The organism is Halalkalibacter suaedae (assembly GCF_017939705.1).
GTDB lineage: Bacteria > Bacillota > Bacilli > Bacillales > Bacillaceae_D > Halalkalibacter > Halalkalibacter suaedae.
On the sequence record NZ_JAGKSQ010000002.1, the window covers coordinates 226,528 to 284,198 of the forward strand.

General features: G+C 37.8%; 61 protein-coding genes and 2 riboswitches (2 of these 63 only partly in view). Of the genes, 54 read left to right on the top strand and 7 right to left on the bottom strand.

From position 1 onward, the window contains the following. The 5 genes in view from spoVAC to J7W16_RS05230 are tightly spaced (at most 14 nt apart) and all read left to right on the top strand, a layout consistent with a single transcriptional unit that may run on beyond the window. Positions 1 to 28 carry the end of a stage V sporulation protein AC gene (gene spoVAC, locus J7W16_RS05210; protein ID WP_210596160.1) on the top strand. Its footprint begins 452 nt before the window's first position, so 28 of the gene's 480 nt are visible here — the last part of the coding sequence; the start codon falls outside the window, past its left edge; the stop codon is at positions 26 to 28. 1 nt (position 29) lies between these two features. Next, positions 30 to 1,043, top strand: a complete 1,014-nt coding sequence (spoVAD, locus tag J7W16_RS05215) for a stage V sporulation protein AD (RefSeq protein WP_210596161.1) — start codon at positions 30 to 32, stop codon at positions 1,041 to 1,043. Continuing rightward, entirely contained in the window at positions 1,040 to 1,390 is a 351-nt protein-coding gene (spoVAE, locus tag J7W16_RS05220) for a stage V sporulation protein AE (RefSeq protein WP_210596162.1), read from the top strand. The genes spoVAD and spoVAE overlap by 4 nt, the downstream gene beginning before the upstream one ends. A gap of 10 nt (positions 1,391 to 1,400) precedes the next feature. Then, complete coding sequence (locus tag J7W16_RS05225; RefSeq protein WP_210596163.1) at positions 1,401 to 1,607, top strand: DUF1657 domain-containing protein; 207 nt, start codon at positions 1,401 to 1,403, stop codon at positions 1,605 to 1,607. A 14-nt stretch (positions 1,608 to 1,621) separates the two neighbouring features. Beyond that, positions 1,622 to 2,482, top strand: coding sequence for a DUF421 domain-containing protein (locus J7W16_RS05230; RefSeq protein ID WP_210596164.1), 861 nt, complete (start codon positions 1,622 to 1,624; stop codon positions 2,480 to 2,482). Positions 2,483 to 2,542: 60 nt separating this feature from the next. Here the strand turns inward: J7W16_RS05230 and J7W16_RS05235 are convergent, their stop codons facing one another. Further along, a complete protein-coding gene (locus J7W16_RS05235; RefSeq protein WP_346726904.1) occupies positions 2,543 to 3,259 on the bottom strand; it encodes a DUF421 domain-containing protein in 717 nt (238 codons plus the stop codon). Positions 3,260 to 3,434: 175 nt separating this feature from the next. On the opposite strand from J7W16_RS05235, the gene J7W16_RS05240 reads away from it, so the two are divergent. The 9 genes from J7W16_RS05240 (at position 3,435) to J7W16_RS05280 (ending at position 12,581) form a co-directional block, all read left to right on the top strand. Beyond that, on the top strand, positions 3,435 to 4,580 hold the full coding sequence (locus J7W16_RS05240) for a D-alanyl-D-alanine carboxypeptidase family protein (protein WP_210596165.1): 1,146 nt from the start codon (positions 3,435 to 3,437) through the stop codon (positions 4,578 to 4,580). After that, positions 4,570 to 5,163, top strand: coding sequence for a nucleoside recognition domain-containing protein (locus J7W16_RS05245; protein ID WP_210596166.1), 594 nt, complete (start codon positions 4,570 to 4,572; stop codon positions 5,161 to 5,163). The genes J7W16_RS05240 and J7W16_RS05245 overlap by 11 nt, the downstream gene beginning before the upstream one ends. After that, positions 5,164 to 5,697 (top strand): spore maturation protein, encoded by a 534-nt coding sequence (locus tag J7W16_RS05250; protein ID WP_210596167.1) that lies wholly within the window; start codon positions 5,164 to 5,166, stop codon positions 5,695 to 5,697. It begins immediately after the preceding gene. Between the two features lie 103 nt (positions 5,698 to 5,800). Beyond that, the gene (locus J7W16_RS05255; RefSeq protein WP_210596168.1) at positions 5,801 to 6,529 is read left to right on the top strand and encodes a pseudouridine synthase; all 729 of its coding nucleotides are present in this window, start codon (positions 5,801 to 5,803) and stop codon (positions 6,527 to 6,529) included. A 77-nt stretch (positions 6,530 to 6,606) separates the two neighbouring features. Further along, a complete protein-coding gene (gene resA, locus J7W16_RS05260; protein WP_210596169.1) occupies positions 6,607 to 7,134 on the top strand; it encodes a thiol-disulfide oxidoreductase ResA in 528 nt (175 codons plus the stop codon). A 16-nt stretch (positions 7,135 to 7,150) separates the two neighbouring features. Continuing rightward, positions 7,151 to 8,776, top strand: coding sequence for a cytochrome c biogenesis protein ResB (gene resB / locus J7W16_RS05265; protein WP_210596170.1), 1,626 nt, complete (start codon positions 7,151 to 7,153; stop codon positions 8,774 to 8,776). A 17-nt stretch (positions 8,777 to 8,793) separates the two neighbouring features. Beyond that, the gene (gene ccsB, locus J7W16_RS05270) at positions 8,794 to 9,984 is read left to right on the top strand and encodes a c-type cytochrome biogenesis protein CcsB (protein ID WP_210596171.1); all 1,191 of its coding nucleotides are present in this window, start codon (positions 8,794 to 8,796) and stop codon (positions 9,982 to 9,984) included. A 102-nt stretch (positions 9,985 to 10,086) separates the two neighbouring features. After that, the gene (locus tag J7W16_RS05275; protein WP_210596172.1) at positions 10,087 to 10,803 is read left to right on the top strand and encodes a response regulator transcription factor; all 717 of its coding nucleotides are present in this window, start codon (positions 10,087 to 10,089) and stop codon (positions 10,801 to 10,803) included. Next, a complete protein-coding gene (locus J7W16_RS05280; protein ID WP_210596174.1) occupies positions 10,803 to 12,581 on the top strand; it encodes an ATP-binding protein in 1,779 nt (592 codons plus the stop codon). Before J7W16_RS05275 ends, J7W16_RS05280 begins: the two co-directional genes overlap by 1 nt. Positions 12,582 to 12,634: 53 nt before the next feature. Here the strand turns inward: J7W16_RS05280 and J7W16_RS05285 are convergent, their stop codons facing one another. After that, positions 12,635 to 12,805 carry a hypothetical protein gene (locus tag J7W16_RS05285; RefSeq protein WP_210596182.1) on the bottom strand — a complete coding sequence of 57 codons (171 nt, stop codon included), beginning with the start codon at positions 12,803 to 12,805 and terminating at the stop codon, positions 12,635 to 12,637. A 9-nt stretch (positions 12,806 to 12,814) separates the two neighbouring features. Further along, positions 12,815 to 15,091, bottom strand: a complete 2,277-nt coding sequence (metE, locus tag J7W16_RS05290; protein WP_210596184.1) for a 5-methyltetrahydropteroyltriglutamate--homocysteine S-methyltransferase — start codon at positions 15,089 to 15,091, stop codon at positions 12,815 to 12,817. Positions 15,092 to 15,227: 136 nt separating this feature from the next. Continuing rightward, positions 15,228 to 15,410, bottom strand: a riboswitch (cobalamin riboswitch). Between the two features lie 163 nt (positions 15,411 to 15,573). On the opposite strand from metE, the gene J7W16_RS05295 reads away from it, so the two are divergent. From J7W16_RS05295 to J7W16_RS05315, 5 genes are all read left to right on the top strand, one after another. Next, positions 15,574 to 16,164, top strand: a complete 591-nt coding sequence (locus J7W16_RS05295; RefSeq protein WP_210596186.1) for a cob(I)yrinic acid a,c-diamide adenosyltransferase — start codon at positions 15,574 to 15,576, stop codon at positions 16,162 to 16,164. Positions 16,165 to 16,332: 168 nt separating this feature from the next. Next, the gene (locus J7W16_RS05300; RefSeq protein ID WP_210596187.1) at positions 16,333 to 17,244 is read left to right on the top strand and encodes a VanW family protein; all 912 of its coding nucleotides are present in this window, start codon (positions 16,333 to 16,335) and stop codon (positions 17,242 to 17,244) included. A 583-nt stretch (positions 17,245 to 17,827) separates the two neighbouring features. After that, entirely contained in the window at positions 17,828 to 18,733 is a 906-nt protein-coding gene (locus J7W16_RS05305; protein WP_210596189.1) for a M23 family metallopeptidase, read from the top strand. 91 nt (positions 18,734 to 18,824) lie between these two features. Beyond that, entirely contained in the window at positions 18,825 to 19,199 is a 375-nt protein-coding gene (locus tag J7W16_RS05310) for a hypothetical protein (protein WP_210596191.1), read from the top strand. A gap of 134 nt (positions 19,200 to 19,333) precedes the next feature. Beyond that, complete coding sequence (locus J7W16_RS05315; RefSeq protein ID WP_210596193.1) at positions 19,334 to 20,392, top strand: M14 family metallopeptidase; 1,059 nt, start codon at positions 19,334 to 19,336, stop codon at positions 20,390 to 20,392. A gap of 99 nt (positions 20,393 to 20,491) precedes the next feature. Here J7W16_RS05315 and J7W16_RS05320 read toward each other — a convergent pair whose 3' ends face one another. After that, positions 20,492 to 20,740, bottom strand: a complete 249-nt coding sequence (locus J7W16_RS05320; RefSeq protein WP_210596195.1) for a ferredoxin — start codon at positions 20,738 to 20,740, stop codon at positions 20,492 to 20,494. Between the two features lie 263 nt (positions 20,741 to 21,003). Between J7W16_RS05320 and J7W16_RS05325 the strand changes: the two genes are divergently transcribed. The 5 genes from J7W16_RS05325 to J7W16_RS05345 all read left to right on the top strand — a co-directional run bounded on the left by J7W16_RS05325 (position 21,004) and on the right by J7W16_RS05345 (position 24,924). Continuing rightward, a complete protein-coding gene (locus J7W16_RS05325) occupies positions 21,004 to 22,065 on the top strand; it encodes a YpbB family protein (RefSeq protein ID WP_210596197.1) in 1,062 nt (353 codons plus the stop codon). Then, the gene (locus J7W16_RS05330) at positions 22,052 to 23,569 is read left to right on the top strand and encodes a RecQ family ATP-dependent DNA helicase (RefSeq protein ID WP_246879861.1); all 1,518 of its coding nucleotides are present in this window, start codon (positions 22,052 to 22,054) and stop codon (positions 23,567 to 23,569) included. Before J7W16_RS05325 ends, J7W16_RS05330 begins: the two co-directional genes overlap by 14 nt. Further along, positions 23,566 to 24,162 (top strand): CPBP family intramembrane glutamic endopeptidase, encoded by a 597-nt coding sequence (locus J7W16_RS05335; protein ID WP_210596199.1) that lies wholly within the window; start codon positions 23,566 to 23,568, stop codon positions 24,160 to 24,162. Before J7W16_RS05330 ends, J7W16_RS05335 begins: the two co-directional genes overlap by 4 nt. Continuing rightward, positions 24,155 to 24,409, top strand: a complete 255-nt coding sequence (locus J7W16_RS05340; protein ID WP_210596200.1) for a hypothetical protein — start codon at positions 24,155 to 24,157, stop codon at positions 24,407 to 24,409. The genes J7W16_RS05335 and J7W16_RS05340 overlap by 8 nt, the downstream gene beginning before the upstream one ends. 62 nt (positions 24,410 to 24,471) lie before the next feature. After that, positions 24,472 to 24,924 carry a DUF2663 family protein gene (locus J7W16_RS05345; RefSeq protein ID WP_210596202.1) on the top strand — a complete coding sequence of 151 codons (453 nt, stop codon included), beginning with the start codon at positions 24,472 to 24,474 and terminating at the stop codon, positions 24,922 to 24,924. A gap of 55 nt (positions 24,925 to 24,979) precedes the next feature. On the opposite strand, the gene J7W16_RS05350 is transcribed toward J7W16_RS05345, so the two are convergent. After that, the gene (locus tag J7W16_RS05350; RefSeq protein ID WP_210596204.1) at positions 24,980 to 25,207 is read right to left on the bottom strand and encodes a hypothetical protein; all 228 of its coding nucleotides are present in this window, start codon (positions 25,205 to 25,207) and stop codon (positions 24,980 to 24,982) included. 421 nt (positions 25,208 to 25,628) lie between these two features. Here J7W16_RS05350 and J7W16_RS05355 point away from each other — a divergent pair, with 421 nt between their 5' ends. From J7W16_RS05355 to J7W16_RS05380, 6 genes are all read left to right on the top strand, one after another. Continuing rightward, positions 25,629 to 26,855 carry a M20 family metallopeptidase gene (locus tag J7W16_RS05355; protein ID WP_210596205.1) on the top strand — a complete coding sequence of 409 codons (1,227 nt, stop codon included), beginning with the start codon at positions 25,629 to 25,631 and terminating at the stop codon, positions 26,853 to 26,855. Between the two features lie 247 nt (positions 26,856 to 27,102). Continuing rightward, entirely contained in the window at positions 27,103 to 27,861 is a 759-nt protein-coding gene (locus J7W16_RS05360; RefSeq protein WP_210596207.1) for a metallophosphoesterase, read from the top strand. A gap of 99 nt (positions 27,862 to 27,960) precedes the next feature. Then, entirely contained in the window at positions 27,961 to 28,872 is a 912-nt protein-coding gene (locus tag J7W16_RS05365) for a MerR family transcriptional regulator (protein ID WP_210596209.1), read from the top strand. A 113-nt stretch (positions 28,873 to 28,985) separates the two neighbouring features. After that, positions 28,986 to 29,591 carry a genetic competence negative regulator gene (locus J7W16_RS05370; protein WP_210596211.1) on the top strand — a complete coding sequence of 202 codons (606 nt, stop codon included), beginning with the start codon at positions 28,986 to 28,988 and terminating at the stop codon, positions 29,589 to 29,591. A gap of 147 nt (positions 29,592 to 29,738) precedes the next feature. Continuing rightward, on the top strand, positions 29,739 to 31,001 hold the full coding sequence (locus J7W16_RS05375) for a Glu/Leu/Phe/Val family dehydrogenase (RefSeq protein WP_210596213.1): 1,263 nt from the start codon (positions 29,739 to 29,741) through the stop codon (positions 30,999 to 31,001). Between the two features lie 66 nt (positions 31,002 to 31,067). Next, a complete protein-coding gene (locus J7W16_RS05380; protein WP_210596215.1) occupies positions 31,068 to 32,036 on the top strand; it encodes a YpdA family putative bacillithiol disulfide reductase in 969 nt (322 codons plus the stop codon). Between the two features lie 66 nt (positions 32,037 to 32,102). On the opposite strand, the gene J7W16_RS05385 is transcribed toward J7W16_RS05380, so the two are convergent. After that, a complete protein-coding gene (locus J7W16_RS05385; RefSeq protein ID WP_210596216.1) occupies positions 32,103 to 33,071 on the bottom strand; it encodes an asparaginase in 969 nt (322 codons plus the stop codon). A gap of 110 nt (positions 33,072 to 33,181) precedes the next feature. Between J7W16_RS05385 and prsW the strand changes: the two genes are divergently transcribed. From prsW to fni, 12 genes are all read left to right on the top strand, one after another. Then, positions 33,182 to 33,829: a glutamic-type intramembrane protease PrsW gene (gene prsW, locus J7W16_RS05390; RefSeq protein ID WP_210596218.1), complete on the top strand. Its 648-nt coding sequence runs from the start codon at positions 33,182 to 33,184 to the stop codon at positions 33,827 to 33,829. Positions 33,830 to 33,856: 27 nt separating this feature from the next. Continuing rightward, entirely contained in the window at positions 33,857 to 34,021 is a 165-nt protein-coding gene (locus tag J7W16_RS05395; RefSeq protein ID WP_210596220.1) for a hypothetical protein, read from the top strand. 99 nt (positions 34,022 to 34,120) lie between these two features. Continuing rightward, a riboswitch (SAM riboswitch) is annotated at positions 34,121 to 34,225 on the top strand. Positions 34,226 to 34,299: 74 nt separating this feature from the next. Continuing rightward, positions 34,300 to 35,418, top strand: coding sequence for a methionine biosynthesis PLP-dependent protein (locus tag J7W16_RS05400; RefSeq protein ID WP_210596222.1), 1,119 nt, complete (start codon positions 34,300 to 34,302; stop codon positions 35,416 to 35,418). A gap of 15 nt (positions 35,419 to 35,433) precedes the next feature. After that, complete coding sequence (locus J7W16_RS05405) at positions 35,434 to 37,266, top strand: bifunctional homocysteine S-methyltransferase/methylenetetrahydrofolate reductase (RefSeq protein ID WP_210596230.1); 1,833 nt, start codon at positions 35,434 to 35,436, stop codon at positions 37,264 to 37,266. Positions 37,267 to 37,294: 28 nt separating this feature from the next. After that, positions 37,295 to 40,744, top strand: a complete 3,450-nt coding sequence (gene metH, locus J7W16_RS05410; RefSeq protein WP_210596232.1) for a methionine synthase — start codon at positions 37,295 to 37,297, stop codon at positions 40,742 to 40,744. 165 nt (positions 40,745 to 40,909) lie between these two features. Beyond that, positions 40,910 to 42,061, top strand: a complete 1,152-nt coding sequence (sleB, locus tag J7W16_RS05415) for a spore cortex-lytic enzyme (RefSeq protein ID WP_210596234.1) — start codon at positions 40,910 to 40,912, stop codon at positions 42,059 to 42,061. A gap of 19 nt (positions 42,062 to 42,080) precedes the next feature. Beyond that, entirely contained in the window at positions 42,081 to 43,433 is a 1,353-nt protein-coding gene (ypeB, locus tag J7W16_RS05420) for a germination protein YpeB (protein WP_210596236.1), read from the top strand. Between the two features lie 114 nt (positions 43,434 to 43,547). Then, the gene (locus J7W16_RS05425) at positions 43,548 to 44,216 is read left to right on the top strand and encodes a flagellar brake protein (RefSeq protein ID WP_210596243.1); all 669 of its coding nucleotides are present in this window, start codon (positions 43,548 to 43,550) and stop codon (positions 44,214 to 44,216) included. Between the two features lie 96 nt (positions 44,217 to 44,312). After that, positions 44,313 to 44,975, top strand: a complete 663-nt coding sequence (gene cmk, locus J7W16_RS05430) for a (d)CMP kinase (RefSeq protein ID WP_210596245.1) — start codon at positions 44,313 to 44,315, stop codon at positions 44,973 to 44,975. Between the two features lies 1 nt (position 44,976). Then, positions 44,977 to 45,555: a lysophospholipid acyltransferase family protein gene (locus J7W16_RS05435; protein WP_210596247.1), complete on the top strand. Its 579-nt coding sequence runs from the start codon at positions 44,977 to 44,979 to the stop codon at positions 45,553 to 45,555. Positions 45,556 to 45,650: 95 nt separating this feature from the next. Further along, positions 45,651 to 46,808 (top strand): 30S ribosomal protein S1, encoded by a 1,158-nt coding sequence (rpsA, locus tag J7W16_RS05440; protein WP_210596249.1) that lies wholly within the window; start codon positions 45,651 to 45,653, stop codon positions 46,806 to 46,808. 11 nt (positions 46,809 to 46,819) lie between these two features. After that, on the top strand, positions 46,820 to 47,884 hold the full coding sequence (gene fni, locus J7W16_RS05445) for a type 2 isopentenyl-diphosphate Delta-isomerase (RefSeq protein WP_210596262.1): 1,065 nt from the start codon (positions 46,820 to 46,822) through the stop codon (positions 47,882 to 47,884). Positions 47,885 to 47,935: 51 nt separating this feature from the next. Here the strand turns inward: fni and J7W16_RS05450 are convergent, their stop codons facing one another. Continuing rightward, positions 47,936 to 48,070 (bottom strand): YpzI family protein, encoded by a 135-nt coding sequence (locus J7W16_RS05450; protein WP_210596264.1) that lies wholly within the window; start codon positions 48,068 to 48,070, stop codon positions 47,936 to 47,938. A 125-nt stretch (positions 48,071 to 48,195) separates the two neighbouring features. Here J7W16_RS05450 and J7W16_RS05455 point away from each other — a divergent pair, with 125 nt between their 5' ends. From J7W16_RS05455 to J7W16_RS05510, 12 genes are all read left to right on the top strand, one after another. Further along, complete coding sequence (locus J7W16_RS05455) at positions 48,196 to 48,825, top strand: YphA family membrane protein (protein ID WP_210596265.1); 630 nt, start codon at positions 48,196 to 48,198, stop codon at positions 48,823 to 48,825. A gap of 49 nt (positions 48,826 to 48,874) precedes the next feature. Further along, positions 48,875 to 50,188: a ribosome biogenesis GTPase Der gene (gene der / locus J7W16_RS05460; RefSeq protein ID WP_210596266.1), complete on the top strand. Its 1,314-nt coding sequence runs from the start codon at positions 48,875 to 48,877 to the stop codon at positions 50,186 to 50,188. 17 nt (positions 50,189 to 50,205) lie between these two features. Then, complete coding sequence (plsY, locus tag J7W16_RS05465; RefSeq protein WP_246879862.1) at positions 50,206 to 50,829, top strand: glycerol-3-phosphate 1-O-acyltransferase PlsY; 624 nt, start codon at positions 50,206 to 50,208, stop codon at positions 50,827 to 50,829. A gap of 31 nt (positions 50,830 to 50,860) precedes the next feature. Beyond that, positions 50,861 to 51,910: an NAD(P)H-dependent glycerol-3-phosphate dehydrogenase gene (locus tag J7W16_RS05470; RefSeq protein WP_210596647.1), complete on the top strand. Its 1,050-nt coding sequence runs from the start codon at positions 50,861 to 50,863 to the stop codon at positions 51,908 to 51,910. Positions 51,911 to 52,079: 169 nt separating this feature from the next. Continuing rightward, the gene (locus J7W16_RS05475; protein ID WP_210596267.1) at positions 52,080 to 52,340 is read left to right on the top strand and encodes a stage VI sporulation protein F; all 261 of its coding nucleotides are present in this window, start codon (positions 52,080 to 52,082) and stop codon (positions 52,338 to 52,340) included. A gap of 251 nt (positions 52,341 to 52,591) precedes the next feature. Further along, complete coding sequence (locus J7W16_RS05480; protein WP_210596268.1) at positions 52,592 to 52,792, top strand: DUF2768 domain-containing protein; 201 nt, start codon at positions 52,592 to 52,594, stop codon at positions 52,790 to 52,792. Between the two features lie 24 nt (positions 52,793 to 52,816). Further along, positions 52,817 to 53,539: a hypothetical protein gene (locus J7W16_RS05485; protein ID WP_210596269.1), complete on the top strand. Its 723-nt coding sequence runs from the start codon at positions 52,817 to 52,819 to the stop codon at positions 53,537 to 53,539. 233 nt (positions 53,540 to 53,772) lie between these two features. Continuing rightward, the gene (spoIVA, locus tag J7W16_RS05490) at positions 53,773 to 55,251 is read left to right on the top strand and encodes a stage IV sporulation protein A (protein ID WP_210596270.1); all 1,479 of its coding nucleotides are present in this window, start codon (positions 53,773 to 53,775) and stop codon (positions 55,249 to 55,251) included. A 247-nt stretch (positions 55,252 to 55,498) separates the two neighbouring features. Then, positions 55,499 to 55,717, top strand: coding sequence for a trp RNA-binding attenuation protein MtrB (gene mtrB, locus J7W16_RS05495; protein ID WP_210596271.1), 219 nt, complete (start codon positions 55,499 to 55,501; stop codon positions 55,715 to 55,717). 83 nt (positions 55,718 to 55,800) lie between these two features. Further along, positions 55,801 to 56,586: a heptaprenyl diphosphate synthase component 1 gene (locus tag J7W16_RS05500; protein WP_210596272.1), complete on the top strand. Its 786-nt coding sequence runs from the start codon at positions 55,801 to 55,803 to the stop codon at positions 56,584 to 56,586. Position 56,587: 1 nt separating this feature from the next. Continuing rightward, complete coding sequence (locus tag J7W16_RS05505) at positions 56,588 to 57,298, top strand: demethylmenaquinone methyltransferase (RefSeq protein ID WP_210596273.1); 711 nt, start codon at positions 56,588 to 56,590, stop codon at positions 57,296 to 57,298. Between the two features lie 27 nt (positions 57,299 to 57,325). After that, positions 57,326 to 57,671 carry the beginning of a UbiA-like polyprenyltransferase gene (locus J7W16_RS05510; protein WP_210596274.1) on the top strand. Its footprint extends 518 nt past the window's final position, so only the first 346 of its 864 coding nucleotides appear in the window; its start codon is at positions 57,326 to 57,328; its stop codon lies beyond the right edge, outside the window.

The following is a 57,671-nucleotide window of genomic DNA, read 5'->3' on the forward strand; positions in this document are numbered from 1 at the left end:
GATATTCTTAAAGTTAGGTGGGATGTAAAATGATCCAAGGTCAACAAACATGGATTTATGAAAATAATCCGGTGATTATTTCGACTGGAACCATTGGTGGGCCTTTTGAAGGTAATGGTAACCTAGCAGATGATTTTGACATCTTACATGATGATTTATGGCTAGGACAAGATTCTTATGAAAAGGCTCAAAAGGTATTATTAGAGGAATCGATTACAAAAGCAATTGAAAAAGCAGAGTTACAAAATTCCGACATTCAATTTATGTTTGCTGGAGATTTAATTAATCAGATTACTCCTTCAAGCTTCGCTGGTCGAACATTAGCAATTCCTTATATGGGTTTGTTTGGGGCATGTTCGACTTCGATGGAGGGACTTGCCCTTGGTTCCTATATTGTAAATTCTAACGGAGCCGATCGTATTGTGACAGCTGCATCGAGTCATAATGCAGCTACCGAAAAACAATTTCGTTATCCAACAGAGTACGGAGGACAAAAGCCTCCAACAGCCCAATGGACCGTAACCGCTTCGGGGGCGGCGGTTGTATCTTCTAAAGGAGAAGGTCCGATTGTTACCTCAGCTACGATCGGAAAAGTGGTTGATATGGGTCTTTCTGATCCTTTTAATATGGGTGGGGCTATGGCTCCTGCTGCGGCTGATACCATTTTGGCTCATTTTCGTGATCGAAACTTGCCTGCGGATCACTATGATTTGATTGCTTCAGGAGATCTCGGTGAAATTGGTCTACCCATTGCTAAAGAATTACTGAAAGAAAAAGGATTGGATATTGCAGAAGAAACCTTCCAGGATTGTGGATTAATGATTTATCGAGAAGGACAACCTGTTTTTTCCGGTGCAAGTGGTCCGGGTTGTTCAGCTTCGGTCACTTATGGGCATTTATTGAATCGAATTAAAAAAGGTGAATTAAAACGAATATTAGTTGTTGCAACAGGTGCATTATTATCACCGTTATCGTTTCAACAGAAGGAAACAATTCCGTGTATCGCCCACGCGGTTTCAATTGAAGCTGGAGGTGTGAAATGATTTTTCTTTCAGCATTTATCGTAGGTGGGTTAATTTGTGTAATTGGTCAAATTTTAATGGATGTGGTTAAGCTCACCCCAGCACATACAATGAGCACACTTGTGGTAGCTGGAGCTGTTTTAGATGGCTTAGGGTTGTATGAGCCATTAATTGATTTTGCTGGTGCAGGGGCAACGGTACCTATTACGAGCTTCGGAAACTCACTTGTACATGGTGCGATGGCTGAGGCAGAGGCTAGTGGAATCATTGGTGTATTGACTGGTATTTTTGAAGTTACGAGTGCCGGGATTTCTGCAGCGATTATCTTTGGGTTCTTCGCATCACTCGTTTTTAAACCAAAAGGATAGGAATGATGATATGACTGTTGGTAGTAAGGTCCAAAGCACATTAATCTCTCTTCAATCAATTGAAGCAACATTATCCTCACTTGCCCTAAAAACAAAAGAGGAAGAGGCGAGTGCAGCATTCCACCAGGGTGCATTAAAGGTAAGGACGATCATTCAAGAGGTAGAGAAACGCAAGGGAGAAATAGAATTTCAAGAGCCACAATATCAACCACAGTAGAAAGGAGGGAATTTATGGAAGGGTGGATTGAAGTCGCATTAAGAAGTTTTGTTGGCTTTGTCTTGTTGATCGCTATTGGGAGGCTTTTAATTAGAAAACCTATCGGTGAAGCCTCACAATTAGAATTTGGATTGATGGCTGCGATTGCAGTTATTCTAGCTGTAGGTTCTTTTTCGCTCTCAATTCCCATTACCTATTTTCTAATTGCGATCACGATCTGGGCAGGGGGATCATTATTAATCAATATTTTAAGTGTCAAGAGTACGATGTTTCGTAATGGAATTTATGGAAAGGGAATTCCGATCATGAAAGATGGAAAAATTCTTGAGGATAATATGAAAAAACAACATCTAACGACAGATGAGCTCCTTCGTAAATTAAGAACAAAACAGGTGTTTCAATTCGCTGATGTTGAATTCGCAATTCTTGAAGGAAATGGTGAATTGAATGTTCTTGTAAAGAAAGAGCAACAACCAATTACGTCTAAGTTGTTACATCAAAGGGTACCACCAATTAAGGAACCTGAAACGGTAATCACGGATGGAAAAATATTACACGAGCCTTTAGCTACGAGGGGGCTTAATCAAGAGTGGTTAAAAACCGAGCTTGAGAAAATGAACGCAATTGTGGAAAATGTCTTTTTAGCCCAAATCGATGAATACGGACAGTTAGCAATCGATTTATTTGATGATGTTCTTCAAGTTCCTAAACCAACTGAATTGCCCATGCTTGAAACTAGTATGAAACAAGTGCAAGCAGACTTAGAAACATTCGTTTTAGACACAGAAAATCCACAAGCTAAGAAAACATATCAATGGTGTGCTGATCAAATGAAGGAAGTATACAAATCGGTATCACCTTACACTCAAAAATAGATTAACTAAATTGGTAATCCCTCTGTTAAAGATAGCTAGCAGTGGGATTTATTTATTGAATCAATGTTCAAGCTCCTCAAGTTTACTTAATTGATTTGTGTATGCAAGATGTAATTCATTTTGATCATTAATCGTACATAAAAAGATTTCCTCAATTCTAATAATCCCTTTGTCTAAAAGTTTTTTTCGAACTGTCTCTTCTGTTAAGTTTAGGTGGGATAGGACAGTATTGTCTATCTTTCCTTCAATAATCAACGGATAAGCTAAACCAGTGTTCCATTTTTTTAGACCAAGATCTTCAATCGTCGGGGTTGTTTTCTCCGGCTTTTTTTTGACACTTATTTTCCCACTTGCCTCGATAATAGCTAATTCGACATCCGCTATGTTGAAAATATTTTTTTGACGAAGCAATTGTAAAACATTATCAATTGAGTATTGAACTGATCTTAAATTATCGACAAGAATTTCACCATTTTTAATCACTTCAATTGGTTTAAATGTGACTAATTTTCCAAATACCCGTTTTTTTATTATTAATAACCCGATCAATTTCTGGAAAAGACCGATAAAAACAATCGCGAATGCTGTGTAAACGTGGTTGACGCTAGGATCTGCAATATCGGCACCGGTCACAGAGGCTAATGTAATGATAACGAGAAAATCGAAAATAGGCATTTCACCGACAACACGTCTGCCCATAAATAGGGTAATTCCAAGTAGTAACGGCAAAATCGAAATGATTCGTCCGAAAATATTGAGTAGATCATGGACTTCCACAAGAAAACCTCCTGTCCTAGTTAGTCTTCTTCTTTTTCTACATTTCTAAACAAATGAACTGTCATATCATTGGTTGTCCTGCATAGACTTGGCTAATAAGAGCACGAATTGGACATGGCACTAAAGAAAAAAGTGCTAATGTAGACACTATATTAAGGACAGGACGGGGATTGGAATGAGGAAAAAGTGGGCACTTATTTCATTAGTACTTTTATTTCTATGGCCTATGTTTCAACCGGTAGCAAAAGCTGATTATCGCCATGTTTCAGCTCAAGGAGCTATTTTAATGGAACAGGAATCAGGAAGAATTCTCTTTGCTAAAAATGCAGATCAACCAATGAGGATTGCTAGCATAACGAAGATCATGACAGCTTTGCTAGCGATCGAATCAGGGAAAATGGATGAAATGGTCGAGATCAGCACTAGAGCAGAAGGGACCGAGGGATCATCCATTTATTTACGAGCAGGAGAAAAGATGAAACTAGAGGATCTAGTATACGGGCTCATGCTTAGAAGTGGAAATGATTCGGCTGTCGCTATTGCAGAGCATGTAGGTGGTAGTTTGGAAGGCTTTGTTTACATGATGAATGAAAAAGCAAAGCAACTAGGTATGCTCAATACGATGTTTCAAAATCCTCATGGTCTAGATGATCATGAAGATCATTTTTCAACTGCACATGATATGGCTCTTCTAACTCAATATGCAATGAATTATGAAGATTATCAAACAATTGTATCTACTAAGAGTCATAGAGTAGAAGGAGATCAAACACGTGTATGGGGGAATAAAAATCGACTTTTAACAGAGCTATATAAGTATTCGACCGGTGGGAAGACTGGTTATACAAAGCGTGCCAAACGCACACTCGTTTCTACAGCTTCTAAGGAGGGGAATGATTATATTGTTGTCACACTCAATGCCCCTAGTGATTGGCACGATCATATGAATTTATTTAACTGGGCTTTCGAGACATATAAAGTAGAAACACTGGTAGAACAAGGGATTATTGACAATATCGAGGATGAATATTACAAAGATCATGTATATGCTCCATATGCTTTTGATTATCCACTTTCAGCAGCGGAAAGAAAAGCTCTTAAAGTGGAAATGAGCCTATATGAACCACCCACATCAGAAAGAGCCGATGATTTTGTGCCCCCGCAACCTGTAGGTAAAGTGGAGCTTAAGGTCTATGACGATGTCATAGGGGAGGTTCCGTTGCTATATGATCCACCTGTTATTGAAGAAAAGAAAGGTTTATGGACACGTTTCTTAGAAATTTTTTCTTTTACTATCGGAGTGAGACCAGATGATAAATAAAATCTGGATGTCCATGCTTGTTATTGGTATTGTTTTCGCAGCGATTAATGGCAGGATGGAAGAGGTTAATGAGGCAATTTTCTCGGGTGCACAGGAAGCGGTAACAATCTGTTTAGGTTTAATTAGTATACTTGTATTTTGGTTAGGACTAATGCGAATTGCCCAAGTGGCAGGACTATTAAAGTCGTTAGCTCGAGTAATGGAACCACTAGTAAAAAGGATTTTCCCTGAGGTTCCTCCTAATCATCCTGCAATGGGTTATATCTTATCTAACATGACCGCCAACTTATTTGGTCTTGGGAATGCAGCGACACCAATGGGTATAAAAGCAATGCAGCAGTTAAAAGAGTTAAATGAAGGAAGAGATTATGCGAGTCGATCGATGATCACATTGCTTGCTATTAATACTGCAAGTATAACGTTAATTCCGACTACAGTCATCTCCATTCGAATGAGCTACGGGTCTGTTTCTCCTACAGAGATTGTTGGAACAACCCTTGTGGCAACGACATGTTCGACACTTGGTGCGATACTGATTGATCGCTACTTTTATTATAGAAGGCTAAGAAAGGGGCGAGTGTAAATGGAGTGGATCACTGTTGTTTCTATTTGGTTCATTCCGGTTTTAATTGCCTTTGTTCTTATGTATGGAACGTATAAGCAAGTACCTACGTATGAGACCTTTGTCGAGGGTGCCAAAGAAGGGTTTGACATGGCGATTTCTATTATTCCCTATTTAGTAGGAATGCTTGTCGCTATCTCTGTATTTCGTGCCTCTGGAGCAATGGATTTTATTATTGAGTTCCTAAAACCAGCCTTACAAGCAATTGGGGTACCTTCTGAGATCGTTCCGTTAGCGTTGATCCGTCCGATTTCGGGAAATGGTGCACTAGGTATGACATCAGACTTAATTGCCACATTTGGTCCAGATTCATTCATTGGAAGATTAGCCTCGACAATGCAAGGGAGTACGGATACGACCTTTTATGTTCTAACAGTCTATTTTGGAGCTGTTGGGATCAAGAAAATGGGTGATGCATTAAAGGTAGGATTGTTAGCTGATTTAGTGGGAATCGTTGCTTCAATATTAATCGTTTCATATGTGTTCGGGATGTAAGGACGGGTTATATACCTGTTCTTTTTTTTGCTTATGAAACAACCATCGTAATAACTTGTGAATTTATTTTCTGAAGAGTATGATGGTACATGAGGTGAACATGATGGAAAGATTACAAAAAGTCATTGCACAAGCTGGGATTGCCTCTCGGCGCAAAGCAGAACAGTTAATTGTTGACGGGAAAGTAACCGTTAATGGGAAAGTCATTCGTGAACTTGGAGTTAAAGTAACGCCAAATAAGGATGAGATTGAAGTAGAAGGAGTGCCTATTGATCGCGAAGAACCGGTTTATTTCTTAATGTATAAACCAAGTGGTGTGATCTCTAGTGTGAAGGATGACAAGGACCGGAAAGTAGTGACAGATTATATTGAAGTCGAACAACGAGTATTTCCGGTTGGACGACTTGACTATGATACGTCTGGTCTAATTCTACTAACGAATGACGGGGATTTTGCTAATCAATTGATGCATCCGAAATTCAAGGTTGAAAAAGTATATGTTGCTAAAATAAAAGGGATTCCTAGCAGAGAAATGCTGAAGCAGCTTCAAACAGGAGTTGTTTTAGAGGATGGTAAAACGGCACCAGCAAAGGTCAAGCTAATGTCAATGGACAAGAAAAAGCAAACATCTATTGTTCGCTTAACGATTCATGAAGGAAGAAATCGACAAGTTCGCCGTATGTTTGAAGCTATTGGCCATCCAGTGTTGAAGCTTAAGCGTGAAGAGTATAGTTTCTTAAACCTTAAAGGAATGAATCCAGGCGATGTCCGCCCATTGAAACCAATTGAGGTCAAACATTTACGTGAATTAGCTGTCACCAAACCGTCATAAAGGGAATCAACATAACCCTTTTTTGAACGTTATAATAACAAGTAGAAAAATAAGTATGTGTGAAGGGGAGAATCAGTGTGAAACAAAAACGGTTAATTATGCGTACAAGCATTCTAGTCATTATTGGTGCTGCCCTCGCCTATACGTTCTATTCCAACTTTTTTGCTGATCGTAGCTTAGCAAAAGTTGGAGAAGAGTCGAAGAATTTTGTCATTCATGATCTTGAAGGTCAACGCATCGAATTAAAAGGTTTAGAAGGCAAAGGCGTCTTTTTGAATTTTTGGGGAACCTTTTGTCCACCCTGTGAAAAGGAAATGCCGATTATGGAAGAATTATATCAAGAATATAAAGACCAAGGAGTAGAAATTCTTGCTATTAATGTCAATGAACCCGAATTAACGGTTGAGAGCTTTGTTGAACGGTATAATCTTACGTTTCCAGTTGCGATAGACAAAGACGATATTATCGCAGATGCTTACGGAATAAGTCCATTACCCGCAACAATTTTAATTGATGAACATGGGACAATCGTTGACGTTCATACTGGTGGAATGCCTGATCAACTTATTAGAGACTTCATGGAGCGTATAAAACCTGGAACGTAATTGAGGTGTGGGGAAAATGAGTCAATTTACATGTGAATGTGGACACAAAAATCCACAAGGCACGATTGTTTGTGAATCGTGTGGTAAGCCACTGCAAGAAAATGAAAATCAAAAATTACTCGATATGAAATATGAGGGTGTCGCTAGACGTTCACAAACGTACACAACTACTTTTATAGACAAGATTTGGATGTTTTTTTCTTCTGTTAAAGTAGGAATTTGGATTATCGTTTTGACCCTAGTCGCGTCATCATTTGGAACGATTTATCCTCAAGAGATGTATATTCCGCCATTAGTAGATCCCGCAGAGCATTATGAAGCTGAGTATGGTTTTACTGGTAAGCTATATTATGAACTTGGGTTTCATAATTTATATGGTTCGTGGTGGTATATGCTTTTAATTGCTTCACTTGGCGTATCAATTCTTATTGCAAGTATTGATCGTTTTTTTCCATTGTACAGAGCCTTGAAGAAGCAACGTGTGACAAGGCATCAGAACTTCTTGAAAAGACAACGAATCTTTGGACAGTCAAAAGTTGAAAATGTTGACCAACAGCTAGTTGCCATTCAAAAGAAGCTGAAACAGAAAAAATATAAGATTTCTGAAGAAAACGGTAATATTGTTGCCGAAAAAGGACGCTTTGCACGTTGGGGGCCTTATGTTAATCATATCGGATTGATTGTCTTTTTACTTGGCTGTATGCTGCGATATTTTCCTGGTATGTATGTGGATGATCATTTGTGGATTCGTGAAGGTGACACCGTTGTTGTCCCTAATACAGATGGGAAATATCATGTTCATAATGAAAAATTCATGCTTGAATTATATGATGACCAGGATGAAATTTTTAAGGAAGCAATTGAGAGAAAAGGGTCATCAGTTGTAAAAAACTATCAAACTGATGCGATTTTATATGAACGTGAAGAAACAGAAATCATCGGTGAAGAGAGTGAATTAATTGAAATTGATCATCATCCGATAAAAGTAAATCAACCGATGAAATTTGATGGTTTTGCCCTTTATCAAGTAGATTATAAATTAAATGAGTTAAGTGTATTAAGTTTCACGTTAGAAAATAAAGAAACAGGAGAGACGTTTGGTCGTCTTGATATTGATTTAATGAGCCCTGAATCAACGTATGACTTGGGCGAAGGCTATCGTGTTGAAATTAGACAATATTTTCAAGACTTTTATTTGAATGATGATGTTCCATCTACACGATCAAAGGTGCCTAATAATCCTGTTTTTATCTTTGATATGTATACCCCTGAAACGCCTGAAGGAGAAGTAAGCTTTGTTGGAATCCAAACGAACTTGGAACCTTTAGGAGAGAATCAATACAAGATGTCATTTGTTGATGTTGAGACCAGACATGTCACGGCTCTAGCATTAAGAAAAGATTATACTCTGCCATTCCTAATTCTTGGTGGGATTATTTTTATGATAGGATTAGTCCAAGGCTCGTACTGGGCACATCGACGAATCTGGCTGCAACAAATCAACGGTGAATTCTTAATTGCAGGTCATACAAATAAAAATTATCTTTCCCTTCGAAAAGATATTGATTATGTACTAGAAGGAACAGGAATTCCTTCACCTGCTGATCAAACTGAAGAGGAAGAAGAGAAAAATAAAGAATAGTTTGAGGAGGCTTTAGCATGTTAGAAGTTAGTGAGAATCTCCTCTTTATTGCGTTTTTCATGTATCTCGGTGCAACCATTTCATTTGCGGTATCGGTAACAGGAAGAAAGTGGCGCAACAAAGAGGGTGAGATGAAGGGAAATAGATTGGGGAAAATCGGTTATATTTTCTCTATTTTAGCTTCTCTCCTATCCATTGGTTATTTCATTACCCGATGGTCTGTTGCAGGTCATCCACCTGTAAGTAATATGTTTGAATATATGACCTTTTTAGGAATTGCAATGGGTTTTGCCTTTGTCATTCTATATGCTATTTATCGTTCTAATTATCTAGGATTGTTTACGATGCCGGTTGTTATGTTAATCATAGCTTATGCTTCAATGTTTCCTGGAGAAGTCGCACCATTAATCCCAGCATTACAAAGCAACTGGTTAACGATTCATGTTATAACTGTTGCACTTGGACAGGGGATTTTATCAATTGGATTTGCAGCAGGACTCATATATTTAATTCGAACGATTGATTTTACAAAAGCAAGTAAACAAACCCGGGCACTTGAAACAATTATGTACGGGTTGATTAGCTTAATTGCGTATATTTTAGTTGGAAGTCTCTTTAGTGCCCTTAACTACGAAGCGACGTTTTCTTATGTCGATGAAACAGGTGCTGAAGCGGAGATTGTCTACAATGTTCCTGCATTGATTGGTCCCAATGAAGGACAATTATTAACAGAAGACCGTTTGACGCCATTACTTTCAGCTCCAGCAATGGTACGAGCAGATGATCTTAATACTGTCATTTGGTCACTTCTTAGTGGAATTATCCTTTATTGGGTTCTACGTTTGGTTTTACGTAAACGAATTGGGGCAGTCATTCAACCGATTGTTAAAGGAGTTAATCCACAAGCGATTGATGAAATAAGTTATCGTGCGATAGCTATTGGCTTTCCAGTCTTTACGCTTGGTGGTTTAATATTTGCTATGATATGGGCTCAAATAGCCTGGACGCGCTTCTGGGGATGGGATCCAAAGGAAGTATGGGCATTAATTACATTTTTGTTTTATGCTGCTTATTTACATTTACGTCTTTCAAAAGGATGGCAAGGAGAAAAATCAGCCTGGTTATGTGTTATTGGGTTTGCGATTATTATGTTTAATCTAGTGTTTGTTAACCTTGTAATTGCAGGTTTACACTCATATGCCCTTTAAGTGAAAACCCTCGCTCGTGCGAGGGTTTTCTTACATAAGTATTGTTTTTAGAAGATTAAAATACATGTTACACTAATATAAAATGTTGATGGAGGTTGCAAAATGGAAAAAGAAGCTAGAATTCTCGTCGTTGATGACGAAGATCGTATCCGTCGTTTGTTAAAAATGTATTTAGAAAGAGAAAATTATGAAGTAATAGAAGCTGAAAATGGGGAGCAGGCACTAGAAATGGCTCTTAATGATGAATATGATTTAATTCTACTTGATATAATGATGCCAGGCATGGATGGGATAGAGGTTTGTCAAGAGCTACGAAAAACAAAGGCAACACCTGTAATGATGTTAACAGCTAAAGGTGAAGAAGCTAATCGAGTTCAAGGGTTTGAGGTCGGAACTGACGATTATATTGTTAAGCCGTTTAGTCCTAGAGAGGTTGTATTACGTGTGAAGGCACTTTTACGCCGTTCATCTACAACGAAATTTATGCAAACGGATACTCAAACGAAGGATGTTCTTGTTTTTCAACATTTAATGATTGATAATGATGCCCATCGTGTAACAGTGCTTGATCAGGAAATTGGACTAACACCAAAAGAGTATGAATTGTTGCATTATCTTGCCCAGTCTCCTGATAAGGTTTTTTCTCGTGAACAACTATTAAAGGATGTTTGGAATTATGATTTCTTTGGTGATTTAAGAACGGTTGATACACATATTAAACGATTAAGAGAGAAGCTAAATAAGATTTCTCCAGAGGCAGCTTCAATGATTTCAACGGTCTGGGGAATTGGCTACAAATTTGAGGCAGTGAAAGAGTAATGCTCTGGCGAAGTGTTGTTGGTAAGTTATGGTTTACGATATTGTTACTTGTATCTTTCGTTCTTACGATATTAATGGTGGCTCTCTTACAATCCTTTGAGCGCTTTCATGTCAATGAAGCTGAAGAAAGACTCATTAATCATGCGAATATGATTGCTTCAATTTATGAAGGTCATGAGGATAAAAGTGAAGCACTGTATATGATTAACCAATACGCACAAGCACTTGAAACTCAAATTATTATCTTAATTGAAGGAGAGAAAATATGGGGTAGTGATGATCAAGAAGCCCATCAGGTCTCACTTTCCACTCTCTTCACAAATGAGACTTTATCTGAGGTTTTTGCTGGAGAACAAGTCGTACGAACGGAAGGTGATTTCCCTTTTGTAGGTCAAGGTGAGGAAGAAGTACAATCTGAAATTATGATTGTTGGTGTTCCCTTGCAGCCAGAACAATTAAATGATAGTGCGGTCTTTATGTATCAATCCCTTTCGACAATTGATTCGGCAACCCAGGAAACAAGACAGATTATTTATTTTTCAGCTGGAATTGCGATTATTTTAACAACAGTTTTTGCCTTTTTCCTGTCGTCAAGAATTACTGCTCCTCTTAGGAAAATGCGTGAGGTAGCTCTTGAGGTAGCTCAGGGTAAGTTTAAAACAAAAATCCCTATACTGACACATGACGAAATAGGGCAGTTGGCAATCGCTTTTAATCGAATGGGTCGGGAATTGAATAATAATATTCACGCATTGAATCAAGAGAAAGAACAGCTTTCTCGTATTTTAGTCAGTATGGCAGACGGAGTCATTACTCTTGATAAAAGAGGAAATGTTGTGCTCACTAACCCGCCTGCAGAGCGATTTATTCAAAGTTGGTATTATGAACAGGGCTCTGGGGAATCCTCAGCGGATCAAATACCAGAGGCACTTCAATTTCTGTTTGAAAAAGTGGTTTCACTTGAAAAGGAACAGGTGATTGAATTCGACATGCAAGGAAGAAGCTGGACTATTCTAATGACACCTCTCTATGACCAGCATGTTATTCGTGGAGCTGTTGCGGTCTTTAGAGATATGACTGAGGAACGACGTCATGATAAATTACGAAAAGATTTTATCGCTAATGTGTCACATGAGTTACGAACACCGATTTCAATGCTTCAAGGCTATAGCGAAGCGATTATCGATGATATAGCTGCATCAGATGAAGAGAAGAAAGAAATGGCGAGGATCATTTATGATGAGTCTTTACGTATGGGACGCTTAGTAAATGAGCTTTTAGACTTAGCAAGGATGGAAGCAGGGCATGTTGAATTAAATATTGAAACGATCGAATTGGCACCATTTATGGAGCGAGTTGTTCGAAAGTTTCAAGGTTTTGCTAAAGAACAGAATATCCAATTGGAATTAGAGGACGAAAGAGCAGATGCATGGATTGAAGTCGATCCTGATCGATTAGACCAGGTTTTGACGAATTTAGTGCATAATGCGATTCGTCATACAAATGAACAGGGTAATGTGACATTACGAGTCAACTCATATGATCATGGGACTAAATTTGATGTGAGTGATACAGGGACAGGTATTCCTGAGGAAGATCTCCCTTACGTTTTTGAACGCTTTTACAAAGCGGATAAGGCTAGAACTAGGAGTCGCGGTGGAACGGGGCTTGGACTTGCTATCGCTAAAAATATAGTTGAAGCACATGATGGTCATATTTCTGTTCACAGTAAACTGAATGAAGGAACTGAATTTTCTTTTTATATACCAAAAAACTAAACGGTTAATGAACCGTTTAGTTTTTATTTATAATTTATTCGAATAACCGTTCATTAAAGAATAGATCTTATACTTTTTAACCAGCGTTTCTCAGTAATCTCATCTGTAAATTGAAGATGGTTAAGTAGTGTTACTAGGCTGTTCGCGTCCATATTTTTGATTAGAGAGATGATTATCTTTTCATCATTTGAATGTTGAAGAAAATATATTAATTCATTTCTCATACTTCCTCCTTAGGAGTTAGTGATCGTCTGATTTACTTTTTTACGGGCAAGGTGAGCTGCTTTGACCATTTCCTTTAAGGCGTCAATTGTTTCTTGTTCTGATCTTGTCTTAAGTCCGCAATCTGGGTTAACCCAGAATAGTTCAGTCGGAAGAACATTTAGTGCCCGTTCAATGACAGTCAGCATTTCATCTGCACTTGGAATACGTGGGCTATGTATATCATATACCCCAAGACCAATTCCCTTCTCATACACATTTGTTTCAAATGCTTCGATAATCTCTCCATGACTTCTAGATGTCTCAATTGAAATGACATCCGCATCTAAATCATCAATCGCTTTAATAATTTCATTAAATTCGCTATAGCACATATGTGTATGGATTTGGGTTGTATCCTCAACATCAGAGGTGCTCATTCTGAATGCTTCAACAGCCCAAGACAAATAGTGCTGATGCTTATGATCTTTTAATGGTAAGCCTTCACGAAGAGCTGGTTCATCCATTTGAATCATTGTAATACCTGCTGCCTCAAGTGCCTTAACCTCGGTTAGGAGGGCCTCTGCGATCTGATAGGCTACTTCTTGGTGTGGAAGATCATTACGAACAAACGACCAATTTAATATCGTAACAGGCCCCGTTAGCATTCCTTTTACAGGTTTTGAAGTTAGGGATTGTGCAAAAACTGATTCGGCTACTGTCATAGATGAAGTGAACGTCACGTTTCCGAAAATAATTGGTGGTTTTACGCAACGTGACCCGTAAGATTGAACCCAACCATTTCTAGAAAAAGCAAAGCCATCTAGCTTTTCACCAAAAAACTCAACCATATCATTTCGCTCAAATTCACCATGCACAAGAACATCTAAATCAAGATCTTCTTGAATTCTAATCCATTTCTCTATATGGGCTTCGATTTGGTCTTGATACTGTTTATGAGTTAATTCACCTTTACGCCACTTGAAGCGTGTTTGGCGAACCTCTTTTGTTTGCGGAAAGCTTCCGATTGTTGTTGTAGGTAATAATGGCAATGACCATTTATCCTGTTGAATATTAAAACGATTTGAAAATTCAGTTTTCCGCTTTGTTAGTAAGTTTGGTCGATCATACTGCTGTCTCCATGAAGAGTTAGCCAATTGTTCAACGCCCTCCTGATGACTAACGAGAAGGTTGATATGATCGTCTGGCTCTTCAATCAACTTCTGAATGATTACTAGTTCATCAAGCTTTTCATCACAATAAGAGAGTGCATTTTTAACTAAAGGATCCAACGTATCTTCGTGCTGTAATGTCACAGGTACATGTAGTAGGCTAGAGGAAGGTTGAAGCAATTGATTAGAATAAGGAACATAGGTTTCAAGGTCACACAACAAATCATATGCTTCTTTTAGATTGCTTTTCCAAATATTACGACCATCAATTATTCCTACTCCTAAAATCTTATCTTCAGGAAAGCCGAAAGATCGAATGGCATTTAAGTTCTCATCTTTTCCATAAACAAAATCAAGTCCAATCCCTTTCACGGGTAATTGAATTAACTCTTCATAAAAATCAACGCTCTCGAAATAGGTTTGAAGTAAAATGTCAATAGAAGGAACTGCCTTGTTAAGTTGTTGGTAAATTGTTTTAAATAATTCAAATTCATTTTTGGATAAGTCTTTGACTAATATCGGTTCGTCAATTTGGACTAAAGATGCCCCTGCCTCAGCTAATTCCTGTAGCACTTGAGAATAAAGTGGTAATAAACTGAGTAACAATTGTTCAAATTGACTTTCACTATAGCCTTTCGATAGTTTTAAGAAAGTGAATGGTCCAAGAATGACTGGCTTACCGTTAATATTAAGTTCGTCTTTCGCTTCAATAAATGCTTGGAGTGGCTTGTTATCGACAAGGGTTGGCGTTTGGTTATTCCATTCAGGTACAATATAGTGGTAATTGGTATCAAACCATTTTGTCATTTCGCTAGCCTGTGCTTCTCCACCTCGAGCTATTGCAAAATAAGTTGAAAGAGGTACCTTTCCTCCAGAATAGGCAAAACGATTTGGAACTAGTCCAAACATTACTGCTGTATCAAGGACATGATCATAATAGGTGAAATCATTGACAGGGATTAGATCGATTCCCTTATCTTGTTGTTTACGAAGATTATTCAACCGATATGACTTCATTTGCTCATGTAATTCGGTTTCAGAAATCTGTCCAGACCAAAAGGATTCCAGTGTTTTTTTCCATTCTCGTTGTTCTCCAATGCGTGGATAACCCAGATTACTCGTTTGTACTTTACTCATTCATATTCCCCCAGTTAAAATTAAAATAAATTAAAAAAGGATATAGCTACACCTAAAGTAGGGTAACTATATCCTTATATGTCCAACACAAATAAACAGAATAGTTAACACCTCCCTATCTCCCGTAGGTAAAAAACAGTGTCGTTGAAATCGGCAGGTCTCCTGGCTCTAGACTCATCACCACATTGGTCTTCCCAGCTGTCGCCAGTGACTTGTTCAATGTGATTCATCTAATACAGTGGCGGGACCGCTTCGGATTTACACCGAATTCCCTTTTAAACTTTGAAACATTCAAAGTACCCATTCCCAACATATGAAATTGTTTCTAACTTTATCTTGATCTGATCGTCTTGTCAATGGAATTGTCAGAAATCGGCGAATTAAATTTTTGAATTTTCTTTTAGTTTAGCTTCATTTGATATACTATAATAATAAGATTGATTATTGATGATACTACTTTATAAAAATAGAGGTGCTATTAAATGAAACTATATACACGAACAGGTGACCAAGGGAAAACAAGTGTTGTAGGCGGTAGAGTGTCTAAGAATAACGCAAGAGTAGTCGCGTATGGTACGACAGATGAATTAAACTCCTTTGTTGGACAATGTGTGACTCAATTAGATGATAAGCTTTTCCTAGATATTAAAGCAGAGCTAACCAAAATTCAGCACGAACTATTTGATTGTGGCGGCGATTTGGCAATGGTGAAAGAAACGGAGAAGCTTTCATATAAAACCTCTCTTGAGATGATTGAGTTTTTAGAAGAGAGAATTGATTGCTACATAGAAGAAGCACCTACACTGGAGCGCTTCATTCTACCGGGTGGCTCCATCCCGTCCGCAACATTGCATATTTGTCGAACGGTTGCAAGAAGAGCTGAACGCGAAGTTGTACAGTTAGTTGAGCAACAGGCTGAATATAATCCGATTGTTTTAACTTATTTAAATCGTCTTTCAGATTATTTCTTTGCAGCTGCTAGAGTGGTCAATTTTCGGTTGAATGTAGGAGATATTGAATATGAGCGCAGTGGCTTAGTGTTTAAAAATGGAAAGCGTAAGGATCAAATGTAAATCTTAAGATTGTCTTAGAAAGTATTTCAACGGGAATTATTCTTTTGAAATACTTTTTTTGTTCTTTTTAAAACTCTCCTAAATAAATCTGCTAGTCCGATGTAATTATATGGAATTAGTCTTTTGAGATATTCATATAGTAATTAGTGTGTTGAAGGAGGATGAGGGATGAAAAGAATGTTGGTATTCGTTCCAATTTTACTAGTAGCCTGCAGTAATACAAATGGTCAAGATGTGTTAGCCGTTAGTAATCATTCAAGATCTGTTGAAACTTTAATTGAAATGAAAGCACCTGTATATTGGGAAATTAATTTAGTAGACGAATATAATCAAGCTAACTATGAAATTTCGCTAAACGATTATGGCTATCAGATGGGAATGAGTATAGATGAAAATTCCATTCGTTCACTGGCCCGGGAGATCGCTAGTGAAATTGATACTCCGATGCAAAACCCTAAGCTTGCTGAGGATGGTTCAATTATTAAGGGAATTCCTCGTGTGATTTTATCCGAGAAAGAATTAGTCGAGCAACTTCTTTCATTACCGGTTGGAACCAACGAAACACGATTGCCAATATACGTTACGGAACCTAACATTCGCGATGAACAATTAATTGGAATTGATGAGAAGGTTATCGGAGAATTCAAAACCTATTTCAACCCCCACGTTGCTGGCAGAGCACAGAATGTATTACTATCTGCTAAAGCTATTTCCGGAACGATTATTGGACCGGGAGATTCATTTTCATTTAATCAGACAGTTGGCGAAAGAACGGTTGCTCGTGGATATCAGGAGGCAATGGAAATTGTTAATAAAGAATTTGTTGTTGGTATTGGCGGAGGTATATGTCAGACGTCGACAACATTGTTTAATGCTGTAGAAAAAGCGGGCTTATCGATGGTTGAACGGTATTCACACTCTAGAGAAGTAGGATATGTTCCTGAGGGGAGAGATGCGACTGTGTCATGGGGAGGTCCAGATTTCCGATTTTTTAATCCACATCCGTATCCAATATTGATTCAAACAAATGTCGATTTGGTAAACGGGGAATTAGTAGTTAGCGTCCACAGTCACTCATAATTATACAGTAGATTGGGAGGGGTTTAACGAGGCAACCTTTCCTTTTTGACTTTCTATACTCTGTTCGAAAGTTGAAGATAGATTTTATGGATAAAGAGCAAGCTGTTAGCAATTGCATGTTGTTGGAGGAGTAATTGGAAAGCGAAACTGGATAAAGTGTCACAGAGTTCTCTCGTTATATTTCCCCAAGTCGGTCAACCATCAGCCCTTCGACATAAATACGAATTCTGATATAATTATGCACCATTTTCAATTTAGTTTTTATAATGATGAGAAGAGATTTCTATTTCTGAACGCTTCAACTAGAGAAAAAATCAGCTTGCAAACTGAAAGTATGTTATCTCATTTTAAAGACTAAACTATTGATCCGGTTATATTTGTGAATTTTCTTTAGTCTCACTCAGTCAGCAAATATAATGGATAAAAGAAGTGTATCCTATGTAAGCATTCTAAACGAATGTGAAAAAGGAGATGATTCAATCTGGTTTGATTGAATAATTTTAGGCATAAATTAAACCAAGCCTTCATATGATAGTACAGTAAAAAATGGAAAATAGATGTTCTTACTTATGAGGAGGAAATGATGATTGATTTTATAAAAAGAATTTGTATTGCTCTTGTTCTTGCTCTGTTCATTGGGATGTTATTTGTAGGTACTTCTTATACGTTCGCACATGAGGACGAAAAATTGCCAGAAGAGTTAGTTGAAGCCCATATATGGCCAACCGTCGGTGATGTAACAGATACATACGGGACGAGAAATGGAAAACATTATGGAATCGATATCGCGGCCGAGGAAGGAACACCTGTAATTTCTATCGAAACAGGTGTCGTCACTCGGTCTTATTATTCAGATACATATGGACATGTTATCTTTGTTGAACATGAAAATGGATTAGAAACAGTATATGCCCATTTAAATGAACGTCTCGTGGACGAGCTTGAAGTTGTAGATGAAGGTCAATTAATTGGTACTGTTGGCACAACGGGTGAATCATCAGGTAATCATCTTCATTTTGAAGTTCACTATGGAAATTGGAATATCGAAAAGTCAGAATCGATTGACCCATTTGTAGTGCTCTCTACAGAACCTGAATATATGTATGCAGCATTAGGCGAAGAATCTCCATATGGGTCGGATTGGAGAACAAGAGATAGTATTACTGTTTCAAGTAATGATAAGCATAGAAACTCTGACGGTATGATTGTTGTGACAGTGAATCGCGGCGATACTATTTCCAAGATTGCTTATGAAAATAATGTGTCAGTAGAAGAGGTAATGAACTGGAATCTACTTGAAAATGATGTCATCTACCATGATCAAGAATTGAAACTTTATCCAAATAAGGATAGGCATGTTGTAAAAAAAGGAGAAACCCTAACAGCGATTGCTGATAAATATCAACTATCCATTGAAGGTTTACAGGAATTAAATAAACTACAATCTGATCTAATTACAACAGGTCAATCTCTCGTTATAAATAAGTAATTCGTCTTTCAACATAGTCAATCTACAATAAATTTGTCGAATATGGTAAAATAATGTTTATTGAGATTGTTTGTAAAATGGGGAATGAAGGATGAATATAAGTACTGAACTTTTTCTGTGGCTAAACAAACAAACAGATATACAAAGTCATAATGTTGATTTAATAGACGGTTTTCTTTTTATGCTACAAAAAATAAACAGACATCAATCGATTCGTCTTATCAGTGATCAACAAATCCACCCACGTTTTTGGAGAAGTCATGATCGGACATTCGGCTATAAATTAATGACTAAAAATAAAAAAAACAAAAATGCCCATCTTTATCAATTTTATTTAGACGTGGCCTTTGCGGAACAATTTATTCAAATGGAGCAAGAGAGTATTCGTGTAACTGAAAAGGGAAAGTGTTTTTTAGAGAAAGAAAAAGAAGAACAATTAGATTTGTTATTTACTTATATTTGGTAGGGAGCGATAAAAGAGTCTAAGGAATTAAACTCTTTATGCTCCCTATTGTACCTTTGTTGTAACTTGTTAGTTGAATTTACTGTATGTTAGTAAATAGTTCATCATATAGTTATTAATAGAGGGGGAGAGGATAAATGAGGCATATCGTAAATGAAGGAGAAACAATAGCGAAAATCGCTTATATGTACGGGATCCGTCCATTTGATTTATTGCTTTTTAATCGACACTTAGATTCAGAAAGTGCGTATGTTAAACCGGGGACAAAACTACATATTACGAATTCAATAAGTCAATCTGATCCATTTGATTGGGATGGCAAGGCTGAATTTAGTCAGGTCGATTTGGAGAATATACTTCCGCTAATGAAATCAATGGGCGTTGGGGTTGAAATTATAGGATATTCTGTTATGAGAAAGCCGATTTATGCATTAACAGTTGGTCGAGGTGAAAAAGAAATATTTTATTCTGGTGGATGGCATGCGAACGAGTGGCACACTAGTAAGTTTCTTACATTATTTATTCATCAATTGGCACTAAAGGATCAAATGGATGAAGAGTGGGAGGAATATCGAATTCAGAAGCTGCTTGATCATGTCAAATTAGTCGTCGTTCCTTTAGTTAATCCAGATGGAGTAGATTTGGTTCTTCAAGGAATTTACAAGGAGCATCCCTTTTATGATCAAATTCTACAAATGAACAAAGGGATGACTGGTTTTGATCACTGGTCAAGTAATATTCGTGGAGTCGATTTGAATCATCAATGGGCTGCTGGGTGGGAAATTGAAGCAGAAGAAAGTCCCCAACAACCGTGGTCACGACATTATAGTGGGACTAAGCCTCTTACAGAACCAGAAGCGAAAGCAATTTATCGGTTAACAAAAGAGCATTGTTTTAATTATGTGCTTGCATTTCATTCTCAGGGACAGGTTATTTATTGGGGTTACCGTGGCCTGGAACCGGCCGAAAGTAATGAGATGGTTAGACGTTTATCGTTAAAGAGCTCGTATACACCAATTCATACTGCAGATAGTGACGGAGGCTACAAGGATTGGTTTATCAAGGAAACAGGAAAACCGGGCTTTACTATTGAAGTCGGTGTCGGGACAAATCCGCTATCTCCCAAGGCGTTTGCTGAGGTGTGGTCAAATAATTGTCTTCTTGCACTAGAAGGTCTGTGCTTATGGGACCGGTGATCAACTTTTAATGCTAACAAAAGAGGCCACTGAAAAAGGTGAAAACATTCCTTTTTTAGTGGCCTCTTTAACAAGATATGTTAGATATTTTTAAGGGAACTACTCAAACTTTAATGCATCGCCCTCAAACGGTTCATCAGCAACCTTAATTGAATCGGTTGGACAGCCTTCTTGTGCATCAATCATATCCTCTTCCAATTCATCAGGAATGGCAGATGTTCCATTATTGTCATCAAGAATAACGAAGGCAATTCCCTCATCATCGTAATCATAAATATCTGGAGCAGCAGCACCGCAAGCACCGCATGCAATACATGTGTCTTTATCTACAATTGTGTATTTTGCCATTTAAAAAGCCCTCCAATTTCGGTATCCATTCTATCTTATTCAAAACATACGAATGTTTATCCTGTATGTTCCCACTTTTGAATAAGTCTTTTTCTACTGACTTATTGTAAAACGTAATGACAAACTTTTCAACATATACCTCTTAAATTTATTAAATTTAACGTCATTATTCTTATTTATTCCCATTCCGTTACTTTGGAGCACCGATGTTTACTGGAATTTGATACAATAGAAATAAGCATTTGGAATAGGAAGTTGGTGATATGGTGAACAGTAAGGATGTTATCATTGTCAAAATACTTGACGCTTTAAAGGGTGAACGTTCAATTTATGGAGCGTATCATTTACTAAAGGGCAAAAAATCTGCACAGACGATTCAAGATGGTTCTTTTTTTTCAATTCTTCATTTTTTTGGGTTATTCCCGACAATTGAAAGAGATGAAATCAAATCCATCGTTGAAAAGCTAGCAGCAAGAAATGTCGTTCAATGGATCAGCAATGATAGTGCCGTTGTAACTGAGTATGGAAGGGACAAGCTTTCTGAGCTGGTAAGTCAATATCAATACTTAGACGACTTAAATGGCTGGCAATATCATGATTTAGCGAATGTGGTTTGGTTACGAATCATGCTGTGTGTTCAAACGCTTAGTCATATCGTTCATCAACATAACCGTTTTTATCCTATTACACACCAAAGTCAGATTCAATTATGGGTCAAAAGGACTCTTCCTAAAGAAAATAAGCTCCAAGCAAATTTGTTTACAGCCTTATATAAGGAGTTACATTATTTTTTATCTACATGTAATGAGCTACAAGCAACTGTCTTTGTCTTTCAATTGACAGGTAGAGAAAATATAGGTTTAACAAGGCTCCAAATTGCTGAGCTTATGAATAAAAGTCAGGATGAAATTACGCTTGTTCATCTTTCTGTTATCCATAAACTTTGTAAAGAGACGGAGCAACAATCTCTTTATCCGATTTTATCACTATTTGCTAAAGATTTGACTTCAACGCTCGTCTTAACTGAATCGGCCTCTAAGACGTTAGAATTGTTTCAAATGGGGTATACGGTTGAAGAAATAAGTCAAAAGAGGAAATTAAAAGTAAGTACGATTGAAGACCATATTGTTGAAATTGCCCTACTAGATAAGAATTTTCCTATTGAACAGTTTGTGCCGAATCAGATAGCTGAGGCGATTGTTAGATCGTCGAATGTTCTTCAAACGAGTCGATTAAGAGTAATTAAAGAAAATGTAGAAGAGGATGTTAGTTATTTTATGATTCGTTTGGTTTTGGCTAGGAGGAAGGTAAATGATGGGACTTGAACAATCACTTAAGCAATATTTTGGTTACACAGCCTTCCGTGAGGGGCAACGTGAGATTATCGAAGCGGTCCTAGAGAAGAAGGATGTTGTAGCAATGCTACCAACAGGAACAGGAAAATCAATTTGTTATCAGTTACCGGCACTACTTCTTAATGGAGCAACGATTGTTGTTTCACCGCTTCTATCACTAATGGAGGATCAGGTACAGCAATTACGTTCAGAAGGAATTCGTTCTGTTATTGCTTTAAATAGTTTTATGAGTAAGGAAGAACGTGAGCAAGCTCTTCACAAGCTTCATTTGTACAAACTAATCTATGTATCACCGGAAATGCTTCAATATAGGTTTATCCAGTTTGCCTTGAAAAGATTAGCCATTTCATTATTTGTTATTGATGAAGCCCATTGTATCTCACAGTGGGGGCCAGATTTTAGACCAGATTATTTAAGACTTGGTGCTGTAAGAGAATGGTTAAAAGATGCACCTTGTTTAGCAATTACAGCCACAGCGACTAGTGAAGTACAAGAGGATTTAAAAAAACAGCTTCAAATGAAAAATCCAATTTCTATTATTTATTCAGTCGATCGCCCAATGATCTCATATCAGGTTGAAGCTGTATCATCAACAGAAGAAAAAAAACAGAGAGTAAGGGAATTGGTTCAGCAATTACAAGGACCTGGCATGATTTATTTTTCTAGCCGGATGTGGGCAGAATCAATTTGTCATATGCTCAAACTAGAAGGTTTTGAGCGAGTTGCTTATTATCATGGAGGTCTAACAACTGAGGATCGTTTGCTCATTCAACAACAGTTTATGATGGGACAAATTGATATCATTTGCTGTACTAGTGCCTTTGGGATGGGAATTAACAAAAAAGATATTCGTTTTGTTATTCATTTCCATTACCCAATAGAACTAGAATCTTATGTACAAGAAATTGGACGGGCTGCTCGTGATGGAAAGCCAAGTGTTGCAATATTACTTTATTGCGATGATGATAAAGGCTTATCAAGGATGTTAATTGAAAGGGATGTTCTCACAGAAAGTCAACTACATCATCTTGTCGCACAATTAGGTGAACATAATCAGTGGAATCGCCGCATTGAAGAGAATATCTTCAACCAACTCGCATGCTCTGAAACAAGTTGGAGGAGCGTTCTTTACACACTTGAAAAGCTAAACATCATTCAAAACGAACAAGTCGCTTCATTTACACCAGCAAAGCTTGTCAATAAGCTTAAAGAGATTCAGAGAAAACGAATAGAAGAGAAAGAAAAAAAGGTTATGCAGTTTGAAGCTTGGATTAAAAGGAAATCTTGTAGGAGAGAATCACTTTTAGGATATTTTCAAGAAATGTTAACATCCCATCCAATCCATTGTTGTGATAACTGTGGTGCTGATTTGGGTCCGTTTACCTCTAACAAAAGTCATTCATTAACTATAGAGTTTTCTTGGGAATTGAAATTAGCTGAGGTATTTGAACTAAATGAGCGGGGTACGGAATGAAAAAACAAAGGGAAATTGTTTCTCACTTGACGGACAAAGAACTACTATTAAACGTTTACTATACTCAAGCTATTATTTTTTTGATTAGTGTAGGATTAGCATTCTTTGTTTTTGATTCTTGGAAGGAACTAGGTTTATTATTTGGTCCTATAAGAATCGAGTTCATTTTCTTAGCTATGGGCAGTGCTGTATTCGTCGTTTTAATTGATATCATATTAGAAAAGAAGCTACCGTCCGATTGGCTAGATGATGGTGGCATTAATGAGAGGGTTTTTAGGAATCTGTCTTTGCCACAGCTTGTATTTATCTGTTTGACTGTTGCGCTAACGGAGGAGTTGTTATTTCGTGCTGTCCTTCAAACATCATTTGGAATTGTTGTGGCGAGTTTAATATTTGCCTTAATCCATTTTCGCTATTTAGATAAGCCAATTCTCTTCATTAATGTTGTTTGTGTGAGCTTTTTGTTAGGTGGCTTATTCTGGTGGTCAGGGAATATTCTTGTTTCCATTTTAGCTCATTTTTTAATTGACCTTATCTTGGGGTTTATTATTAGACAGAGACATATACACGGAGAGGGTGAGGGAGTTGGATGAAAGAAAACAGTATCATGATCAGGCGAGGCGGTTACGGCAGAAAATGAAAGATCATCAAGACGATGAGCAACAAGAAGAAAAAAAAGAAGTGCACTCATTGCCGCCAAGAAGCAGTGTTCATCAAAGAAATGACAGAAAAAAGAAAACAAAATGGAGATTGCGATTTCCGCTGATTCGTTTCTTGCTACTTCTTTTTTTCTTGATCATTATTGCAGCTATTACTTCTCCAATGTGGTTGAATAATTAACTTTTGTACTTCTAACCCTTGTCTTACTAACATATATAGTAATGATTAGGGGGTGTGATGGGATGAAGGTGTTTAAGGAATGGAACATTAGATCAGGACCAGAAATAGTAAAGGTGATGTTAGAAGAACTAGTAAAAAGGAAAGATAAGCTTGAAAAAATGGAGAAAGCGAAAATGAGATGGTCATTATATGCTCTCTTTTGTTTAGCTATTTTATTTTTGTTAGGATTTCAAGTGTTTTCTTCCCATCATGTATCCTTCAATACAAATGTATTATCATTAATCGTGACTCATCCATATATGTTGTTTTTGATGCTGCTTCTATCTATTGGCTTTATACAGATCCGTTTCTTTACAAAAAAGTCGACGAAAGCAGAAAAAGAGTTTGAGGCGTTAAGAGAAGAATTAATCATTCGAAGTACAGAACTATGGGAAGAAGATATCAACTGGGAAGCTAGGGAACATGTCTTTTCATATATGAAGAAGGAATATGACATAAATTTATACCATAAGTAAAAAGGGTTTCTTAAAAGGAATGGTAAATCACTTTTAAGAAACCCTTTTTGGGAACCTAGGATGTCTCCTCTAATGATGGATGACCAAAAAATAAGAATTGAGATCGCAGAAAAGCCTTTCCTTGGATAACGATAAGCTGATCATTAAAATGACTCATTTGCCCAAAAGCAACGGTCTTTCTTTCTTTTAAACAAAAAACTTCAACAGGTATCCCTAAACGATGGTTAAATGATAAGTCTTGATTTGTCACGAGCGATTTGTCGGTTACTTTTGTTAATATCAAGTTTGATCACTCCCAATCTAAAGTTTTTCGTTCTTGAAAGCGTTTTCTGTTATCTGATAATTTCAGTATATCCTTTTATTTCTAAATCTTCAATTAAAATGTTGCTTTATCTTACACAATATTTAATTCGTTTTGAACGTTTATCAAAATAGGGATGTATGGTATAATACACGTAACAACGACATTATAGTGTATGTGCTTTTTCTATAAGCGTGATAAGATTGTAGGGAGTGGTAATTATGTCAGCTGTTCAACTTGTAGCCATACTTGGTTTCGGATTTCTAGCAATGATATTAGCTGTTGTTATGGCGATTTATATGCTAAAAGTTTCTGATCAATCTGAATAAGCATAATGCAGCTGAAGCTGACTCCATAGGTCAGCTTCTTTTTAATAAGTAATTATAGGTGAGGAGATGTACATATGGTTGAACAAATGTTTAGACGTTTAGAACAGCTTTTTCCTGAAATGGTCGATATTCGTAGATTACTGCATGAACAGCCAGAGCTTTCCTTTCATGAAGAGAAAACACCGCAGATGATAGCGGATTATCTTGAGCGACTTGGTATTGAAGTGCGAAGAGGAGTCGGTGGTAGAGGCGTAGTTGGCTATATAAAAGGAGACAAACCTGGAAAAACAGTGGCACTACGAGCAGACTTTGATGCACTTCCAATACAAGAAGAGACAAACCTACCGTTTTCTTCAAAAAAACCTGGTGTGATGCACGCTTGTGGCCATGATGGCCATACCGCAACATTACTCGTCTTAGCCAAAGTGTTAGTAGAGCTTAGAACTGAGTTGAAGGGGACGGTTGTGTTAATCCATCAGTTTGCTGAGGAATTAGCTCCGGGTGGTGCAATCGAAATGATTAAAGATGGCTGTCTAGAAGGCGTTGATGCCATTTACGGAACTCATCTTTGGTCACCAATACCAGTTGGGGATATTGCTTATTGTAGTGGTCCAATGATGGCTGCATCTGATCGTTTTGATCTTACAATTCAAGGAAGAGGTGGACACGGGGCTAGTCCACATGAGACAGTCGATTCAATTACAGTAGGAGCAGCTGTTGTCGGTCAGCTCCAGCATATCGTTAGTAGAAACGTCGATCCATTAAAGGCAGCTGTAGTAACTGTTGGTTCATTTCATTCTGGCGGTGCATTTAATGTTATTGCGGATTCTGCAACAATTGTCGGTACTGTCCGAACGTTTGATCCTGAAGTTCAGGACCTCATTATTGCTAGAATGGAACAGATTACAAAAGGTATTTGTGAAGCGATGAATGCAACCTACACGCTATCCTATAAAAAAGGTTATCCTGCAGTTGTTAATGATCCAAGTGAAACCGAAGCTCTTGTTATCTCCACAAAAGAATTCTATAACGAAGAAAAGATATATGAAATTGATCCAGTTATGGGTGGTGAGGATTTTGCTTATTATCTGCAGCACGTTCCTGGAACATTCTTTTTCACTGGTGCTGGAAATGTAGAAAAAGGTATAACCTATCCCCATCATCACCCGAAGTTCGATTTTGATGAAGAAGCGATGTTAGTTGCAGCAAAATGCTTAGGGAAAGCCGCCGTTGATTTTCTTGATCGTGATGTAAATAAGCAGAAGGAATCAATGAGCCAAGTAAGTCATAATTTAAAATAGTTTTGCTAGTATGTCATAAGATTGATTACTTCCTATGGCATACTTTTTTTGTCTTTACATAGGGGATCAGTTGATTATAAATAGTAATAGGGTTAAAGCTGGAACTAAAATGGATTAATGAATTGAATAGACTCAAGGTGTTTGTTCAAATAAGGTAGAGTGTGATCTAGAATTGATAGACGGAAGGAAGTAATAATGATCATCTTTATGGTTAGTTAGTAACATCATAGTGTCTTGGGGGTTAAAAATGGTGATTTTTCTTAGTTTATTATTAGTTGCATTATTATTGGTTGGATATATGTGGAAGGAAGCTTTTAGGGATGCTGTGTTAAGTCATAATCTCTTTTTCACAAGTATCCCTAAGGAGTTTCACAATTTTCAGATTTATTTTATTAGTGATGTTCATAAAAGAAATATTTCAAAATCATTACTTAACACTGTCGAAGGAGATGTTGATTTAATCGTAATTGGCGGAGATCTTTGTGAGAAAGGTGTTTCATATTCCAGAATAGAAAACAATGTCAAACAACTCACATGTCTGGCTCCAACGTATTTTATATGGGGAAACAATGATGTTGAAGTGAACTCACAAAAGTTACAGGAGATATTCAAATTACATGGAGTAATTGAGCTTGTGAACGATATTGACACTATTAGGAGAGGTGAAGAATCTATTCATCTCATAGGCACTTCTTTTGATCTGACAAGAGATGAAGCCAAAGGTCTTGAACAACGTATTGATGAAACTCAATTCAACATCCTTCTATGTCATGATCCACAAGAGAAAAAACATCTTTTGAAAAAAATTCCATTAATTCTTAGTGGTCATACGCATGGCGGACAAATACGTTTTTTAGGATTTGGGCTTAAGGAAAAAGGCAGATTAATAAAGGCAACAAATGAGTACCACTTAATTAGTAATGGCTACGGTACAACCTTACTGCCTTTTAGGTTGGGTGCTCGTGCCCAAACACATCTTCTAAGACTACTAAAGCAATCTGTGTAACCTATTTAATATGTTATACAAAGTTTACACAGCTTGTATGATTAGATATACTTAATAAGATTATCGGATGTGTTTTTTTTGGTATAGGAGGAAAAGAATATGACATCCAAAGAAGGGAAATATAATATTAAAGCAATATCAACGATGCTCGGAATCCAAGCTGGTACATTGAGGGCTTGGGAGAGACGTTACCATATTATTGAACCCGTCCGTAATGAAGCTGGACATCGCTTATACTCAGATGAACATGTTGCTATCTTAAAGTGGCTCATTGACAAAGTAAATAAAGGTTTTACGATTGGACAAGCAGTCGGTTTGTATGAAAAAGGGTCAATATCGTTGGAGACAAATGAAGCCAATAAACATGAAGACTATTCAATCCAATTATCCAACGAAATATTAGACGCACTTCTGTCTTTTAAAGAAAACCAAGCAAACCAGCTTTTAAATCAAGCTTTTTGTTTATTTAGTATTGAGAAGGTCACTATCGATATTTTAGGAACCCTTCTTGTGAAAGTTGGAACGATGTGGGAAAAGAATGAGATCACAGTCGCACATGAGCACTTTGTTACTGCTTTTCTACGAACAAAAATTGGAACGATCTTCCATAGTATGCCGATAGATGGTTTTCTACCGAAAGTGATTGCTGTTTGCGGACCGGATGAAACACATGAATTAGGGTTATTAATTTACACTTTATTTTTGAGGCGAAAAGGTTTTGAGGTTATTTATTTAGGGTTAGGCATACCAACAGGGGATATTGAGCTTGTTATTAATGAAGTAGGTGCACAAATGTTCTTTACGTCGTGTACGATGAAGGATAATCTTGACATTACGATGAAGCTTATTGATGATCTTCATTTGAAATTTCCGGAATTAGTAATTGGAACAGGCGGGTACGCGTTTGACCATTTGAATGAGGACCAACAAAAAGAGTATGGACATTATGTCGTAGGCAAGACTAAACAGGATTGGGAAGATTGGTTAAAGAACCAGCTTCAAGCAAAATAACAGATGTGTTAAAACTTAGTCTCTAGTTTGCGAACCTTCTTTTCTGTCCTTTCATACCGTATAGTATGAAGTTTTTGGGAACGAATGATTTGCAGTATGAGGAGGGTGATAGGATGCGTCTAGAGCGATTAAATACAAATAAATTTAAAGTGTTCTTAACATATGATGATATGCGTGAACGGGGGTTAACGAAAGAAGATCTTTGGCAGGACCTCCCTAAAGTGCACGATTTATTTCGAGATATGATGCATGAGGCTGATGATGAACTAGGGTTTAAGGTTGATGGACCAATTGCAGTTGAAGTTTATGCTATGCCTGCCCAAGGTATGATTATAATAGTATCAAAAAGCGATGCAGATGATTTTGATGAAGAAGGTTTTGAAGAAGGCTATATTGAGATGCAAGTAACATTAGATGAGACAGATGACATTTTTTATGAGTTCGAAAATATAGAAGATGTTATTGCTCTCACGTCTAGACTATATCCCTTTGGTATTAGAGGAGGCAGCCTTTATGCCTTTGAAAGTCGCTATTTCATCCGATTTGATGAATTTGATTTCGATATGAATAATGAAGAGGCATTTGTTGCGTTATTATCTGAGTTTGGTACACCTTCAACAGTTTCCTCTCATCGGGTTGAAGAATATGGAAAAGAAATTATCATGTACGAGGCAATGCAGCGATTATATGTACATTTCATTAAAAGGAAACAGGACTGATCGGTTTTCAGTCCTCTTTTTTTATGTTAGGTTAAACGGAAAAGGGAATAAAAAGTGTTCAAAAAAAAGTGGAAATTCGATTATGATTTGATTATAGTAAATTGGTGTGACAGGTTTAAGTGAAACTCATTAGAGGTGAAAAAACACATGGATGAAAAAATGAAGAGTACAGAGCAAATGGACGTACTCCTTTCAACACAACAAGTAATTAAAAAGGCTTTGGACAAGCTTGGCTATCCAGAAGAAATGTTTGAGTTATTAAAAGAGCCAATTCGAATGCTAACTGTTCGGATCCCAATTCGAATGGATGATGGGTCGACGAAAATATTTACGGGGTATCGTGCACAACACAATGATGCTGTTGGTCCAACAAAAGGTGGTGTTCGCTTTCACCCACATGTCAGTGAGAAGGAAGTAAAGGCATTATCCATTTGGATGAGTTTGAAGGCTGGGATTGTGGATCTCCCATACGGAGGAGGTAAAGGTGGAATTATTTGCGATCCTCGTGAAATGTCTTTTCGTGAGTTAGAGCGATTAAGTCGCGGTTATGTTCGAGCGATAAGCCAGATTGTAGGTCCAACAAAGGATATTCCAGCACCAGATGTGTTTACTAATTCACAAATCATGGCTTGGATGCTTGATGAGTATAGTCGGATTCGCGAATTTGATTCTCCTGGCTTTATAACAGGGAAACCACTTGTTCTTGGCGGTTCACATGGTAGAGAATCGGCTACTGCAAAAGGAGTAACCATTTGTATACGTGAAGCAGCTAAGAAAAGAGGAATTGATATAGATGGAGCCCGAGTAGTAATTCAAGGATTTGGAAATGCGGGTAGCTTTTTAGCTAAATTCATGCATGATGCAGGAGCGATCGTTGTTGGAATTTCGGACGCTTACGGTGGATTATACGATCCTGAGGGTCTTGACGTTGATTATTTATTAGATCGTAGAGATAGCTTTGGTACAGTTACAAAGTTGTTTAAAGAAACAATCACAAACAAGGAACTTTTGGAACTTGACTGTGATATCCTCGTTCCAGCAGCAATCGAGAACCAAATTACCGAGGAAAATGCTCATAATATTAAAGCATCTATTATTGTTGAAGCAGCCAATGGCCCAACAACGATGGAAGCAACGAGAATTTTAACTGAACGTGATATATTATTAGTTCCAGATGTGTTGGCAAGTGCGGGTGGTGTAACGGTTTCTTATTTTGAGTGGGTTCAAAATAATCAAGGATATTATTGGACAGAGGATGAAGTTGAAGGTCGTTTAGAAAAAGTAATGGTTCAATCATTTGAAACGATCTATCAGACGGCTCGGAATCGAAAAGTAGACATGCGTTTAGCTGCTTATATGACAGGCGTGAGAAAAATGGCGGAAGCTTCACGTTTCCGTGGCTGGGTATAATCTGGTATACTAAATAAAAAAATCCCTTGTGTCTAAGATACAGGGGATTTTATTGTAGGTGATAAGATGAGAAAAGAACAGGTCATTATAATTGGTGGAGGACCTTGCGGCTTGTCTGCAGCGATTGCCTGTATGGATAGGGGATTGGATCCATTAGTAATTGAAAAGGAAAATGTTGTGAATTCTATCTACAACTATCCAACACATCAGACTTTTTTCAGTACGAGTGAAAAATTAGAAATTGGTGGCGTAGCTTTCATGACAGAAGAGCGAAAGCCAAGACGAAATCAGGCACTCGTCTATTATCGGGACGTCGTAAAACGTAAAAATATTAGAATTCATTCTTATGAGCGTGTTTTGTCAGTAAAGAAATATGTTGAAGGTTTTACCGTAGATACAACAAATGATACATATGAAGCTAATTTTGTTATTGTTGCGACAGGATATTATGATTCACCAAATCTAATGAATATACCTGGAGAAGATCAAGATCATGTTTATCATTATTTTAAAGAAGCACATCCGTTTTTTGATATGGATGTGGTGGTTATCGGTGGAAAGAATTCTGCTGTAGATGCTTCACTAGAACTCGAAAAAGCTGGGGCTAGAGTAACCAACTTATATCGTGGAAGTCACTATTCAAACAGTGTCAAGCCATGGATTTTACCTGAGTTTGAAGCACTCGTTCGTCATGGGAAGATTGGAATGGAATTTGAAGCGAGTATTAAGGAAATCACAGCTACTCACGTTATTTATGAAGTAAACAGTATAGAAAAGAAAATTAAAGCGGATGCAGTGTTTGCAATGACTGGGTATCACCCAGATCATACATTTATCCAAAGTATGGGGGTGAGTGTAGATTCAGAAACAGGGAGACCGTTTTTTGAACCAGAATCGATGGAAACGAATGTAGAAGGCCTTTATATTGCGGGTGTTATTGCAGCAGGTAATGATGCGAATGAAATCTTCATTGAGAATGGGCGTTTTCATGGAGGATTAATTGCTAAACATATAGTAGAGATGGACAATGATTAGTTGGAACTACGGTTATAAAACTGAAAATCCAGCTGTAAGTTATTAGCTTACGGCTGGATTATTTCGCTATTTTAGAAATGCATCTTGTAAATTGGTATGGTCGGTTGTCTGTTCAAGTACAGCCATCAGTTTCAGACGTGCCTTAGGTCCATTTAAGCCATTTGTGAAAATAACTCCTAAATCTTTAAGCATCTTACCGCCACCTTCATAGGCGTAAGTATCTTGAACGACACCATTGAAGCAACGCGAGACTAATACAACCGGAGTATTTCGTTTAATTAATTCATTAAGTGCTGGGAGAATGGAAGGAGGGATATTTCCTTGACCCATTGCTTCAATGACTAGACCGTCTATGTTTGTACTACTGATTGCTTCTAATATAGAATTATCCATTCCTGCATATGTTTTTAACAAGGCTACATTTTTTGTCAATTTAGTTAGTGGATAGGTTTCTCTCGTAGCTAATGTATGGTGGAATGAAACTCCCCGTTTCGTCACAATGCCAATAGGTCCATATTGGGGGCTCTGGAATGTTGCGATATTACTTGAATGTGTTTTTGTGACATTTTTTGCCGTATGTATTTCATCATTGAGTACGACAAGCACACCTTTCCCAGAGGCTTGATCACTCTCCGCTACTCTGACAGATGCAATTAAGTTATGAGGACCATCCGCCCCTAACTCGTTACTAGAACGCATCGCACCAGTAATCACGACTGGAATATCCCAATCAAGAAGTAGATCCAATAAATAAGCTGTCTCCTCAAGAGTATCTGTCCCGTGAGTAACAACGATTCCATCGAGCTTATCTTCTCGGACTCTTTCCTTTAGTCGTTCGGCTAAATCAACCATTAAATTCGGAGTCATATGCGGTGAAGGTAAATTTAAATAATCATCAACAATAACAGATGCGATGGTTGAAAGGGACTCTATTGTGGAATATAATGGGTTTACTAGATGTGTGGTAACAGATCCTTGTTCATTTTCATGCATAGCGATCGTTCCACCAGTATGCAACACTAATATCTTTTTCATTTTAGCACCTCAACTTTATGTATCTATGATGTTAGTTTATCACAATATCTTTATTTAGCCTTTTTTTATACTCAATAAACCTAATGATGAATTAGAAGAAAGGATTAATAATGTTTGCCCTTATTACTGCAGCGATCGCTCCAGGCATGGCCTTATTATCTTATTTTTATTTACGAAACCACTATAATGATACAACAATCGGTCTAATTTTTAGAACCTTTTTTATTGGTGCTCTCCTAGTGTTTCCTGTTATGGTATTACAGTACGCTTTTACAACCGAGGGTTATTTTGAGCAAGCTTTTGTACGTGCCTTTCTTTTATATGGGTTTACTGAGGAGTTCTTTAAATGGTTTTTACTCTACTTTTTTACGTATCAGCACGCAATGTTTACTAGGAGATATGACGGAATCGTTTTTGGGGTTTCGCTTTCTTTAGGTTTTGCTTCTTTGGAGAACCTATTCTATCTCATTGCAAATGGTTTAGAAACGGCTATTGGTCGTGCACTTTTACCCGTTTCGAGTCATGCGTTGTACGGAGTGTTAATGGGTTATTATTTGGGTAGGAGTAAAGTAGAAGCAGAAAAACGAAAAAGGTATTTAGCTTATTCATTACTTTTGCCTGTTATATCACATGGTAGCTATGATTTAATTCTGGTTGTTTTTGATATGTACTTTCTAATTGGCATCGTTCCTTTTATGTTTTTCTTATGGTGGGTTGCTTTGAAGAAGGTGAAGCGGGCGAATGAGCTAGATATCTAATTTAGGAGTATGGATGGAGGAGTTACGATGATTACAAACAAACGATACCGGATCGTCATTCGTTGTTCACAATGTGGTGAAAAGTATATTTTACGTGGAAGACAAAATGAACAAGGTGAATATGAAACCGGATTTAAAAGATGTGTATGTGGAAATGAAGCCCATTTACATGTTGATGCAACACCTGAGTAAGCTTAGAAAAGAGAAGTTGATTTTTAAATTCTATTAAAAAAATCTCTTGCAAAATGACCTAACTTGTTGTAATTTTAGACTAATAAAATAATTTTTGAATTCTTATCAAGAGAGACGGAGGGAATGGCCCTATGATGTCTCAGCAACCAGCCTATAGTAGGTCAGGTGCTAAATCCATCAAGTCATTGACTTGAAAGATAAGAAGGAGTGCTTGCTGATAACAACAACACCTTCTTCTTACCGAGAAGGTGTTTTTTATTATACTTAGGGGGATTAACATGAATCGTGAAAAATTAGAAACAATTTTAGTGCAAATTGGAAATAGATCAGAGGATCGAACTGGAACCATTAATACACCTGTTTATTTTTCGACAGCGTACCGACACACTGGAATTGGTGAATCAACAGGATATGATTATGCGAGAACAGGAAATCCAACTCGAGAAGTCGTTGAAAATGCAATCGCTACCCTTGAAGAGGGAGACAGGGGCTTTGCGTGTAGTTCTGGTATGGCTGCAATCCAAACTGTTTTCTCTTTATTTGAACAAGGTGATGAGATTCTAGCGTCTAAAGATTTATACGGAGGTACTTATCGTTTATTTGAACAAGGCTGGAACCGATGGGGGCTGTCATTCGCTTATGCTGATCCCCGGAATCTTGAAGAATTTGAAAAGTCGATTAATGAAAGAACGAAAGCGTTATTTATTGAAACACCGACAAACCCACTAATGCAGGAAGCTTCGATTCCTGATTTGGCAAAGTTAGCCGAAAAACATGGACTATTGTTAATAGTAGATAATACCTTCTATACCCCGTTATTACAGCAACCACTTGTGGATGGGGCTCACATCGTCATACATAGTGCCTCTAAATATTTAGGTGGACATAATGATGTCATTGCGGGATTAATTGTTGCACGAGGTGAAGAGCTTTGTAATAAATTATTCTACTATCATAATGGAATAGGGGCAATCCTTTCAGCGTTTGACTCTTGGCTACTAATAAGAGGAATGAAAACGTTAGCCTTGAGAATGGAAAAACACGAGTCAAATGCGAAAGCACTTGTTTCATATTTAGAAACACAAGATGGAGTAACAGATGTGCTGTATCCAGGTAAAGGTGGAATGATCTCATTTCGTATTTTAGACGAAAAGTGGGTTAATCCATTCTTGCAACAGTTAAAGCTAGTTTCATTTGCAGAAAGTCTTGGTGGAGTAGAAAGCTTAATGACGTACCCTGCTACACAAACTCATATGGATATTCCTGAAGACATTCGTATTGCGAATGGTGTGTGTAATAGACTACTACGCTTTTCTGTTGGTATAGAACGTGAACAAGATTTAATTCAAGATTTAGATCAAGCATTTCGTTATGTAAAGGAACAGGTTGGTCGTTAATAAGGGGGAGAGTAGATGAAGAATTTTTTAGAAAGATTGGCTACAGAGATACTTATTGGCGACGGGGCAATGGGAACGGTTCTTTATGAACAGGGTATTGATCAATGCTTTGAAGAGATAAATCTAACAAAACCAGACAAGATCATTGATGTTCATCTTCAATACATTCAAGCAGGTGCTGATGTTATTCAAACAAATACGTATGCAGCAAATAGATTAAAGCTTGAAAAGTATGGATTAATTGACAAGGTTCCAGAAATTAACCGTAAAGCAGTAGAGTTAGCCCAACAAGCAGCGACAGAGGCTACGTATATTTTTGGAACGGTTGGTGGGATTCGGCGTTTTCATTTAGAAGAGTGGGAACTAGAAGTAATTGAAGAAGCATTTAAAGAACAAATTGAAGTGCTAGTAGCAGCTGGAGTCGATGGGCTTTTACTTGAAACCTTTTACGACTTAGAAGAAGCGATTATGGCAGTGACACTCGCTCGACGTTTGACTGATTTGCCGATTGTCATGAACATTTCACTAGGTGAGGTTGGGGTGTTAAATGGTGGGATTGCTGTGTCTGATGCATTCGATCAATTGTATTTAAGTGGTGCAGATATAGTAGGGTTGAACTGTCGTATGGGGCCGTTTCATATGCTTCGTTCATTTGAAACGATTCCATTGCCTGCTAAAGGTTATTTTTCTGCTTTTCCAAATGCAAGTCTACCTGATTATCGTGATGGTCGAGTGTTTTATCAATCGAATGCGGACTATTTTGAATCAATGGGTAGGAAATTTGTTGAACAGGGTGTACGTTTTTTAGGCGGGTGCTGCGGTACAACGCCAGCTCATATTGAGGCATTTGCACAAGTTAAGGCAACGGAAAAACCAGTTACGAATAAAATCGTACGTCCTATTGTCTTTACTACATTAGAGTCTCAGGTAACAAAACGTAATCAAAAGCCTTTAACTGAAATAATTAAAGTGAAAAAATCGGTCATTGTTGAGTTAGATCCACCGAAAAAATTAAATACTGTTAAATTTATGCAAGGAGCACAGGCATTAAAGAACGCAGGTGTTGATGCCGTAACAATGGCAGACAATTCCCTTGCCTCTCCTCGAGTAGACAATTTGGCATTGGGTTCAATGATTAAAAGTCAGGGAGTGCGTCCACTCGTTCATATTACCTGCCGTGATCGTAATCTAATTGGACTTCAATCTCACTTAATGGGACTGCATGCTTTAGGAATAGATGATGTGCTTGCAATTACTGGTGACCCTACAAAAGTTGGTGATTTTCCAGGAGCAACCTCTGTCTATGATCTAACATCTTTTCAATTAATTCAATTCATTAAGCAATTAAATGAAGGGCTTTCTTTTTCAGGCAAGGAGCTTGGCCAAAAAGCTTCTTTCTCGATCGGGGCAGCATTTAATCCTAACGTTCGTCATTTAGATAAGGCTGTTCAACGAATGGAGAAAAAGATTGAAAGTGGTGCTGATTATTTTATGACACAGCCAATGTATAGTGCTGATCAAATAGAGGCGCTCTATCATGAAACGAAGCATATTGAACAACCAATTTATATTGGAATTATGCCACTAACAGGCACAAGAAATGCAGAATTTTTGCACAATGAAGTTCCGGGAATTAAGCTCACCGATGATATTCGTCAAGCAATGGCGGCATGCGGTGAAAATAGAGATGCTGCAACCCTTGAAGGATTAACGATTGCGAAATCATTGATTGACACAGCACTTACCTATTTTAATGGAATATATTTAATTACTCCATTTTTACGTTATGAAATGACTGTCGAGTTAACGAATTATATTCATGCACAGAAATTATCGTTACAAAACTAGATAGAGAAGTGGTAGAAGGGATGAACATATGACTAAGTCTTTGTTTGAACAACAGCTGGAAAAGAAAATTTTAATACTAGATGGTGCGATGGGAACAATGCTTCAGCAAGCAGACTTAACTGCTGAGGATTTTGGTGGCGAAGAATTTGAGGGGTGCAATGAGTATTTGAATGAAACTGCCCCTCATGTGCTTGAACGGATTCATCGTGAGTACTTAGAGGCTGGGGCTGATATCATTTCAACGAACACGTTCGGGTCAAGTGATATTGTTTTAGATGACTATGATTTAGGTCACAAAGCAGAAGAACTAAGTCGGATCGCAACAGAAATCGCCCGAAAGGTCGCAGATGAATTTTCAACTGCAGAGTGGCCGAGGTTTGTTGCTGGTGCAATGGGACCAACGACCAAATCACTATCTGTAACTGGTGGAACGACATTTGAAAAATTAGTGGAATCATACCAAGAACAGGCTCGAGGTATCATCCTCGGTGGTGCAGATATCCTTTTACTTGAAACAAGTCAAGATATGAGAAATGTTAAAGCCGGATATATCGGAATTGAACAAGCATTCGCGGAATTAGATGTGCATCTACCCATTTTTATCTCTGGAACGATTGAACCAATGGGGACAACACTAGCGGGACAAAATATTGAGGCGTTTTATCTCTCGCTTGAACATATGAATCCTACTGTAGTTGGGTTAAATTGTGCAACAGGACCTGAGTTCATGCGAGATCATATTCGATCGCTTTCAGAATTGGCTACTACTTATGTTAGTTGTTATCCGAATGCTGGCCTACCTGATGAAGAGGGACATTATCATGAATCGCCAGAATCACTTGCCCTAAAGTTAGCGGCATTTGCCGAAAAAGGGTGGTTAAATGTTGTGGGAGGTTGTTGTGGAACGACACCAAAGCATATCGAAGCAATGGTTGAAGCAACAAAGAACTTTGAACCTCGTGTGTTTGAGAAGGAACACCCACACGCAGTTTCTGGGATTGAGCCGCTGATTTATGATGATAGCATGAGACCATTATTTGTTGGCGAAAGAACAAATGTCATTGGATCGAGAAAATTTAAGCGACTTATTGCCGAGGGGAAATTTGAAGAAGCATCTGAAATTGCACGTGCTCAAGTAAAACGTGGTGCCCATGTTGTTGATGTATGTTTAGCTGATCCGGATCGGGAAGAGATGGAGGACATGGAACAATTCTTGCAATTTGTTGTCAATAAAGTGAAAGTTCCTCTTATGATTGATTCTACCGATGAGAAGGTCATAGAAAAAGCTTTAACTTACTCACAAGGAAAAGCAATCATTAATTCAATTAATCTTGAAGATGGAGAAGAGCGCTTTGAAGCTGTTATTCCAATTGTCAAAAGGTTTGGTGCAGCAATAGTTGTTGGAACAATTGATGAAGAAGGTATGGCTGTTTCTGCCCAGCGGAAATTAGAGGTCGCCAAACGTTCACATGATCTCCTTGTTCATAAATATGGAATGAAGCCAGAGGATATTATCTTTGATCCACTCGTATTCCCTGTTGGTACAGGTGATGAACAGTATATTGGTTCTGCTAATGCAACAGTTGAAGGAATTCGATTGATTAAAGAAGCACTGCCAAAGTGTTTAACGATCCTTGGAGTTAGTAATGTTTCTTTTGGATTGCCACCAGTTGGACGAGAAGTTCTGAATGCTGTTTATTTATATCACTGTACACAAGCAGGTCTTGACTACGCCATTGTTAATACTGAAAAATTAGAACGCTATGCATCGATATCTGATGAGGAAAAAGAGATGTCGACAACGCTTCTTTTTGACACAACTGATGAAACACTTGCAGAATTCACAGCCTTTTACCGAGGGAAGAAAGCAGAGAAAAAGGTAGAGCTTACGAATATGTCACTAGAGGAGCGACTTGCTTCTTATATTGTTGAAGGAACAAAAGAGGGGCTAGCAACCGATCTTGATCTAGCTCTTGCAAGTTATGAAGATCCGCTTGATATTATTAATGGACCACTTATGACAGGTATGGACGAAGTTGGTCGCTTATTTAATAATAATGAACTTATAGTTGCTGAAGTACTACAAAGTGCCGAAGTAATGAAAGCCTCTGTTGCTCATCTAGAACCATATATGGAAAAGAAGGAAGATGACAATGGCAAAGGTAAAATCCTTTTAGCAACAGTCAAGGGAGATGTCCATGATATAGGGAAAAATCTTGTTGAAATTATTTTAGGGAACAATGGTTTTAAAATTATCAACTTGGGAATTAAAGTGACATCAAATGAACTGATCGAAGCAGTCGAAAGGGAGAATCCTGACGCAATTGGTCTATCAGGGTTACTTGTTAAATCTGCACAGCAAATGGTGTTAACGGCACAAGATTTAAAACAACAGCAAATTTCAATTCCGATTTTAGTTGGAGGAGCGGCTTTAACAAGGAAATTCACAAATACAAAAATCGCCGCTGAGTATGATGGACTCGTTCTGTACGCGAAGGATGCAATGAACGGTTTGGAAATTGCCAATCGTTTGGCGAAGCCTGATGAACGAGAGAAATTAACGATTGAACTGGCTGAGGAGAGAGCAAAGAAGGAAGCTGTTCGCTTACCTGAACGAGAACCTATAGAGGACCGACCGATTGTTGAGATGAAATCTGACGTTGTAAGAGATGGCAGAATCTACACACCAACAGATTTAGATCCCCATATTTTAAGGGATTATAAGTTATCTCATTTAGAGCCTTATATAAATATGCAGATGCTGCTTGGTCGACATCTTGGCTTACAAGGTAAAGTGAGTCGCCTACTAGAAGAAGGGGATGAACGAGCTACAACGTTAAAAGAAAAAGTTGATCATTTCTTAGCTGAAGCTAAGAAAAATCAAGTTATTCAAGCACATGGTATGTATCAGTTCTTTCCAGCACAAGCAGATGGTAATGATATTATCATCTATGATCCTAAAGATCAGACAAAGATACTTGAGCGATTTTCTTTTCCAAGACAACGTCAAAAACCATACTTATGTCTAGCTGATTATCTAAGACCTATTTCAAGTGGAGAAATGGACTATGTTGGTTTCTTAGCAGTGACTGCTGGTCATGGAGTACGAGATTTAGGGGAAAAAGCAAAAAATGATGGTGATTATCTATATAGTCATTTAATCCAAGCAGCAGCTTTGGAAATTGCAGAAGGCTTTGCTGAGCGTGTCCATCAACAAATGCGTGATCGGATGGGTTATCCGGACTCTGCTGATATGACAATGGACCAACGCTTTGCAGCAAAATATCAAGGAGTACGAGTATCGTTTGGTTATCCGGCATGTCCGAATCTTGAAGATCAGGAAAAACTATTTAAGTTGTTAAAACCAGAAAAAATCGGTATTCAATTAACTGAAGGATTTATGATGGAGCCAGAAGCCTCTGTAACGGCAATGGTATTTGCCCATCCAGAAGGTCGTTATTTTAATGTTTTAGGATAAAAAGAAAAAAATATGTACTGACTCTCAGTTTATAACTGGGAGTTTCTTTGTGTTTTTCACTTTTTTTTCATATTTTGTATAAAAAAATAGCTAAAACAAACAATATCCCTATCAATCATGACAAATACAGGATATGTCATGAATCAGAGACAAGGAGGATACAACATGAAACACAATCTGTTTTCGTTAAAGATTCCATTTATTATGGTAATCATTTGTTTCGGTATTCTGAGTCATTCAGAAACTACCCATGCCTTCTCAGATCAGGTGATTCAAAAGGGAGCAACGGGTGATGATGTTGTAGAATTACAGTCACGACTTCAATATATTGGCTTTTACAACGGCACCATTGATGGAGTCTTTGGATGGGGGACTTACTGGGCTGTTCGAAACTTTCAAGACGAATTTGGCATGACAGTGGATGGATTAGTAGGACCACAAATGAAAGATAGGCTAAATAAAACGACAAATTATAATAAAGAATTTGTCCAGAATGCATTAGAAGAAGGAAGGAAATTTACTCATTATGGAACGACCCCACTAGAAATACAAAAAGGACCTAAAGGAAGTGCAAGTGGAGGTCAAAAAAAACCAGCTAATCAAGGTCAAGCGAACGAGCAAGGTCAAGGGAACCAACAACAAGAGCAAGCTAATGAGCAAGGACAAGAAGGTGGCAACCAAGGCGAAGAGCAACAACGAGGTGAAGGTCAAGCGAACGAGCAGGGGCAAACGACAGGTGACCAAACCGAGCAAGCAGAACAGCAGCAGCAAGAGCAGGAAGATCAAGCTCAGGGTCAAGCAGCTGAACCTAATGAAGCTGATGACCAAACTGCACAACCCGAGCAACAGCCGCAACCAGCTGAAGAAACACCGGTTGAAGAGCCAGCTCCAGAACCAGAGCAACCCGAGGAGCAAGATAACAACGCAGATATTCAGAAGGCAACGAATGTTCCAGCAGGCTATTCTGATAACGATATCCAATTAATGGCTCAAGCAGTTTACGGAGAAGCCAGAGGTGAATCGTATGTTGGACAAGTAGCAATAGCAGCAGTGATTATTAATCGCATCAACAGTCCAATCTTCCCTAATACAGTTTCTGGAGTTATTTTTGAACCTCGTGCCTTTACAGCTGTTGCAGATGGACAGATTTATATGACACCAAATGAAACGGCAAGACGTGCTGTACTAGATGCGTTAAACGGGCAAGATCCAACCGGAAATGCGATTTACTACTTCAATCCAGATACGGCTACATCAGCATGGATTTGGTCAAGACCGCAAATAAAGAGAATTGGAAAGCATGTGTTCTGTCATTAATTTTTGGAGGTGAAAAGAGATGGTGCGAAATTTTATAATTGGTTTTTTAACAATTGCTGTTATCGCGACTGGAATCTGGGGATTTCAAGAGCAGAGTAAAAATGAAACACTAAGTATTACAGCGGAAAATAATTATCAACGAGCGTTTCATGAATTGGCTTTTCACTTAGATCAGATCGAGGAAGAGCTTGGATCTACTTTAGCAATGAATACACGCCGTCAATTAACGCCGGCTTTGTCAGAGGTTTGGCGTTTAACAAGCTTGGCAAGAGAAGATATTGGGCAACTTCCTTTAAATTTTGTTGAAATAGGGAAAACAGAAGAATTTCTATTTAAACTAGGTCGTTTCAGTTATCGAACATCGATTAGGGATTTGGAAAAAGACCCTCTGACCGATGAGGAGTATGAGACACTTAAGAAATTATACGGATATTCAAGTGAAATCCGTGATGAAATTCGTCATGCACAAGGAATGATGCTAAGTAACGGAGATCGTTGGTTAGATGTTGAACAGGCACTTGAGGAATCTAAGGAGCCGATTGATAACAAATTAGTTGCGAATTTCGAGATTATGAATAAATCAGTAAAAGGATATAGTGAGACAGAATGGGGTGCAAGTCTAGCATCAATTGACGATTTAAATGGTGAGTTGAAAAAAGCACTAGAGTCTGGCGAAGAGACATCAAAGGAAGAAGCTGAGTCGATAGCTCTAGAGTACTTAGACATGAGTGAAGAAACAGACGTACATGTGTCAGAGACCGGGAATGGACTGGAGTATCCTGCATACACTATTGTCATTGATGACCCTGAGCATGAAAAACACTACTACATGGATCTAAGTGTTTTTGGTGGACAACCGTTATGGTTCTTGCAAGATCGACAAGTGGAAGAGCCGGAGATCGGTTTAAATGAGGCAGTTAAAAGAGGACAGGAATTCTTAGAGAAGCATGACAAAGATGGTATGCAACTTGTAGAAAGTAAACAATATAATTCAATTGGGATGTTAGAATACGTCTATATTGATGAAGGTGTTAGAATATACCCAGATCTTATCCGACTTGAAGTCGCACTTGATGATGGTGATATTTTGGGATATGAAGCGAAAAGCTATTTAATAAACCATAAGGAAAGAACGATTCCTGAGCCGAAACTTACTGCGGAAGAGGCGAAAGATCGTCTAAATCCCCGCCTTGAAGTTATGGAGGATCACATAGCAGTCATTGAAAATGACTTAGGTCAAGAAGTTCTTTGCTATGAGTTCTTTGGAGTCATTGACGATAACACCTATCGTATTTTTGTTAATGCTGAAGATGGTGAAGAAGAGAAGGTTGAGTTACTTGAACCAGCAGAACCTGTGTACGATTTTAGCTAAAATGATGAAAGAAATTAAAGAAGAGGCTTCTAAGGCTTCTTCTTTTTTTCTTTTCGTGTAATAATAGAAATATCTATACAAATTGCTCATTTTGTATGAGAGGAGAAAATAAGTGTGATAGAAATAGGTGCAACCATCTTCTTGGAGTTGCAAGAAGTTGATGAAAAAGAAACAAAACCTCAGCGCTTTCGTTGCCGTTTGGTCGATAGAACCGAGACTAATTTAGTAATAGATTATCCAATTAATGAAAATACCCAAAAACCTAGTTTCTTTTTTGATGGAACAGAATTTAGAGCTTCTTTCGTTGGCAATGACCAGGCTGTTTATAGCTTTGACACTGAGATAGTCGGTCGAAAAAAGATAAATATTCCTGTCTTATTTATTAAAAATCCAGGAGAAGATAGGTATACAAGAATTCAGAGAAGAAATTATGTCAGGGTAGAAACGTCAGTAGATGTTGCTGTCCATCCTACTTCTAATGAGTTTGCCCCCTTTCGGTCAATAACTGTAGACATTAGTGGTGGTGGGTGTGCGGTTGTGATTCCACCTGGAAAATCATTACCTGAAAAAGGTGAGATAGAACTTTGGCTCGCTTTAACAATGCAATCAGGAGAAATGGTTTACGTTAAGACGATATGCAAAATTATTCGTATTATCAAGACAGCTAATGAGCGTGAAAGAGCTTCATTACAGTTTTCTACGATTGCTGATCAGGATCAGCAGAAAATCATCCGTTTTTGTTTTGAAAGACAATTGCTTCTTAGAAGAAAAGAGCAAATTTAGTGTATGAATTGTTTCTTTCGTTAGACCGGTAAGGTGAGAGTATGATAAAATTTATTTAAATCCAATTTAGGAAGTTTGCTGGAAGGTGTAAAACAGATGAATATTGCAATCGATGGACCTGCAGGTGCAGGGAAAAGTACAGTAGCTAAGCTTGTTGCAGAGAAGTTATCATATTTGTATATTGATACTGGTGCCATGTATCGTTCGTTAACGTTTGCTGCACTACGTCAAAGGGTAAATTTAGAAAATGGTTCTGAATTACGTACCCTTTTAGATACGCTTACAATTGATTTAAAACATGACTCAGAGCAAGTAAAAGTATTTCTTAATAATGAGGATATCACTGAACAAATCCGTTCCAATGAAGTAACCTCAAATGTGTCGCTCGTATCGAGTCATGAAGAGGTGCGAACTGAAATGGTCGAACGTCAAAGACTACTAGCAAAAGTGGGACGTGCTGTTTTGGACGGTAGAGACATAGGGACTTATGTTTTACCGAAAGCTGAAGTTAAGGTGTTTTTAACAGCTACTGTCGAGGAGCGGGCACGACGACGTCATGAGGAGCTTCAAGCTAAAGGACTTCAGTCAGATTATGAACAACTTAAGATTGAGATTGCTAGACGTGATGAACTAGATTCTAGCCGCGTATTTGCTCCTTTAAGAAAAGCCGATGATGCTATAGAAATTGATTCAACGCATTTAACGATCCCCGAGGTGGCAGATGCAATTATCGATTTAACAAAGGAGAGAACGGTATAGTATGGGGATTTATGAAGTGGGTCAGGCGGTTAGCCGTTTGTTTCTATCTAGCTCTTATAACGTAAAAATCATTGGCAAAGAGAACATTCCTAATGAAGGAGGAGTGATTCTTTGTTGTAATCATATTAGTAATTTTGATCCACCTTTGCTTGGGGCGTACATTACGCGTAAGGTTCATTATATGGCAAAGCAGGAGTTATTTGAAAAGCCTGTATTAAAAGGGCTACTACCAAAACTTGGTGCATTTCCAGTTCGACGTGGAATGAGTGATAAGCAAGCATTAAGAACGGCTTTAACTCTATTGAAAAACGGAGAAATGATTGGCCTATTTCCTGAAGGTACACGTAGTAAAAATGGTCAATTAGGAAAAGGAATGGCAGGGGCTGGATTTTTTGCATTACGATCTAATGCTACTGTTGTTCCATGTGCGATAATTGGACCATATAAAAGGAATACATTAATACTTGTTTATGGAAAACCAATTGATTTCACTGATATGAAAGAAAACAAAGCTACCGCTGAAGATGCTACGGAGCTTATTATGAAGGAAATTAAACATTTAATTGAAACAACAAATTAATCTGTTATTCATATTCTTTCGCAAGTGTGAAAGATTTTATAATAATAAACAGAATACCGCACCAAGCTGCGAGTATTGAAGGAGGCAAAAGTCAAATGGTCGAAGAAATGAACAATGAAATGACAGAATTTAAGTCTTTATCTGTAGGTGAAATTGTCACAGGTAAGGTAACGAAAGTCGAAGAAAAACAGGCGTTTGTTCACGTCGGGTTTAAAGTAGATGGCATCGTTCCAATTAGCGAACTTTCAAGTTTACACATTGAAAAAGTGAGCGATGTTCTTTCAGTTGACGATGAGCTCGAGTTAAAAGTAATTAAGGTAGAAGACGATGAGCTGATTCTTTCCAAGCGTGCAGTACAAGCGGAGAAAGCATGGGACGAACTCCAACAAGCATATCAGTCAGGTGAAATTATTGAAGCAGAAGTAGCAGAGGTTGTTAAAGGTGGTTTAGTCGTTGATGTAGGTGTTCGTGGTTTTATTCCAGCATCATTGGTTGAACGCCACTTTGTTGAAGATTTTTCTGACTATAAAGGGCGCAGACTTCGTTTAAAGGTTGCCGAAATTGACCAAGAAAATAATAAGTTGATTCTTTCACAACGTTCTGTGCTCGATGAAGAGGTTGAATTTAAAAAACGTAATGTGCTTCAATCACTAAGAACAGGTGATATTGTCGAAGGAAAAGTACAAAGACTTACAGACTTTGGTGCTTTCGTTGATATTGGTGGTATAGATGGTCTAGTACATATTTCTCAGCTAGCACATCAACGTGTTGAGAAGCCATCTGACGTTGTATCAGAAGGTGACGCAGTGAAAGTGAAAATTCTTTCAGTTGATATTGATGGAGAGCGCGTCTCACTATCGATTAAAGATACATTAGCGGGTCCATGGGAATCTTTTTCAGAAACCGTGAAAACAGGTGATGTATTAGAAGGAACCGTTCGTCGTCTTGTGACGTTTGGCGCATTTGTTGAAGTCGCTCCAGGTGTTGAAGGACTTGTACACATATCACAAATTGCTAATCGTCATATTGGAACTCCGTCCGAGGCACTATCAGAAGGTGAAAAAGTTCAAGTGAAGGTGCTTGATGTTAATGCTGATGAAAAACGAATTTCATTAAGCATCAGAGCTCTAATAGAAGAAGAAGAATCAAATGAGGAAGATTATAAAGCCTATGCAGCATCCAAAAGAGATGAACCAACCGGTTTTTCTTTAGGAGATATGATTGGCGATCAATTAAATAAATATAAAAAATAGGTGATGTGGCTTTGAGTAGATCGACTCGGAAAATAGATCATATTAACCATGCATTAAAAACAGGACAAAGTCGTTTTCATGGTTTTGACGATGTTACTTTTGTTCATAATAGTATCCCTGAGTCGAAGGTTGAAGCTATCAGTCTCTCATCTATAATCGGCGAACTTCATTTAAGTTCGCCGATTTTTATTAATGCAATGACTGGTGGCGGTGGCGAAAAAACTGAACAGATTAATCGAGAATTTGCTGAAGTTGCAGCTGAAACAGGTGTTGCGATGGCAGTTGGTTCACAAATGTCTGCGATTCGTGATGTAGAACAACGACGAAGTTATCAAATTGTTAGAAAAGCAAATCCAAGTGGAGTTGTTTTCGCAAACCTTGGTAGTGAAGCAACCGTTGAACAAGCAAAACAGGCTGTTGATATGTTAGAGGCAAATGCAATGCAAATCCATTTGAATATCATTCAGGAATTAGTAATGCCAGAGGGCGATCGTGATTTCAGTAATACATTGACTCGAATTGAATCAATTGTTCGTCATTTGGATGTTCCTGTTGTCGTCAAAGAAGTTGGCTTTGGAATGAGTAAAGAGACTGTTGATAGACTAGCCTCAGTCGGGGTGTCTATTGTAGATATAGGTGGCTATGGGGGAACTAATTTTTCTAAAATAGAAAATGAACGTAGAGAAAGACGCTTAAGTGTATTTGAAGACTGGGGAATTTCAACAACCTGTTCTATCCTGGAAGCATGTTCGGTACAAAAAGATGTAGAAGTCATTGCTTCAGGAGGCATCCAATCATCACTAGACTTGGCTAAAGCGTTAGCGCTTGGGGCGAAAGCAGGTGGTTTTGCTGGTCATTTCCTTAGAATTCTAACGAATCAAGGTCAAGAGGCGTTAATCAAGGAAATAGAGACCATGCATATGGAGCTTCGTTATATATTAGCAGCCGTTCAAGCAGATAATCCTCTTGAATTAATGAATGTCCCTATCGTTTTATCTGGACAGACCTATCATTGGGCTAGTCAAAGAGGGATTGATCCGTTAAATTACAGCTTACGTACAGGAAAAGGATATTAAAGATAAGGATTTAGGAAATCCCCAAAAGACAATTGTCTTTTGGGGATTTCTTTATTTGCGTTGTTGCTCTCTTGCCTCTTCTGGACTTTGTAATTCACTAGCCCCTGAGTACTTTATGCTTTGATCGCGATCTGATTCAACTCGGTTAGATTCTTTTAGCTTCTGTTCTTGACGATCTTTTCCCATTATTCATACCTCCTCAGAAAACCTAAATTTCAACGCTTATTTTGCCCTTTTTCTACTCTTTCTATGTATCAAAATGGTTAAAATTATTCCTGTTCGTCGATACTTTAGTAAGAGGAGGGGAAGAAATGGACGGGGTTTTTTTATATTGGTTTGGGTGGGGATTTTGGATTATCATTACCTTTTTATGGACTAAATCATCAAAGCGTTTTTGGAGTGCATTTGCCATTTTGCTTTTGTTATGTCTTTTTCCGATAACGATAACGATAAGTGAACGAACCTTTCACATTGTGTTTTTATTATTTTTGCTATTTATTTATTACCAAATTGGACAATTTAAGAAAAGACAAAAATATTTCAGCTTTCCGATTTCCACGATTGGCATTGCCGCGTTTTATGCAGGATTTCAATTCATACTGATCTTTGATCCCGTTGTCCAAATAATCGATAGTCGTTGGATGATTGGAAGTGTATCAGCAATGTTAGCTTATTTAATGTCAAATACGTTTAAAACAAGGCTTATTCTTGGTATTGTTGGTGTTATGCACGGGGAGCTGTTAGTTAAGTTTAATGAGAATTTTTTTGATACTAGTAGTGCGATTGGTAGTGCCTATTTTTTTGATGTGTTGGCAATTATTTGTAGTATTTATGGAGTCGGTTGGTTGTTACGAATGCTCTCGATCACACTTTCTAAAATGGCTTCATCCCAATTAAAATGGAGAAATGGTCGACAATATTCGGGAAATCAGATAAAATGAACAAGTTGTAAAGAAATACTTGGAAATTTAGAAGGAAGGTTGTGACTGAATGTCAAAGCCAGTTGTAGCAATAGTGGGACGTCCAAATGTCGGGAAATCAACAATTTTTAATCGAATAGTAGGAGAAAGAGTAGCCATTGTAGAGGATATGCCAGGTGTTACTCGTGATCGTATATACAGCAGAGGTGAATGGTTAAATCGTGAATTTAACCTAATTGACACTGGAGGTATTGAGCTTGGTGATGAACCATTACTGATTCAAATGAGAGCACAAGCAGAGCTAGCGATTAAAGAAGCTGATGTGATTATTTTTATTGTTAATGGAAGAGAAGGAATTACTGCAGCCGATCAAGAAGTATCTAAAATCTTATTCCGCTCAGACAAGCCGGTCGTTCTTGGTGTAAATAAAATTGATAATCCAGAAATGCATGAAGAATTATACGAATTTTACTCTTTAGGGATGGATACACCTTACCCTATTTCAGGCTCACACGGACTAGGATTAGGGGATCTTCTTGATGCCGTTATCAATCATTTTCCTGAAGAACAAGAAGATCCGTATGATGAGGATACCATCCGCATATCATTAATTGGACGACCTAATGTTGGAAAATCGTCTATTGTCAATGCAATGCTTGGCGAAGAACGCGTAATTGTGAGTAATATTCCTGGAACGACTCGCGATGCAATTGACACACCTTTTTCGCGGGATGATCAAGATTATGTCTTGATCGATACGGCAGGTATGAGAAAACGCGGAAAAGTTTACGAGGCTACTGAAAAGTACAGTGTCCTGCGTTCACTAAAAGCAATTGAACGTTCGAATGTCGTTCTCGTTGTAATTAATGCAGAGGAGGGACTAATTGAACAAGATAAAAAGATTGCTGGTTATGCACACGAGGCAGGACGAGCGGTTATCATTGTTGTCAACAAATGGGATGCAATTGAAAAAGACGACAAAACAATGAAAAACTTTGAAACGAAACTAAGAGAAGAGCTCTTATTCTTAACGTATGCGCCAATCTTATTTGTTTCAGCTTTGAAAAAGCAACGTCTCCAGCATGTGCTACCAATGGTACTTAAGGTTTCACAAAACCACTCACTACGTGTACCTACAAACGTGTTGAATGATATGATTATGGATGCTGTTGCAATGAACCCTACACCAACCGATAAGGGGAAGCGTTTAAAGATTAATTATGTGACACAGGTTGCTGTCGAACCACCAACTTTTGTTTTCTTCGTAAATGAACCAGAATTGATGCATTTTTCATATGAACGGTTTTTAGAAAATCGCTTAAGAGCAACTTTTGAATTTGAAGGAACGCCGATTAAAATTTTTGCTAGAAAGAAAAATGTGTAAAAGGGAGAGAGAGCGATATGGAGGAAGGAACAATGGCTATTGCCCTCATATTCGTCATAATTTTCAGTTATTTACTCGGTTCGATTAGCTTTAGTTATTTAATCGCAAAAAAAATTAGGAAAGTCGACATTCGTCAACATGGAAGTGGGAATGCAGGTGCGACAAATACCTTACGTGTTCTTGGTGTAGGCCCTGCTGTTGCTGTACTTTCACTTGATATACTTAAGGGGATTGCGGCTGTCTGGTTTGGTGTGCTACTAGCTCCAGATAACATGGGTGTATTTCCAGCATTAGCCGGATTCGCGGCCATTATTGGCCATAACTGGCCAATATATTATGGTTTTCGTGGGGGGAAAGGGGTAGCGACAACAATTGGTGTTTTAGCTACTTTAGTATTTTTACCAGCTCTGATTGCCGGAATTATTGCCATACTTAGTATCATTTTTACAAAGTATGTCTCTCTAGGATCTCTTATATTTGTCATTGGTACATCGATTGTGACATTTATCATGGGTGATTATCCAGATGCCTATTTCTATTTGACAATTGTTGTAGCTCTTTTATCTTTATGGAGACATCGTACTAATGTTCAACGTCTTTTATCTGGAAATGAGAGTCGTATTGGTCAAAAAACAAAATAGTTTAATCTGAAGTTTGGGAGGGAATTGTGTGATGAAGAAGGTTGCTGTCATTGGTGCAGGAAGTTGGGGAACAGCTCTAGCGATGGTTTTAGCGGATAATGGGCATGATGTCCGACTTTGGGGGAGAAGGAAAGAGCAGATTGATGAAATCAACCATCAGAAAACAAACTCTAAATACTTACCAGGTATTACTCTTCCTTCACAAATAAAAGGTCATTATATCCTAGCAGATGCCGTTAAAGATACAGAGATTATCTTACTGGTTGTCCCTACTAAAGCAATGAGAGAAACAGTTCAGGAGCTTAAACTAATCATATCTCGTGATGTCACGGTCATCCACGCTAGTAAAGGGATTGAGCCAGGTACACATAAGCGAATATCAGAAATTATTGAAGAGGAATTTACAGGTTCTAACTTCTTAAAGCATGTTGTCGTTCTCTCAGGTCCAAGTCATGCAGAAGAAGTCAGTAAACATCAACCGACAACCGTTACTGTTTCCTCAAAGAGTGAACAGGCGTCAGAACTCGCTCAGGATTTATTCTTTAATCAATATTTCCGTGTCTATACAAATCCTGATTTAATTGGTGTTGAAATCGGTGGTGCTTTAAAAAATATTATTGCACTTGTTTGTGGGCTAACTGAAGGACTAGGTCTAGGGGATAATACGAAAGCAGCGATTATGACAAGAGGGTTAACTGAGATTGCCCGGATTGGTATGGCACTTGGTGCAAACCCAATGACATTTGCTGGTCTTTCCGGTTTAGGTGATTTAATTGTTACGTGCACGAGCATTCATTCGAGAAATTACCGTGCAGGTCAGTTACTTGGACAAGGAAAGACATTAGAAGAAGTTCTTGATACAATGGGTATGGTTGTTGAAGGAATTCGAACAACGAAAGCTACATATGAATTAGCTAAACAAATAAATGTTGAAATGCCAATTACAAACGCATTATATAAAGTTTTATTTGAACAGCTTAGTCCAAAGGAGGCAACTGGTGAGCTGATGGGTCGTGTCAAAAAACATGAAGTTGAACGATTGCCAACAGATCTCTTGCAAGCTGATTTTAAAGAGGACTAATTCTGAACAAAAGAAAAAAACCGCTGAAAATGGTGAAATCCATCAGCGGTTTTTTCGATGTGAAAATAGATATTTAACCAATAATCAGCCATTCTTTTCTTGCAAGCATGCACCATCTTCGTTCTTCGGCATATGATATGGTGATATTACGATTGAGGGAGGGCATCACATGTTTGGAAACAGTGACTTTATGGATCAAATCTCTAAGAAGACTAGTGTAAGACCAGATGAATTATTAAAGCTAGCAAACTCAGTAAGTAATGCAAACCTTCAAGATGAAGAAACAGTTAGACAATTAATTAAAGACGTAGCAAAACTAGCAAATAAAGAAGTAACAAAGGAAAAAGAAGATCAAATTGTTGAAGCGATTGTTAAAAACGATATGCCAATGGACTTTGCTTCGCTTGCTAAAATGTTCAATAAAAAATAAAGTGTGTTAGGCGAAAACCACAGTCAATCAAGTGGCTTTTGCATATACTTTAAGGAACGAACATTACTACTATAGGGCTGTGTACTCGACGAAGGGTTTCGTCAGGGTTGAAGAAGTGTGCCCCCACTTCTTCAACCTTTTTTTGCGGGACAAGCTAATGCTTCACAGATTGTCCAAAAGGGAAGAACGCTCTGCTGGACAATCTGTGATATACTATATGACAGAATTGTTATGAAAGTGAGGAATCATTTGTGTCTCAAGCGTTGTTAAATATGTGGATTTCATTTATTGCTCTTGGTCTGATGTTTGTTTCAGCTGGTACGGCTATTTTTAGTCGTGCAAAATTAAAAGGCTGGCTGCAAACGACCGTTCTTGTTTTTTCTTTTATTTGTTTAATGATATCTGGAATTATTGTCTTTTTTATTGTTCTTGGTGGGCCGACATCTACATGATTATAAAGGAGTCATGATTGAGTAATGAAACAAGTTTTGATAGGCAGTATTTGCTTCGTATTGTTATTGTTAACTGGTTGTTTTTTACCAGAAAATCAACGGATGGAAAATAGAGTGGCTTACCCAGATCAACTTGAATCTGTTCAATTTGCGATTAAGCAATTTAAGGAAGATACGGGAATGCTTCCGATTCGAACATTTGATGAGAACACTTCATTATACAGCCGGTATATTATTGAATTTAATCAATTGATTCCTCGTTATCTCCAACAGCCGCCAGGTACAGCCTTTGAAAATGGCGGAGTGTTTCAATATGTACTTGTTAATGTCGAGGACGAGCCTGAGGTGAAAGTGATTGATCTAACTGCTCAGAAAGTAATTCAACAATACCAGCAACGTGTGAATGATTATATTAGACAGAATACGTATGCTCCAATTGAGGAAATTGTTGATGATGGCTTATTTAAGCTAGATTATGAAGAACTTGGTTATAAAGAAGACCCACATGTTCAAAGTCCATATTCAGATACCTTTTTACCACTTTTGTTTACAGCGGATCGGGAAGTGATTATTGATTATTCAATTGATCTTAATCTGATGTTATTAGAACACGATCATGCATTTAAAGAAGGTGAGGATATAAGATCGATCCTCTATAATCACTCTGCCTTTGTCCCTTCCCGAAGTGTTCCGTATGTACTTGATGAAAACGGCGAACCAGCATTTGCTATGAATTTAAGAAATTAACTAGAAAAAGATGGTCTATTTTGCTTCTTCCATTGATATATATAATCAAAGGAAGGGGCATTTTTTGATTTTCCCCTTCTCGTTTGCCCAAACGAGAGACATCATCTTTCATTGGGTACAATTCTTTTTAAAAGAATAGTCATAAACCTTGTACAATTTCATAGATATGATAGTGTCCAAGGTTTACGGAAAGAAGATGAATCTCAAATCTTTACTGATCGGGAGGGGATCACGTGGAAAAGGTTGATATTTTTAAAGATATTGCTGAGCGTACAGGCGGCGATATTTATCTCGGAGTAGTAGGTGCGGTTCGAACAGGGAAGTCGACATTCATTAAGAAATTTATGGAGCTAGTCGTTCTCCCGAATATTGAAAATGAATCAGAAAAAGCACGTGCACAGGATGAACTACCGCAAAGTGCAGCAGGAAAAACGATTATGACAACGGAACCGAAATTTGTTCCAAATCAAGCTGTATCGGTCCATGTAGATGATGGTTTGGATGTCAATATACGTTTGGTAGATTGCGTTGGATACGCTGTACCGGGTGCGAAAGGGTACGAGGATGACAATGGTCCACGTATGATTAATACACCATGGTATGAGGAGCCAATTCCATTTCAAGAAGCAGCTGAAATTGGCACAAGAAAGGTAATCCAGGAGCATTCAACACTTGGAATTCTTGTAACAACTGACGGTTCGATTGGTGAAATCCCACGTCATGATTATAAAGAATCAGAGGCACGTGTTGTAGAGGAATTAAAAGAGGTTGGCAAGCCATTTATTATGGTGGTAAATAGTGTTAGACCTCATCATCCAGATACAGAACAACTGCGTCAAAACTTAAGTGAGGAATACGATATTCCTGTATTATCAATGAGCATTGAAAGCATGACAGATCAGGATATTAATAATGTTCTTCGTGAAGTATTATATGAATTCCCGGTTCATGAAGTGAACGTGAATCTTCCGAGCTGGGTTATGGTATTACGCGAGGATCACTGGTTACGTCAAAGCTATGAAGAATCTGTACGTGAAACAGTTAAAGATATCAAACGTCTTCGCGATGTTGATCGTGTTGTCGGACATTTTACTGAGTATGAATTTATTGATGACGCACGTCTTGCTGGGATTGAAATGGGCCAAGGTATTGCTGAAATCGATTTGTATGCACCAGATGACTTATATGATCAAGTGTTAAAAGAAGTTGTAGGTGTCGAAATTAGAGGTAAGGATCATCTACTTCAACTTATGCAGGATTTTGCATATGCTAAAGAAGAGTATGACCAAGTTGCCGATGCATTAAGAATGGTGAAGCAAACAGGATACGGTATTGCTGCACCTGCCTTGTCGGATATGAGTCTTGATGAGCCGGAAATTATTCGTCAAGGATCCAGATTTGGTGTTCGATTAAAAGCCGTTGCTCCTTCGATTCATATGATTAAAGTTGATGTTGAATCAGAGTTTGCTCCAATCATTGGCACAGAAAAGCAAAGTGAAGAGCTTGTTCGTTACTTAATGCAGGATTTTGAAGAAAATCCACTTTCAATTTGGAACTCTGATATTTTCGGACGTTCACTTAACTCAATTGTAAGAGAAGGGATTTCTGCAAAGCTATCACTAATGCCTGAAAATGCACGCTATAAGTTGAAAGAAACATTAGAAAGAATAATTAACGAAGGATCCGGTGGACTTATCGCTATTATCCTTTAATTATCCAAAGCCTGTAATGAGACAACTCGTTACAGGCTTTTAATTGATATAGAAAGCGAAGTGCAGTTTATAAGTCACTATTGTTAGATCTAGTCTTTTGCTTTCTTACTGAGCAATATGCTAAGATTTTTAGAAATGAAAACGATTGATCAATACAGCTAATCAGAATAATTTATGTTAATATAGTAAGATACAGACTTTACATATTCATGATAGCTGAGATAAGACTAAGACAGGAGAGTATAGAATGGCTAATAATAATGATTTTTTTGTAATTAAAGCAAAGGAAAATGGGGTTAATGTAATTGGATTAACTCGTGGTTCTGATACAAGATTTCATCACTCGGAAAAATTAGATAAAGGAGAAGTGATGATTGCTCAATTTACTGAACATACGTCGGCGGTGAAAATTAGAGGGAAAGCAACGATTCAGACAAGTCATGGTACGGTTGATACAGATGAGTAGCTTTTCATTTAGCTTAGACTGACCGGCTATGGTATACTAACTTAGATTATTATAAATGTTGGACGGAATTTGGGGGACAGAGTATGGGAAGCTTTGAGCATTATAACAAGCATGTAGAAGAAATAAAAAATCAATTTTATCATCTTACAAAACACCAGTATTTGCAGACCTATTTACCAAGACCAGTGGTGGACGAAGATAAAATTCGTTTCTTATATGCAATGCTGAATGAGAATCTTTCGGAGAAGGATGCTCAGTTATTCACACTTTCTGCCTTACTCGTGCAGGCTGGTTTAGATATTCATGAGGAGGTCTCTCTTCATGAAGTTCAATCAGATTCATTAAGGAAAAAAAGGCAGTTAACGGTCTTAGCTGGTGATTATTATGTCGGACTTTATTATCACATGTTGGCTAAGCATAAACATGTTCCCCTTATACAAGTCATCAGCAATACCATTCAAGAGATAAATGAAGTGAAAATGAATACGTATGAAAACCATGATCGAAAGTATGAAGATTTGGAAGAAACGGTCTCAATTATTGAAACAGGATTAATGCAAAATATCGCAGATTACTTCGAACAAAGTGCCTGGAAAGAGTTGATTAAGGATTTCTTTTATTTAAAGAGATTGGTGAGTGAAAAATTAGAGTGGCTTTCTGGTAAAAAAACACCACTACTTAAATCAATCATTAAAGATACACTTCAATTAGAGGATGCTGTTGGGATTATTGAGCAAAAAGTAGAAGAAGTAAAGGATCGTTTAATAAAAAATAGCAAAGCAGTTACTTCAATTGAAGCATTTATCACATGGCATATTGATCAAGTATCTGACCATGCATTTTATGAGAACGTTGCAAAGGGTGAGTAAGTTGGCACAATCAAAGGAAGAAAGAGTTCATCAAGTATTTGAATCAATTTATAAGAAATATGATCTTATGAATTCGGTCATTAGCTTTCAGCGTCATAAGGCGTGGCGGAAGGACACTATGAAGAGAATGAACGTACAAAAAGGAGACCATGCCCTAGATGTCTGTTGTGGAACAGCGGATTGGACAATTGCCCTTGGCGAAGCTGTCGGAAGAAATGGACGAGTGGTTGGACTCGATTTCAGCAAAAATATGCTTAAAATAGGTGTGGAAAAAATTAAGGAACATCGACTAGAGCAGGTTGAGCTTGTCCATGGCAATGCGATGGATCTACCTTATGATTCTAATTCTTTCGACTATGTCACGATCGGATTTGGTCTTCGTAATGTCCCAGATTATATGCAAGTATTAAGAGAGTTACACCGAGTTGTTAAACCTGGTGGAATGGTTGTCTGTTTGGAGACGTCACAACCAACGATTCCAGTCTTTAAGCAACTATACTTTTTTTATTTCAGAAAGATCATGCCTGTTTTCGGTAAGCTATTTGCAAAAAGCTATGATGAATATTCTTGGTTACAGGAATCGACGATGTCATTTCCTGACCGTAATAAACTTGCCCAAATGTTTAAAGAAGCTGGACTTACTCAAATAGAGGTAAAGGCTTATTCTGGTGGGGTTGCTGCTATGCATTTAGGAGTGAAACCAACAAATTAATAGTAAGAAGAATGGGAGCCGATTCAAGTGCTTAAAAAATTAAAAATCATCTTAGAAATGATCAAATTTGAACATACTGTTTTTGCATTACCGTTCGCTTTCTTAGGAGCAATACTCGGATCTGCGATCATGAATGGTACATTTCCTTCTATCAACCAATGGATCTGGATCTCGCTCGCGATGGTTGGTGCTAGAAGTGCAGCGATGTCATTAAATCGCGTGATAGATGAACAAATTGATAAGAGAAATCCAAGAACGTCTAATCGGGCAATACCTGCGGGATTAATTTCAAGAATGGAAGTTTTGTTATTTATTATTGTTTCATTTGCTCTTTTATTTTATTCTGCCTTTCAATTAAATATGTTGGCTGTTT

Coding starts and splice junctions, on each gene's coding strand:
- J7W16_RS05485 (WP_210596269.1), top strand. CDS start 52,817: ATGAAACAAGTTTTGATAGGCAGTATTTGCTTCGTATTGTTATTGTTA.
- J7W16_RS05225 (WP_210596163.1), top strand. CDS start 1,401: ATGACTGTTGGTAGTAAGGTCCAAAGCACATTAATCTCTCTTCAATCA.
- J7W16_RS05315 (WP_210596193.1), top strand. CDS start 19,334: ATGAGGCATATCGTAAATGAAGGAGAAACAATAGCGAAAATCGCTTAT.
- metH (WP_210596232.1), top strand. CDS start 37,295: ATGACTAAGTCTTTGTTTGAACAACAGCTGGAAAAGAAAATTTTAATA.
- spoVAE (WP_210596162.1), top strand. CDS start 1,040: ATGATTTTTCTTTCAGCATTTATCGTAGGTGGGTTAATTTGTGTAATT.
- J7W16_RS05295 (WP_210596186.1), top strand. CDS start 15,574: ATGAAACTATATACACGAACAGGTGACCAAGGGAAAACAAGTGTTGTA.
- J7W16_RS05325 (WP_210596197.1), top strand. CDS start 21,004: ATGGTGAACAGTAAGGATGTTATCATTGTCAAAATACTTGACGCTTTA.
- J7W16_RS05345 (WP_210596202.1), top strand. CDS start 24,472: ATGAAGGTGTTTAAGGAATGGAACATTAGATCAGGACCAGAAATAGTA.
- J7W16_RS05400 (WP_210596222.1), top strand. CDS start 34,300: ATGAATCGTGAAAAATTAGAAACAATTTTAGTGCAAATTGGAAATAGA.
- J7W16_RS05240 (WP_210596165.1), top strand. CDS start 3,435: ATGAGGAAAAAGTGGGCACTTATTTCATTAGTACTTTTATTTCTATGG.
- J7W16_RS05245 (WP_210596166.1), top strand. CDS start 4,570: ATGATAAATAAAATCTGGATGTCCATGCTTGTTATTGGTATTGTTTTC.
- J7W16_RS05475 (WP_210596267.1), top strand. CDS start 52,080: ATGTTTGGAAACAGTGACTTTATGGATCAAATCTCTAAGAAGACTAGT.
- J7W16_RS05360 (WP_210596207.1), top strand. CDS start 27,103: ATGGTGATTTTTCTTAGTTTATTATTAGTTGCATTATTATTGGTTGGA.
- plsY (WP_246879862.1), top strand. CDS start 50,206: ATGGAGGAAGGAACAATGGCTATTGCCCTCATATTCGTCATAATTTTC.
- J7W16_RS05385 (WP_210596216.1), bottom strand. CDS start 33,071: ATGAAAAAGATATTAGTGTTGCATACTGGTGGAACGATCGCTATGCAT.
- J7W16_RS05470 (WP_210596647.1), top strand. CDS start 50,861: ATGAAGAAGGTTGCTGTCATTGGTGCAGGAAGTTGGGGAACAGCTCTA.
- J7W16_RS05300 (WP_210596187.1), top strand. CDS start 16,333: ATGAAAAGAATGTTGGTATTCGTTCCAATTTTACTAGTAGCCTGCAGT.
- J7W16_RS05255 (WP_210596168.1), top strand. CDS start 5,801: ATGGAAAGATTACAAAAAGTCATTGCACAAGCTGGGATTGCCTCTCGG.
- resB (WP_210596170.1), top strand. CDS start 7,151: ATGAGTCAATTTACATGTGAATGTGGACACAAAAATCCACAAGGCACG.
- der (WP_210596266.1), top strand. CDS start 48,875: ATGTCAAAGCCAGTTGTAGCAATAGTGGGACGTCCAAATGTCGGGAAA.
- sleB (WP_210596234.1), top strand. CDS start 40,910: ATGAAACACAATCTGTTTTCGTTAAAGATTCCATTTATTATGGTAATC.
- J7W16_RS05395 (WP_210596220.1), top strand. CDS start 33,857: ATGATTACAAACAAACGATACCGGATCGTCATTCGTTGTTCACAATGT.
- J7W16_RS05230 (WP_210596164.1), top strand. CDS start 1,622: ATGGAAGGGTGGATTGAAGTCGCATTAAGAAGTTTTGTTGGCTTTGTC.
- J7W16_RS05335 (WP_210596199.1), top strand. CDS start 23,566: ATGAAAAAACAAAGGGAAATTGTTTCTCACTTGACGGACAAAGAACTA.
- spoVAD (WP_210596161.1), top strand. CDS start 30: ATGATCCAAGGTCAACAAACATGGATTTATGAAAATAATCCGGTGATT.
- cmk (WP_210596245.1), top strand. CDS start 44,313: ATGAATATTGCAATCGATGGACCTGCAGGTGCAGGGAAAAGTACAGTA.
- J7W16_RS05375 (WP_210596213.1), top strand. CDS start 29,739: ATGGATGAAAAAATGAAGAGTACAGAGCAAATGGACGTACTCCTTTCA.
- J7W16_RS05280 (WP_210596174.1), top strand. CDS start 10,803: ATGCTCTGGCGAAGTGTTGTTGGTAAGTTATGGTTTACGATATTGTTA.
- J7W16_RS05330 (WP_246879861.1), top strand. CDS start 22,052: ATGATGGGACTTGAACAATCACTTAAGCAATATTTTGGTTACACAGCC.
- J7W16_RS05310 (WP_210596191.1), top strand. CDS start 18,825: ATGAATATAAGTACTGAACTTTTTCTGTGGCTAAACAAACAAACAGAT.
- rpsA (WP_210596249.1), top strand. CDS start 45,651: ATGGTCGAAGAAATGAACAATGAAATGACAGAATTTAAGTCTTTATCT.
- J7W16_RS05285 (WP_210596182.1), bottom strand. CDS start 12,805: ATGAGAAATGAATTAATATATTTTCTTCAACATTCAAATGATGAAAAG.
- J7W16_RS05450 (WP_210596264.1), bottom strand. CDS start 48,070: ATGGGAAAAGATCGTCAAGAACAGAAGCTAAAAGAATCTAACCGAGTT.
- mtrB (WP_210596271.1), top strand. CDS start 55,499: ATGGCTAATAATAATGATTTTTTTGTAATTAAAGCAAAGGAAAATGGG.
- J7W16_RS05305 (WP_210596189.1), top strand. CDS start 17,828: ATGATTGATTTTATAAAAAGAATTTGTATTGCTCTTGTTCTTGCTCTG.
- J7W16_RS05365 (WP_210596209.1), top strand. CDS start 27,961: ATGACATCCAAAGAAGGGAAATATAATATTAAAGCAATATCAACGATG.
- J7W16_RS05370 (WP_210596211.1), top strand. CDS start 28,986: ATGCGTCTAGAGCGATTAAATACAAATAAATTTAAAGTGTTCTTAACA.
- J7W16_RS05320 (WP_210596195.1), bottom strand. CDS start 20,740: ATGGCAAAATACACAATTGTAGATAAAGACACATGTATTGCATGCGGT.
- ypeB (WP_210596236.1), top strand. CDS start 42,081: ATGGTGCGAAATTTTATAATTGGTTTTTTAACAATTGCTGTTATCGCG.
- J7W16_RS05405 (WP_210596230.1), top strand. CDS start 35,434: ATGAAGAATTTTTTAGAAAGATTGGCTACAGAGATACTTATTGGCGAC.
- J7W16_RS05455 (WP_210596265.1), top strand. CDS start 48,196: ATGGACGGGGTTTTTTTATATTGGTTTGGGTGGGGATTTTGGATTATC.
- metE (WP_210596184.1), bottom strand. CDS start 15,091: ATGAGTAAAGTACAAACGAGTAATCTGGGTTATCCACGCATTGGAGAA.
- J7W16_RS05250 (WP_210596167.1), top strand. CDS start 5,164: ATGGAGTGGATCACTGTTGTTTCTATTTGGTTCATTCCGGTTTTAATT.
- J7W16_RS05500 (WP_210596272.1), top strand. CDS start 55,801: ATGGGAAGCTTTGAGCATTATAACAAGCATGTAGAAGAAATAAAAAAT.
- J7W16_RS05355 (WP_210596205.1), top strand. CDS start 25,629: ATGGTTGAACAAATGTTTAGACGTTTAGAACAGCTTTTTCCTGAAATG.
- J7W16_RS05435 (WP_210596247.1), top strand. CDS start 44,977: ATGGGGATTTATGAAGTGGGTCAGGCGGTTAGCCGTTTGTTTCTATCT.
- prsW (WP_210596218.1), top strand. CDS start 33,182: ATGTTTGCCCTTATTACTGCAGCGATCGCTCCAGGCATGGCCTTATTA.
- ccsB (WP_210596171.1), top strand. CDS start 8,794: ATGTTAGAAGTTAGTGAGAATCTCCTCTTTATTGCGTTTTTCATGTAT.
- J7W16_RS05380 (WP_210596215.1), top strand. CDS start 31,068: ATGAGAAAAGAACAGGTCATTATAATTGGTGGAGGACCTTGCGGCTTG.
- J7W16_RS05275 (WP_210596172.1), top strand. CDS start 10,087: ATGGAAAAAGAAGCTAGAATTCTCGTCGTTGATGACGAAGATCGTATC.